50 protein-coding genes and 2 pseudogenes (1 of these 52 cut by a window edge) are annotated in these 51,805 nt (G+C 59.9%); 23 read left to right on the top strand and 29 right to left on the bottom strand.

Going from position 1 to position 51,805, the window contains the following annotated elements; all coding sequences use genetic code 11:
* The first annotated feature begins 334 nt into the window (after positions 1–334).
* Positions 335–799 carry a hypothetical protein gene (locus KW840_RS21745; protein WP_218497775.1) on the top strand — a complete coding sequence of 155 codons (465 nt, stop codon included), beginning with the start codon at positions 335–337 and terminating at the stop codon, positions 797–799.
* 186 nt (positions 800–985) lie between these two features.
* Here KW840_RS21745 and phnE read toward each other — a convergent pair whose 3' ends face one another.
* The 6 genes from phnE to KW840_RS21715 form a co-directional block, all read right to left on the bottom strand.
* Positions 986–1,753: a phosphonate ABC transporter, permease protein PhnE gene (gene phnE, locus KW840_RS21740; RefSeq protein WP_218497774.1), complete on the bottom strand. Its 768-nt coding sequence runs from the start codon at positions 1,751–1,753 to the stop codon at positions 986–988.
* The gene (locus tag KW840_RS21735) at positions 1,750–2,577 is read right to left on the bottom strand and encodes an ABC transporter permease (RefSeq protein WP_090456254.1); all 828 of its coding nucleotides are present in this window, start codon (positions 2,575–2,577) and stop codon (positions 1,750–1,752) included. The genes phnE and KW840_RS21735 overlap by 4 nt, the downstream gene beginning before the upstream one ends.
* Positions 2,571–3,368, bottom strand: coding sequence for a phosphonate ABC transporter ATP-binding protein (locus KW840_RS21730; RefSeq protein ID WP_150815050.1), 798 nt, complete (start codon positions 3,366–3,368; stop codon positions 2,571–2,573). The genes KW840_RS21735 and KW840_RS21730 overlap by 7 nt, the downstream gene beginning before the upstream one ends.
* Positions 3,365–4,216 carry a putative selenate ABC transporter substrate-binding protein gene (locus tag KW840_RS21725; protein ID WP_090456250.1) on the bottom strand — a complete coding sequence of 284 codons (852 nt, stop codon included), beginning with the start codon at positions 4,214–4,216 and terminating at the stop codon, positions 3,365–3,367. Before KW840_RS21725 ends, KW840_RS21730 begins: the two co-directional genes overlap by 4 nt.
* Positions 4,217–4,502: 286 nt before the next feature.
* The gene (locus KW840_RS21720; RefSeq protein ID WP_218497773.1) at positions 4,503–5,681 is read right to left on the bottom strand and encodes a PLP-dependent aspartate aminotransferase family protein; all 1,179 of its coding nucleotides are present in this window, start codon (positions 5,679–5,681) and stop codon (positions 4,503–4,505) included.
* A complete protein-coding gene (locus KW840_RS21715; protein ID WP_218497770.1) occupies positions 5,678–7,054 on the bottom strand; it encodes a pyridoxal-phosphate dependent enzyme in 1,377 nt (458 codons plus the stop codon). Before KW840_RS21715 ends, KW840_RS21720 begins: the two co-directional genes overlap by 4 nt.
* A gap of 276 nt (positions 7,055–7,330) precedes the next feature.
* Here KW840_RS21715 and KW840_RS21710 point away from each other — a divergent pair, with 276 nt between their 5' ends.
* From KW840_RS21710 to KW840_RS21680, 7 genes are all read left to right on the top strand, one after another.
* On the top strand, positions 7,331–8,692 hold the full coding sequence (locus KW840_RS21710; RefSeq protein ID WP_218497768.1) for an NAD(P)/FAD-dependent oxidoreductase: 1,362 nt from the start codon (positions 7,331–7,333) through the stop codon (positions 8,690–8,692).
* Positions 8,692–9,102: a RidA family protein gene (locus KW840_RS21705; RefSeq protein WP_003201555.1), complete on the top strand. Its 411-nt coding sequence runs from the start codon at positions 8,692–8,694 to the stop codon at positions 9,100–9,102. The genes KW840_RS21710 and KW840_RS21705 overlap by 1 nt, the downstream gene beginning before the upstream one ends.
* A gap of 10 nt (positions 9,103–9,112) precedes the next feature.
* Positions 9,113–9,787: a DUF1028 domain-containing protein gene (locus KW840_RS21700; protein ID WP_090456242.1), complete on the top strand. Its 675-nt coding sequence runs from the start codon at positions 9,113–9,115 to the stop codon at positions 9,785–9,787.
* The gene (gene argE / locus KW840_RS21695) at positions 9,780–10,949 is read left to right on the top strand and encodes an acetylornithine deacetylase (protein WP_218497766.1); all 1,170 of its coding nucleotides are present in this window, start codon (positions 9,780–9,782) and stop codon (positions 10,947–10,949) included. Before KW840_RS21700 ends, argE begins: the two co-directional genes overlap by 8 nt.
* A gap of 35 nt (positions 10,950–10,984) precedes the next feature.
* On the top strand, positions 10,985–12,025 hold the full coding sequence (locus tag KW840_RS21690) for an ABC transporter substrate-binding protein (protein ID WP_218497764.1): 1,041 nt from the start codon (positions 10,985–10,987) through the stop codon (positions 12,023–12,025).
* A 685-nt stretch (positions 12,026–12,710) separates the two neighbouring features.
* A complete protein-coding gene (locus KW840_RS21685; protein ID WP_218497763.1) occupies positions 12,711–14,126 on the top strand; it encodes a cytosine permease in 1,416 nt (471 codons plus the stop codon).
* Positions 14,127–14,250: 124 nt separating this feature from the next.
* Positions 14,251–15,315, top strand: coding sequence for a GGDEF domain-containing protein (locus KW840_RS21680; protein WP_218497761.1), 1,065 nt, complete (start codon positions 14,251–14,253; stop codon positions 15,313–15,315).
* 118 nt (positions 15,316–15,433) lie between these two features.
* Here KW840_RS21680 and cls read toward each other — a convergent pair whose 3' ends face one another.
* On the bottom strand, positions 15,434–16,729 hold the full coding sequence (gene cls, locus KW840_RS21675; protein WP_223503007.1) for a cardiolipin synthase: 1,296 nt from the start codon (positions 16,727–16,729) through the stop codon (positions 15,434–15,436).
* A 286-nt stretch (positions 16,730–17,015) separates the two neighbouring features.
* Positions 17,016–18,857 (bottom strand): potassium transporter Kup, encoded by a 1,842-nt coding sequence (locus KW840_RS21670; protein ID WP_223507721.1) that lies wholly within the window; start codon positions 18,855–18,857, stop codon positions 17,016–17,018.
* Positions 18,858–19,332: 475 nt separating this feature from the next.
* Between KW840_RS21670 and KW840_RS21665 the strand changes: the two genes are divergently transcribed.
* Positions 19,333–20,148, top strand: a complete 816-nt coding sequence (locus KW840_RS21665; RefSeq protein WP_218497757.1) for a lytic transglycosylase domain-containing protein — start codon at positions 19,333–19,335, stop codon at positions 20,146–20,148.
* 70 nt (positions 20,149–20,218) lie between these two features.
* Here KW840_RS21665 and KW840_RS21660 read toward each other — a convergent pair whose 3' ends face one another.
* From KW840_RS21660 to KW840_RS21650, 3 genes are all read right to left on the bottom strand, one after another.
* Complete coding sequence (locus tag KW840_RS21660; RefSeq protein ID WP_159390200.1) at positions 20,219–20,788, bottom strand: DJ-1/PfpI family protein; 570 nt, start codon at positions 20,786–20,788, stop codon at positions 20,219–20,221.
* A gap of 790 nt (positions 20,789–21,578) precedes the next feature.
* A complete protein-coding gene (locus KW840_RS21655) occupies positions 21,579–22,538 on the bottom strand; it encodes an HlyD family secretion protein (protein WP_150814616.1) in 960 nt (319 codons plus the stop codon).
* A gap of 3 nt (positions 22,539–22,541) precedes the next feature.
* Complete coding sequence (locus tag KW840_RS21650; RefSeq protein WP_090456221.1) at positions 22,542–22,913, bottom strand: DUF3302 domain-containing protein; 372 nt, start codon at positions 22,911–22,913, stop codon at positions 22,542–22,544.
* 118 nt (positions 22,914–23,031) lie between these two features.
* On the opposite strand from KW840_RS21650, the gene KW840_RS21645 reads away from it, so the two are divergent.
* Complete coding sequence (locus KW840_RS21645) at positions 23,032–23,694, top strand: VIT1/CCC1 transporter family protein (protein ID WP_218497756.1); 663 nt, start codon at positions 23,032–23,034, stop codon at positions 23,692–23,694.
* Between the two features lie 77 nt (positions 23,695–23,771).
* A complete protein-coding gene (locus tag KW840_RS21640; RefSeq protein ID WP_218497747.1) occupies positions 23,772–24,854 on the top strand; it encodes a sterol desaturase family protein in 1,083 nt (360 codons plus the stop codon).
* Between the two features lie 168 nt (positions 24,855–25,022).
* On the opposite strand, the gene KW840_RS21635 is transcribed toward KW840_RS21640, so the two are convergent.
* Entirely contained in the window at positions 25,023–25,463 is a 441-nt protein-coding gene (locus KW840_RS21635; protein WP_102671896.1) for an Lrp/AsnC family transcriptional regulator, read from the bottom strand.
* A 139-nt stretch (positions 25,464–25,602) separates the two neighbouring features.
* Here KW840_RS21635 and KW840_RS21630 point away from each other — a divergent pair, with 139 nt between their 5' ends.
* The 5 genes and pseudogenes from KW840_RS21630 to KW840_RS21610 all read left to right on the top strand — a co-directional run bounded on the left by KW840_RS21630 (position 25,603) and on the right by KW840_RS21610 (position 31,784).
* The gene (locus KW840_RS21630) at positions 25,603–28,650 is read left to right on the top strand and encodes an aminotransferase class III-fold pyridoxal phosphate-dependent enzyme (RefSeq protein ID WP_218497744.1); all 3,048 of its coding nucleotides are present in this window, start codon (positions 25,603–25,605) and stop codon (positions 28,648–28,650) included.
* Positions 28,651–28,850: 200 nt separating this feature from the next.
* Complete coding sequence (locus KW840_RS21625; RefSeq protein ID WP_218497742.1) at positions 28,851–29,639, top strand: ABC transporter substrate-binding protein; 789 nt, start codon at positions 28,851–28,853, stop codon at positions 29,637–29,639.
* A gap of 63 nt (positions 29,640–29,702) precedes the next feature.
* Complete coding sequence (locus tag KW840_RS21620) at positions 29,703–30,350, top strand: amino acid ABC transporter permease (RefSeq protein ID WP_102671893.1); 648 nt, start codon at positions 29,703–29,705, stop codon at positions 30,348–30,350.
* A 10-nt stretch (positions 30,351–30,360) separates the two neighbouring features.
* Positions 30,361–31,020, top strand: a complete 660-nt coding sequence (locus tag KW840_RS21615) for an amino acid ABC transporter permease (protein ID WP_218497740.1) — start codon at positions 30,361–30,363, stop codon at positions 31,018–31,020.
* A pseudogene (locus KW840_RS21610) lies at positions 31,017–31,784 on the top strand (amino acid ABC transporter ATP-binding protein). Before KW840_RS21615 ends, KW840_RS21610 begins: the two are co-directional and overlap by 4 nt.
* A 95-nt stretch (positions 31,785–31,879) precedes the next feature.
* Here KW840_RS21610 and KW840_RS21605 read toward each other — a convergent pair.
* From KW840_RS21605 to KW840_RS21590, 4 genes are all read right to left on the bottom strand, one after another.
* Positions 31,880–32,305, bottom strand: a complete 426-nt coding sequence (locus KW840_RS21605) for an N-acetyltransferase (RefSeq protein ID WP_218497738.1) — start codon at positions 32,303–32,305, stop codon at positions 31,880–31,882.
* Positions 32,306–32,574: 269 nt separating this feature from the next.
* On the bottom strand, positions 32,575–33,630 hold the full coding sequence (locus KW840_RS21600) for a hypothetical protein (RefSeq protein ID WP_218497736.1): 1,056 nt from the start codon (positions 33,628–33,630) through the stop codon (positions 32,575–32,577).
* Between the two features lie 94 nt (positions 33,631–33,724).
* Positions 33,725–34,105, bottom strand: coding sequence for a RidA family protein (locus tag KW840_RS21595; protein WP_154908640.1), 381 nt, complete (start codon positions 34,103–34,105; stop codon positions 33,725–33,727).
* Positions 34,106–34,131: 26 nt separating this feature from the next.
* On the bottom strand, positions 34,132–35,268 hold the full coding sequence (locus KW840_RS21590) for an FAD-binding oxidoreductase (RefSeq protein ID WP_218497734.1): 1,137 nt from the start codon (positions 35,266–35,268) through the stop codon (positions 34,132–34,134).
* A gap of 183 nt (positions 35,269–35,451) precedes the next feature.
* Here KW840_RS21590 and KW840_RS21585 point away from each other — a divergent pair, with 183 nt between their 5' ends.
* Positions 35,452–36,066 carry a helix-turn-helix domain-containing protein gene (locus KW840_RS21585; protein WP_218497732.1) on the top strand — a complete coding sequence of 205 codons (615 nt, stop codon included), beginning with the start codon at positions 35,452–35,454 and terminating at the stop codon, positions 36,064–36,066.
* A 105-nt stretch (positions 36,067–36,171) separates the two neighbouring features.
* Here the strand turns inward: KW840_RS21585 and KW840_RS21580 are convergent, their stop codons facing one another.
* Positions 36,172–36,606 (bottom strand): helix-turn-helix domain-containing protein, encoded by a 435-nt coding sequence (locus KW840_RS21580; RefSeq protein ID WP_218497731.1) that lies wholly within the window; start codon positions 36,604–36,606, stop codon positions 36,172–36,174.
* A gap of 81 nt (positions 36,607–36,687) precedes the next feature.
* On the opposite strand from KW840_RS21580, the gene KW840_RS21575 reads away from it, so the two are divergent.
* Both KW840_RS21575 and KW840_RS21570 read left to right on the top strand, forming a co-directional pair.
* Entirely contained in the window at positions 36,688–37,182 is a 495-nt protein-coding gene (locus KW840_RS21575) for a DUF2938 domain-containing protein (protein WP_218497729.1), read from the top strand.
* A gap of 71 nt (positions 37,183–37,253) precedes the next feature.
* Positions 37,254–38,024, top strand: coding sequence for an APH(3')-II family aminoglycoside O-phosphotransferase (locus KW840_RS21570; RefSeq protein WP_218497727.1), 771 nt, complete (start codon positions 37,254–37,256; stop codon positions 38,022–38,024).
* Here KW840_RS21570 and KW840_RS21565 read toward each other — a convergent pair.
* Positions 38,007–38,252 (bottom strand): annotated as a pseudogene (locus KW840_RS21565) (thiamine biosynthesis protein ThiJ); the annotation flags it as partial. The gene KW840_RS21570 and the pseudogene KW840_RS21565 overlap by 18 nt on opposite strands.
* A gap of 280 nt (positions 38,253–38,532) precedes the next feature.
* Positions 38,533–39,291 (bottom strand): DUF899 domain-containing protein, encoded by a 759-nt coding sequence (locus KW840_RS21560; protein WP_090456211.1) that lies wholly within the window; start codon positions 39,289–39,291, stop codon positions 38,533–38,535.
* A gap of 84 nt (positions 39,292–39,375) precedes the next feature.
* Here KW840_RS21560 and KW840_RS21555 point away from each other — a divergent pair, with 84 nt between their 5' ends.
* Both KW840_RS21555 and KW840_RS21550 read left to right on the top strand, forming a co-directional pair.
* On the top strand, positions 39,376–40,596 hold the full coding sequence (locus tag KW840_RS21555; RefSeq protein WP_218497725.1) for a helix-turn-helix domain-containing protein: 1,221 nt from the start codon (positions 39,376–39,378) through the stop codon (positions 40,594–40,596).
* A gap of 35 nt (positions 40,597–40,631) precedes the next feature.
* Positions 40,632–41,264 (top strand): PQQ-binding-like beta-propeller repeat protein, encoded by a 633-nt coding sequence (locus KW840_RS21550; protein ID WP_218497723.1) that lies wholly within the window; start codon positions 40,632–40,634, stop codon positions 41,262–41,264.
* A 253-nt stretch (positions 41,265–41,517) separates the two neighbouring features.
* Here the strand turns inward: KW840_RS21550 and KW840_RS21545 are convergent, their stop codons facing one another.
* The 5 genes from KW840_RS21545 to KW840_RS21525 all read right to left on the bottom strand — a co-directional run bounded on the left by KW840_RS21545 (position 41,518) and on the right by KW840_RS21525 (position 45,580).
* Positions 41,518–41,919 (bottom strand): GFA family protein, encoded by a 402-nt coding sequence (locus tag KW840_RS21545; RefSeq protein ID WP_090456207.1) that lies wholly within the window; start codon positions 41,917–41,919, stop codon positions 41,518–41,520.
* Between the two features lie 388 nt (positions 41,920–42,307).
* Positions 42,308–43,168 carry a CAP domain-containing protein gene (locus tag KW840_RS21540; RefSeq protein WP_150814604.1) on the bottom strand — a complete coding sequence of 287 codons (861 nt, stop codon included), beginning with the start codon at positions 43,166–43,168 and terminating at the stop codon, positions 42,308–42,310.
* A 175-nt stretch (positions 43,169–43,343) separates the two neighbouring features.
* Positions 43,344–44,009 carry a metalloregulator ArsR/SmtB family transcription factor gene (locus tag KW840_RS21535; RefSeq protein WP_218497712.1) on the bottom strand — a complete coding sequence of 222 codons (666 nt, stop codon included), beginning with the start codon at positions 44,007–44,009 and terminating at the stop codon, positions 43,344–43,346.
* Positions 44,010–44,028: 19 nt separating this feature from the next.
* Positions 44,029–44,658, bottom strand: coding sequence for a hypothetical protein (locus KW840_RS21530; RefSeq protein ID WP_218497709.1), 630 nt, complete (start codon positions 44,656–44,658; stop codon positions 44,029–44,031).
* A 133-nt stretch (positions 44,659–44,791) separates the two neighbouring features.
* Positions 44,792–45,580, bottom strand: a complete 789-nt coding sequence (locus tag KW840_RS21525; protein ID WP_218497708.1) for an alpha/beta hydrolase — start codon at positions 45,578–45,580, stop codon at positions 44,792–44,794.
* A 129-nt stretch (positions 45,581–45,709) separates the two neighbouring features.
* Between KW840_RS21525 and KW840_RS21520 the strand changes: the two genes are divergently transcribed.
* Together KW840_RS21520 and KW840_RS21515 are read left to right on the top strand one after the other, a co-directional pair.
* Positions 45,710–46,654, top strand: coding sequence for an aldo/keto reductase (locus KW840_RS21520; protein ID WP_218497705.1), 945 nt, complete (start codon positions 45,710–45,712; stop codon positions 46,652–46,654).
* A gap of 123 nt (positions 46,655–46,777) precedes the next feature.
* On the top strand, positions 46,778–47,431 hold the full coding sequence (locus KW840_RS21515) for a peroxiredoxin (protein WP_056727305.1): 654 nt from the start codon (positions 46,778–46,780) through the stop codon (positions 47,429–47,431).
* A gap of 142 nt (positions 47,432–47,573) precedes the next feature.
* Here the strand turns inward: KW840_RS21515 and yghX are convergent, their stop codons facing one another.
* The 5 genes from yghX to glcD form a co-directional block, all read right to left on the bottom strand.
* Positions 47,574–48,461 (bottom strand): YghX family hydrolase, encoded by an 888-nt coding sequence (yghX, locus tag KW840_RS21510; protein WP_218497703.1) that lies wholly within the window; start codon positions 48,459–48,461, stop codon positions 47,574–47,576.
* A gap of 150 nt (positions 48,462–48,611) precedes the next feature.
* Complete coding sequence (locus KW840_RS21505) at positions 48,612–49,013, bottom strand: heme-binding protein (protein WP_218497701.1); 402 nt, start codon at positions 49,011–49,013, stop codon at positions 48,612–48,614.
* A gap of 19 nt (positions 49,014–49,032) precedes the next feature.
* Entirely contained in the window at positions 49,033–50,250 is a 1,218-nt protein-coding gene (gene glcF, locus KW840_RS21500) for a glycolate oxidase subunit GlcF (protein ID WP_218497698.1), read from the bottom strand.
* Positions 50,251–50,253: 3 nt separating this feature from the next.
* Complete coding sequence (gene glcE, locus KW840_RS21495) at positions 50,254–51,318, bottom strand: glycolate oxidase subunit GlcE (RefSeq protein ID WP_218497695.1); 1,065 nt, start codon at positions 51,316–51,318, stop codon at positions 50,254–50,256.
* Positions 51,318–51,805, bottom strand: partial view of a glycolate oxidase subunit GlcD gene (gene glcD, locus KW840_RS21490; protein ID WP_218497694.1) — the end only. It continues 1,012 nt past the right edge of the window; only the last 488 of its 1,500 coding nucleotides appear in the window; its start codon lies off the right edge, out of view; its stop codon occupies positions 51,318–51,320. The genes glcE and glcD overlap by 1 nt, the downstream gene beginning before the upstream one ends.

Raw genomic sequence — 51,805 nt, 5'->3', positions numbered from 1 at the left:
AACCCAATAACAGAGCAGCAAAGGTCAACGAAGAGCCGAGAAACCACTCGATGTGGTGAGTAGGTTCTCCGATGGTGGTCGTGCCTTAGTTCAGGCCAGCTGAAAATCCGACTTTTTCAACAGAATCGGGCGAAAACAGTCGAAGGGTTGCCTTTTAGAAGTCGAGTTGTGGATAGGGATTCCAACTCCTTCAAGCCTCCCTCTGGTCCGCTCCAGGCCGTAAAAAACGGCGCAATATGAATCTGTCTGAGGCATGCTGCGGCCTGTGACGGCCCTAATTCTCGGGAGCGGAGCGGTTCCTGGGGTCTATTTCGAGTTGGCCAAGGGATACTTCATGAAAAAATTGATGATTTTAATGCTCGCGACTCTGATCGCTGGATGCTCTACGTCAGGAACATCCATTTTGATCGGTGAAGATGGTGCGCTTCCACCCACAGACCCAAGCTCGATCTCACTGCTCCTGGAGCCACCGCAGAAAAAGCATAAGGTCGTTGCCCTGGTTGAGGGTGTCGCGGCAACAGACGATTACTTCACGAAAGCAAAGACTGAAGCCGCTGCGATCACGGCCATGAAGGAAGAAGCCGCAAGGATTGGCGCAAACGCCATTGTGCTAACCGGTAAGGGCACCCAGCCTTATGGTCAAGTAACGGTTGGGAACAGCACTGGCTCGGCGTACGGTTCCGCAACGGCTACTGGCTTCAACGCCAACGCTTATGCAACAACTGTCAGCTCTGCTATGGGCTGGGAAAAGATTACCTTTAGCGGCACAGCAATCCGATACACGGATGAGGCTAAGTAGACTGCTTTTCGCACTTCGAGCGCGAAACGCACCGGCTCCGGTTATCAACGGCGTTAGGGGATTTCGTGAGAAAGCTGCTGGCTGTTTTCACAATTGTGCTTTGTGGATGTTCAGGCTCGAGCTCGGACTGGACCGCCTTCGTATACCCCCGATATAAAAAGCATTCCTGGCCCCGACCAAGTCCCATCACGCCTTGACCCACCGCTGGCGACTCCAGCTGCTCAGCCCGTCGACGGCAAACACCAGCACCAACATCGCCAGGATCACCGTGCTGGCCTGGGCTTCCTGGAACAGGCTGAGGCTGACATAGAGCATCTGCCCCAAACCGCCGGCACCAACAAAACCCAGCACGCTGGCCATGCGGATGTTGTTTTCCCAGCGATACAGGATGTACGCCAACAGCTGCGGAAACAGGTTGGGCAGGGTGCCGTAACAGAAGGCCCAGACGACGTTGCCGCCCTGCAGACGGATGGCTTCGGCGGGCTGCGGCGGGGTGTTTTCCAGTGCTTCGGCGAACAATCGACCCAGCACCCCGGTGGTGTGCATCGCCAATGCCAGGGTCCCGGCGTTGGGGCCGAGTCCGGCTGCCAGCACCATCAGCGCGGCCCACACCAGTTCGGGAATGGCGCGCAGGGCGTTAAGCACGAGGCGCGACGCACTCTGCAATGGCCAACCGAAACGACCGGCCGCCGGCAAAGCCAGCACCAGGCCGAATACCGCCGCGAGCAGGGTGCCGAGGGCCGACATGGCCATGGTTTCCACGGCGCCGCGGCCGATGGCTTGCAGATGGCCGGCGCTCAGGTCCGGGCTGAGAAAACGCAGCACGTAGGCGCCCATCTGCTTCAGGTTACCGCTGCCCGTCAGTTCGCCGAGGTCGATGCCCAGGTAGCTGAACGAGGCCACGACCGCCGCGCAGATACAGAGGATCAGCAGCAGGTTGAAAAGGCGATTCATGCGAACCTCCAGCGCAACAGGCGGCTGATCTGATCGGCGAACAGCACCAGGACGAAAAAGGTCAGCAACATGCTCGCCACTTCACCACCGGCGAACATGCGTAACGACAAATCGATCTGCTGGCCCAGCCCGCCGGCGCCGACGAAGCCCATCACCACCGACGCGCGGATCGCGCATTCCCAGCGATATACCGTGTACGACAGCAGCTCCGCCGCGACATTGGGCAGGATGCCGTAGCAGAACGCCGCCAACCGGCTGCTGCCGGCTTGCATCAGTGAGTGGGCTGGGCGCTGGTCGACCGACTCGAAAATCTCCGCGTAGACCTTGCCCAGCATGCCGCTGTAGGTGATGGCAATGGCCAGCACCCCGGCCGTCGGGCCAAGGCCGACGGCGCGCACGAACAGCAAGGCCCAGACGATTTCCGGGACGCTACGCAGGAAAATCAGCAACCCGCGCACCGGCCAGCGCAACAACCGGCCCAAGGCACTCGGGCGACCGCTGCGCGAAGCCGCCGACAACGAGAGCGCCCGGCTGGCCAGCAGGCTGGCGGGGATGGCCAATAGCAAGGCCAGGGCCATGCCGGCGGTGGCGATGGCCAGGGTTTGCAACGTGGCTTGCCACAGCAACTGGAGGAACTCTTCGCCATGGGCCGGTGGCCAGAAGGCCGAGACAAACCGGCCCATTTCACTCTGGCTGTCAGCCTGGAGCAGCACACCCAGGTCCAGTTCGCTGAAATGAATACCGGGCCACAACAGGGCAAGCGCCAACAAACTGAGCAACAGGCGGGGCAGGGTGGCCGGGTCTCGTGTATCGCGGGTCAGCATCGTGGAATCTGCAGGCTCAAGGGCGCCACCGGCGCGGGCGGCGACAGCAGTTGCTCGTTGGCGTAAAGCTTGTCGAGCAAATCGTGGTCGACGTCGCTGGCGGGAAGATCGAACAGGATCTGCCCTTCACGCAATCCGATGATGCGCGAGAAGTGCGCCAGGGCCAGTTCCACCGCATGCAGGCTGGCGACCAGTGTCACCTGGTGTTCCCGGGCGTGGCGGCAGAGAACTGACAGGGTGTGCCCGGCCAGCACAGGGTCCATCGCCGACACCGGCTCATCGGCCAGCAGCACTTCGGGCGCCTGGTACAGCACCCGGGCAATGCCCACGCGCTGCAGTTGGCCGCCGGACAATTGCTGGCACTGGGCGAACAGCTTGTCACCCAGGTCCAGCTTGAGCAGTGCCGCCCGTGCGCCTGGAACATCCACCGGATGCAGCAGGCTCAACAGGCTTTTGGCAAAACCCCATTGCCCCAGCTTTCCGGCCAGCACCGCCGTGACCACCCGTTGCCGGGGGGGCAGGGGTGGTGCCTGATGCACCAGGCCGATGCGCGCCCGCAACTGCTGACGCCGACGCGCGCCGAGCTGCCAGGCGTGTTCGCCGAGTACCTCGACCGCGCCGTTGTCCGGGCGCAGGGCGGTGGCCAGCACGTTGAGCAGGCTCGACTTGCCGGCACCGGACGGGCCGATGATTGCGACTTGCTCACCGGCGCCGATGTGCAGGTCGACCTCATGCAGCGCACGCACGCCGTTACCGTGGGTGATGCTGACCCGGTTCAGGTGCAAGGTCATTTCAGCAGGTCGGCAGCGCGCGCGGCTTCCTCGATGCCCTTGTAGTTCTCAGGCTTGGTCTCGATGAAGCGGCTGGCGGCTTGCAGGTCCAGAATGGCTTTTTGCTCCGGGTTGGCCGGGTCGAGCGCGAGGAATGCCGCCTTGATTTTGCCAGCCAGGGCCGGGTCGAGGGTGCCGCGCACGGTCCAGTTGTAATCGAAGTAGGCCGGCGTGGTGGCGAAGACCTTGACCTTGTCGGTGTCGACCTTGCCGGCCTTGACCAGTTTTTCCCAGACGCTGGCATTGAGTACGCCGGCGTCCACTTTGCCAGCCTGAACCCAGGCGACCGTGGCGTCGTGGGCGCCCGAGTAACCGACGCGACTGAAGTAGGTTTCCGGCTTGATGCCGTCCTGCAGCATGAAGTAGCGCGGCATCAGACTGCCCGACGTCGACGAGACCGAGCCGAAGGCGAACGACTTGCCCTTGAGGTCGGCCAGCGACTTGACGGCCGGGTCGGCGGTGATGAATTTGCTGGTGAACTGGGCGTCCTGTTCACGCTGTACCAGTGGAATGGCATTGCCGGTTTTCAGTCGCGCCTGCACGAAGGTGAAGCCGCCCAGCCAGGCCATGTCGATACGGTCGGTGGCCAGCGCCTCGACCACCGCCGGGTAGTCGGACACCGGCACGAACTCGACCTTCATGCCCAGTTGCTTCTCCAGATACTCGCCCAGGGGCTTGAACTTGCGCAGCAATTCGGTGGGGGCTTCATCAGGAATGGCGCTGACCTTGAGGGTGTCGGCGGCCTGTGCCAGCAGGGTGGAAAAGGATAGGGTCAGGCCGACGGCCAATGCCAGGGTACGTTTGAGCATGGAAGTTCTCCGGTTCAATAGCGGAAAAATGTCGATGCGCCCCGCACAAGCTGATTGCTGCACGACGCTTCGTGAGGGTAGACGAAAATGGCGCGATTATAGGGGCTCTTGCGTGCTTGACCAGCGTTGCAGCAGGGCTTCAGGCAAAAATGAAACTGTAGGAGCGAGCTCGCTCGCGATGGTCGTTAACGATACCGCGTGTTTACTGACTGAACGCGGCGCTCTTGAGTCCATCGCGAGCGAGCTCGCTCCCACAGGTTTTGCGGTGTCCCACCATTCAGGTGATTTACATCCTTGCCAACGCCTGCGCCAGATCAGCTCGCAAGTCCTCGACATCCTCAACCCCCACCGACAACCGCACCAACCCATCGCCAATCCCCAGTTCCGCGCGGGTATCGGGCGGGATGGTGGCGTGGGTCATGATTGCCGGGTGTTCGATAAGGCTTTCCACGCCGCCCAGGCTTTCGGCCAGGGCGAAGATCTGCACGCTTTCAAGGAAGCGTTTGGTACCGGCCAGATCACTGTTGAGGTCGAGGGAGATCATCCCGCCGAAACCGCGCATTTGCCGTTGGGCCAATTCGTGTTGCGGGTGCGACGGCAGGCCAGGGTAGTAGACCCGTGAGACTTGTGGCTGGCGCTCCAGCCACCGCGCCAGCTCTAGTGCGTTGCTGCAATGTCGCTCCATGCGCAGCGCCAGGGTCTTCACGCCGCGCAGGGTGAGGAAGGCATCGAACGGGCCGGCGATGGCGCCGACGGCGTTTTGCAGGAAGCCCAGGCGCTCGGCCAGTTCGGCGTTCTGCCCGACCACGGCGATACCGCCGATCACGTCGGAGTGACCGTTGAGGTATTTGGTGGTCGAGTGCAGCACGATGTCGAAGCCCAGCTCCAGCGGGCGCTGGATCCACGGGCTGGCGAAGGTGTTGTCGGCCACGCAGATGATGCCGCGGGCGCGGCAGGTGCGGGCGATGGCGGAGAGGTCGGTGAGGCGCAGCAGCGGATTGCTCGGGGTCTCGACCATGACCATGCGTGTGTCGTCTTGCAGGGACGCTTCGAATGCCGCCAGGTCGGTCAGGTCGACGAAGCTGAAGCGGTGCCCGGCGCTGCGCTGGCGCACCTTGTCGAACAGGCGGAAGGTGCCGCCGTACAGGTCGTTGCCCGAAACGATGTGCGAGCCGGCGTCGAGCAGTTCGAGCACCGTGGAAATGGTCGCCAGCCCCGAGGCGAAGGCAAAGCCCCGGGTGCCGCCTTCGAGGTCGGCCACGCAGCGTTCCAGCGCCCATCGCGTCGGGTTGTGCGAACGCCCGTAGTCCAGGCCTTTGTGCACCCCGGGGCTCTGTTGCAGGTAGGTGGAGTTGGCGTAGATCGGCGGCATCAACGCCCCGGTCGAAGGGTCCGGCGCTTGCCCGGCGTGGATCACCCGGGTGGCGAAGCCCTGTGGCGGGGCGTTTTTATCCTGTTGACTCATGGCAGGGATCTCCGCAAATGGTTGAGCATGTCGGTTCGGGTAATCAGGCCGTGAAAGCCCGAGGCATCCTGGATGATCGCCACCAGTCCACGGCCCAGCTCGGCTTCCAGTTCAGCCAGCGTGGCATTGGGGGACAGGGTTTGCAGTTTGTCGGTCATGGCGCTGGAGACGGCCCTGCGAAAGTGCGCAACGTCTTCATGCACGCCCAGCAGGATGTCGGACTCGTCGATCACGCCGACCAGTTGCTGCCCCTTCACCAGCACCGGCAGCTGCGAGACATCCGCCAGGCGCATGCGCTGGAAAGCCGTCAGTAGCGTGTCATCCGGGCCGACGCTGATCACTCGGCCATCCTCGAAGCGCCGCGCGATCAGGTCGCGCAGGTCGCCGTAGTGCTTGCGTTGCAGCAGGCCCTGATCGTTCATCCACTGGTCGTTGTAGACCTTCGACAGGTAACGCGTACCGGTGTCGCAGACGAAGCTGACCACCCGTTTCGGCTGGGTCTGTTCGCGGCAGTAACGCAACGCCGCCGCCAGCAAGGTGCCGGTCGACGAACCGCCGAGAATCCCTTCGGCGCGCAGCAGTTGGCGGGCGTGATCAAAGCTTTCTTCGTCGCTGATCGAATAGGCGCGGCGCACGCTGGACAGGTCGGCAATCGACGGGATGAAGTCTTCGCCAATGCCTTCCACCGCCCAGGAACCGGGGGTGGGGAGGGTGCCACCGCGGCTGTATTCGGCCATCACCGAACCGACCGGGTCGGCCAGGACCATTTCCAGGTCCGGCTGTACCCGTTTGAAGAAACGGGTCAGCCCGGTGAGAGTGCCGGCCGAACCGACGCCGACTACGATGGCGTCCACATCATGCTGGGTTTGCGCCCAGATCTCCGGCGCGGTGCTGCATTCGTGGGCCAGCGGGTTGGCCGGGTTGTTGAACTGGTCGGCGAAGAACGCATCGGGAATTTCCGCTGCCAGCCGTGCGGCGACGTCCTGGTAATACTCGGGATGGCCCTTGCCGACGTCGGAGCGGGTGATGTGCACCTCGGCGCCCATGGCCTTGAGGTGCAAGACCTTCTCGGTGGACATCTTGTCCGGCACCACCAGCACCACTCGGTAACCCTTGGCGCGGCCGACCAGGGCCAGGCCGAGGCCGGTGTTGCCGGCGGTGGCTTCGACGATAGTGCCGCCGGGGCGCAGGCGGCCATCGCGTTCGGCGGTGTCGATCATCGCCAGACCGATGCGGTCCTTGATCGAGCCGCCGGGATTCTGGGATTCGAGTTTGAGAAACAGCGTACACGGGCCGGTATCGAATCGGCTGACGCGTACCAGAGGTGTATTGCCGATCAGTTCGAGCACGGCAGGGCGGGAGTTGTCAGTCATGTCGTCACTTCCTTGCGCTATTCGCACTGGGTGGACATCGACCGGCGCTGTGCCATCAGGCGTCAATCGCCGGCATTGCATCGCTAGGACCATAGGCCGGGATCAGGCCTCCCGCAACCTTGCACAGCCGACCGGTCGGCTCGACGCTTTTTCCTCGCCAGCAACCACAAAAAACATAATTTCGCTATTTCCCGGCTCCGAACAGAATGCGGCCAACACCCTGACACCGATAGCCGCAGCAGAAGAACAACAGTGATCAGAATCGAGGCGGCAGCCATGACCGACCTGAATCAAACCACCTTTCAGAAGTGCACAGCCATGACAGTTGATAAAACCGAAATTGATACGCTTGTTGTTGGCGCCGGCCAGGCCGGCGTGGCCATGAGTGAACACCTGAGCAAGCTCGGTGTGCCTCACCTCGTTGTGGAGCGCAATCGTATCGCCGAAGCCTGGCGCACCGGTCGCTGGGATTCGCTGGTAGCCAACGGCCCGGCCTGGCACGACCGCTTCCCGGGGCTGGAGTTCGACGGTCTGGACCCGGATGCCTTCGCCGGCAAAGAGCAGGTGGCTGAGTACTTCGAAGCCTATGCCCGCAAGTTCAACGCGCCGATTCGTACCGGCGTGGACGTGAAGAAAGTCGAACGTAACATCGACCGTCCCGGTTTCACCGTTGAAACCTCTGATGGCGTGATCGAGGCCCAGCATGTGGTGGTCGCCACCGGTCCGTTCCAGCGTCCGGCCATTCCGCCGATTGCCCCACAAATCGCCGGCATCGCGCAGATTCACTCCGCCCAATACTACAACCCGAAGCAACTGGCCGAAGGCGCGGTGCTGGTGGTGGGGGCAGGTTCCTCGGGCGTGCAGATCGCCGATGAACTGCAACGTTCCGGCAAGCAGGTCTACCTGTCGGTGGGCGCCCACGATCGTCCGCCGCGAGCCTATCGCAACCGTGATTTCTGCTGGTGGCTGGGGGTGCTTGGCGAATGGGATGCCGAAGCCATGCAACCGGGCAAGGAACACGTGACCATCGCCGTGAGCGGTGCCCGTGGCGGCCACACCGTGGACTTCCGCCGGCTGGCTCACCAGGGCATGACCCTGGTTGGCCTGACCCAAACGTTCAACGGCGCCGTGGTGAGTTTCGAAAACAACCTCGCTGACAACATCCAGCGCGGCGATGAAAACTACTTGGCGTTACTCGACAAGGCCGACGCCTACATCGAACGCAATGGCCTGGACCTGCCGCTGGAACCCGAAGCCCGGGCCATGCTGGCGGACCCGGATTGCGTGACCAATCCAATCCTGGAGCTGGATCTGCTCAAGGCCGGCGTCACCACGATTATCTGGGCCACTGGTTACTCCACCGATTACAGCTGGCTGAAGGTCGATGCCTTCAAGGAAAACGGCAAGCCGCAGCACCAGCGCGGTGTGTCGGCTGAGCCGGGGGTGTATTTCGTGGGGTTGCCTTGGCAGTCCCGTCGTGGCTCCGCGTTTATCTGGGGCGTTTGGCACGACGCCAAGCACATCGCCGATCACATCGTTAAACAGCACACCTATCTCAACTACCGGGATGCGACCCAGCGTCAAGCCGAAGCCGCCCGTGCACCTATTCACAAAGCCAGCCTCATGGGAGTTCGTTAATGCCTACTCATACCCGCATCCGCATGTTCAACACCAAAGACACCTACCCGAACCAGACGCTGGACAACGATTTGTGCCAGGCCGTGCGCGCCGGCAACACCGTGTATGTGCGTGGTCAGGTCGGCACCGATTTCAACGGCCAACTGGTGGGCCTCGGTGATCCGCGCGCCCAGGCCGAGCAGGCCATGCGCAACGTCAAGCAACTGCTGGAGGAGGCGGGCAGCGACCTGAGCCACATCGTCAAGACCACCACCTACCTGATCGACCCGCGCTATCGCGAGCCGGTGTACCAGGAGGTCGGCAAGTGGCTCAAGGGCGTGTTCCCGATTTCCACCGGCCTTGTGGTCAGCGCCCTGGGCCAGCCGCAGTGGCTGATGGAAATTGATGTGATCGCTGTCATCCCTGAATAAGGAATTCGCCATGACTTTTTCCATCGTGGGTCGCTGCGCCGAGACCGGCCAGCTGGGCATTGCCATCAGCTCTTCGAGCATTGCCGTCGGCGCGCGCTGCCCGTGGCTGCGGGCCGGTGTCGGCGCGGTGTCGAGCCAGAACATCACGCTGCCGGCCCTCGGCCCGCAGATCCTCGATGAACTGGCCAATGGCTCGGCGCCGCCCCAGGCGCTGGACCACTCATTGACCCGCAACGGCTACAGCCAATATCGCCAGGTGGCGGTGGTCGATGCCCACGGGCGCACGGCGGTGTTCAGTGGCAACCATGCCTTGGGCATCAATAACGCTGTGGCCGGTGACCAATGCGTGGCGGCCGGCAACCTGCTGGCCAACAGTGGGGTGATCGAGGCGATGGTCGCGGCGTTCGAAAACAGCGAGGGCTGCCTCGCCACCCGGCTGATGAGCGCCTTGCAGGCCGGGCAGGACGCTGGCGGCGAAGCCGGCGCGGTGCACTCGGCAGCGCTGTCGGTGGTCGGTGACCTGACCTGGCCGATTGTCGACCTGCGGGTGGACTGGGCCGAGGAAAACCCGATTGGCGAGCTGGGCAAACTGTGGACGGCCTACGAGCCGCAATTGCAGGACTACCTGACCCGCGCCCTCAATCCGACCCTGGCCCCCGCGTATGGAGTGCCAGGCGATGAGTGAGTTGCGCAGCCGCGCCATGCTCGCGCGATTGATCGGGTTCGCCACGGTCAGCCGCGATTCGAACCTGGAGCTGATCGAGTTCGTGCGCGACTACCTGCACGAACTGGGCGTGGATTGCGAACTGATCTACAACGCCGAGCGGACCAAGGCCAATCTGTTGGCCACGGTCGGCCCGTGTGTGGCCGGCGGCATCGTGTTGTCCGGGCACACCGACGTGGTGCCGGTGGACGGCCAGGCCTGGACGGTCGAACCGTTCTGCCTGAGCGAGGCGGACGGCAAGCTTTACGGTCGCGGCAGCGCGGACATGAAGGGCTATCTGGCCTCGGTGCTGGCCGCTGTGCCGATGTTTCTCTCCAGCCCTTTAAAGCGCCCGGTGCACCTGGCGTTTTCCTATGACGAAGAGGTCGGTTGCCTCGGCGTGCGCGGCTTGCTGGAAGTGCTGCCCCAACGCATCCCGACACCAGCGCTGTGTTTGATCGGCGAGCCGACCGAACTCAAGCCGGTGCTTGGCCACAAGGGCAAATTGGCGATGCGGTGTCACGTGCGCGGCGCCGCCTGTCATTCGGCCTACGCACCTTACGGGGTCAATGCCATCGAGCAGGCCGCGCGCCTGATCGGTCGGCTGGGAGACATCGGCGCCACCCTGGCCCGGCCGCCATTGCACGACAAGCGCTTCGATCCTGCGTTCTCGACCGTGCAGGTCGGAGTCATCCAGGGCGGTACGGCGCTGAACATCGTTCCAGCGGACTGCCGTTTCGATTTCGAGATCCGCGCCTTGCCGGACTTCGCCCCGCAAGTGGTCGTCGATGAGTTGCAGGACTACGCCGAGCAGACGTTGCTGCCGGCCATGCAGGCCGTGGACACCAATACCGGTATCCGCTTTGAAAAAATCTCGGCCTATCCCGGCCTGGCGACACCCGCCGACAGCGCAGCGGCCCGCCTCATTGCCCAGCTGTGCGGCAGCGACGAGTTCAGCACCGTGGCCTTTGGCACCGAAGGCGGGCTGTTCGATCAGGCCGGCATTGCGTCGGTGGTCTGTGGTCCCGGCAGCATGGACCAGGGGCACAAGCCCGATGAATTTGTCAGCGTTGATCAAATGGCGGCCTGTGACCGCCTGATGGATCGCCTGGCGGCTTACTTGAGTGAATCCGAACACCCATAACAACAACGGGCCGACAAGCCCCGAGGAAGCGATCCATGTCCAGATCCTTGCGTTGCAGTGTTCCGTTTGCCCTGGCGTTGTTGAGTGCCAGTGTGTGGGCGGCCCCCCAGGACCTCACCGTGATTTCCTTCGGTGGTGCTACCAAACAGGCCCAGGATAAGGCCTACTTCCAGCCCTTCAACGCCAGCGGCGCGGGCAATATCATCGCCGGGGAGTACAACGGCGAGCTGTCGAAGATCAAGGCCATGGTTTCCGCCGGTCACACCAGCTGGGACGTGGTGGAAGTCGAAAGCCCCGAGCTGTTGCGCGGCTGCGAAGAGGGCCTGTTCGAGAAGCTCGATGCGGGACGCTTCGGTGATTCGGCGAACTTCGTGCCGGGTGCGCTGACCGAGTGCGGTGTCGCAACCTATGTCTGGTCGATGGTCATGGCCTACGACCAGAGCAAGCAGGCCAAGGCGCCGCAGTCCTGGGCCGACTTCTGGAACGTCGCCGACTTCCCGGGCAAGCGCGGCCTGCGCAAGAGCGCCAAGTACACCCTGGAAATCGCGTTGCTCGCCGACGGTGTCAAGGCGGACGACGTGTACAAGGTCTTGAAAACCCCGCAAGGCGTGACGCGGGCTTTTGCCAAGCTCGACCAGATCAAGCCGAACATCCAGTGGTGGGAGGCGGGCGCGCAGCCGGCGCAATGGCTGGTGGCCGGTGACGTGGTGATGAGCGCGGCCTACAACGGCCGGATCGCTTCGGCGCAGAAGGAAGGCATGAAATTGAGCATCGTCTGGCCGCAGAGCCTGTACGACCCGGAATACTGGGCGGTGGTCAAAGGCACGCCGAACAAGGCATTGGCGGAAAACTTCATCGCCTTTGCCAGCCAGCCGCAGACGCAAAAAGTCTTCTCGGAAACCATCCCCTACGGGCCGGTCCATCGCCAGACCCTGCCATTGCTACCCAAGGATGTGCAGGACCAACTGCCGACCACCGAGGCCAACCTGGCCGGCGCGCGGGCTGTGGACGCGGAGTTCTGGGTTGACCATGGCGAGGAGCTTGAACAGCGCTTCAATGCCTGGGCTGCGCGCTGATACAGGCACCGCATAACCCCTGTGGGAGCGGGCTTGCTCGCGAAAGCGGTATGTCAGTCACATCGATGTTGGATGTGCCGCCGTCTTCGCGAGCAAGCTCGCTCCCACAAAAGCACAGTGCAATACCTCGGGTTCATGCTTTGCCGTCTTCACGGAATGACGATGGTAGTCAATTCGGACGAAGGACCCTGTGGGAGCGAGCTTGCTCGCGATGAGGCCGTCAGATCCAACATCTTCGTTGGCTGACTCTCCGCCATCGCGAGCAAGCTCGCTCCCCCAAAAAAAAGCACAGTGCAATACCTCGGGTTCATGCTTTGCCGTCTTCATGGAATGACGATGGTAGTCAATTCGGACGAAGGACCCTGTGGGAGCGAGCTTGCTCGCGATGAGGCCGTCAGATTCAACATCTTCGTTGGCTGACTCTCCGCCATCGCGAGCAAGCTCGCTCCCACAGGGATTTCGTCGTTCAGTTGTCATGGTGTTCTGATCAATATTTTATTTTTATTGGTTTTTTCTGCCGGTTATTCCGGGAAACCACGCAATCTTTTTTAAGGTTTAAAGGCACAAATTAACTAATTTTCCTCCTCTCGCTCTTTGTCCATGATCGCCTCCAACAAGAAATGCGCAGGTATGCCCGCGCACACCGAAGTACGAACACGTACTCATCCTTGCCTTGGAGTTCGTCATGTCCACCACCGCTTCATCCTCCCCGCTCATCGAGAAACACACGATCGGGTACGTCCCCCCTGAGGATCGCCACGGAAAGGTCAAAGATCTGTTCACCCTGTGGTTCGGCGGCAATATCGCGCCGTTGCCCATCGTTACCGGCGCGCTTGGCGTGCAGTTGTTTCACCTGAACCTGGTCTGGGGCATCGTCGCGATCATCGTCGGCCACCTGGTCGGTGGTGTGCTGATGGCGCTGCACTCGGCGCAAGGCCCGCAGATGGGCATTCCGCAGATGATCCAGAGTCGCGCTCAGTTCGGTTCGCTGGGTGCGTTGCTGGTGGTGGTGATTGCCGGCGTGATGTACATCGGTTTCTTCGCTTCCAACATCGTCCTGGCCGGCAAGTCGCTGCATGGCGTGGTCGAGAGCGTGCCGGTGTCGGTCGGCATCGTCCTCGGCGGTCTTGGCTCGGGGATCATCGGCATCATTGGCTACCGCTTCATCCACGTGCTCAATCGCATCGGCACCTGGGTGCTGGGCCTCGGCATCGTGCTCGGTTTCGGCTACATCCTGACCCACGTGCAGACCGATGACTTCTTGACCCGTGGCAGTTTCAACATTTCCGGCTGGCTGGCCACGGTGTCGCTGGCGGCGCTGTGGCAGATCGCATTCGCGCCCTACGTGTCCGACTACTCGCGCTACCTGCCCAAAGACGTGAAGGTCAGTTCGACGTTCTGGGCGACCTACCTCGGCTCCTCGCTGGGTTCAATCCTGTCCTTCGTGTTCGGTGCCGTCGCCGTGCTGGCCACGCCGGTGGGCATGGACACCATGGACGCGGTGAAACTCGCCACCGGCGCCATCGGCCCGCTGATGCTGGTGCTGTTCCTGCTCAGCGTGATCAGCCACAACGCCCTGAATCTGTATGGTGCCGTGCTGTCGGTGATCACCTTGCTGCAAACCTTCGCCCACCGCTGGATTCCGACTGCTTCGAGCCGGGCGGTACTGTCGCTGATCATCCTCGCCGGTTGCTGCGTGGCGGCCATCGGCGCCTCGGCGGATTTCATCGGGCATTTCGTCGACCTGGTACTGGCGTTGCTGGTGGTGCTGGTGCCGTGGACCGCGATCAACCTCATCGACTTCTACGTGATCCACAAGGGCGAGTACGACATCGCCTCGATCTTCCGCGTCGACGGCGGCATCTATGGCCGCTTCAACCCGCAGGCGCTGTTGGCCTACGCCATCGGCATCGTGGTGCAGATCCCGTTCATGAACACACCGATCTACACCGGTCCCGTGGCAGTGCACATTGATGGTGCGGATTTGTCCTGGCTGGTCGGGCTGGTGGTCACCACGCCGCTGTACTACTGGCTGGCGAACCGTGATACGGCTTACCGTCGGCGCCAGAACATGGCCGGGTTGATGCCGACCAACAGTTGATCGGGCCTGTGGCACAGGCGTACCGGGTTGAAATGATTGTGTAATTCGGGATGGTCGTTTGCCGGGCGTATGGCTATGCTCAGCAAGTTTGCCAAACGCCAATGATAACAATCACAGTGAAACCATGAGCCAATCAGACACGCGTGCGACTGTTCTAGCGCTGTATCCAGAAGACTCCCGCGAGGCGGCGGCATTGCTCAAGCAGGCAGTGCCGCTGATGGTTCGTCACAACATTCCGCCCAACCCGGTGCACTACGCGCTCTGGTACACCTACAGCAAGGGCCAGGAGCCGGAGCTCAATCGGCACCTGGACCGGGTGGTCAACGACTTCGACTACTTCCCGCCGGAGTCGGCCGCCAAGCTGTTTCGCGAGTACATCATCCGCGATGAACTGGCGGACGCCCGCTCCGGGCAGCAGGACGCGATCAATCTGGTCGACGACATGGAGCGCGATGTGTCGCGCAGCGTGAAGGGTAACCAGGATTTCCAGGCCAGCCTCGGCCAATACCTGCAGATGCTTGAAGAGCCCGCCAGCGAGCGCTTGCCGAGCATCCTGACCCAACTGCAACAGAGCACCCGGCTGATGCAGGGGCAGCAGGAACACTTCCTCGCCCAGTTGCAATCGGCACAGCATGAAATCAAAAGCCTGCGTGACAAGCTGGAGCGCGCCCAACTGGCCGCGACCCTCGATGGCCTGACCGAATTGCTCAACCGCACCACCTTCAACCGCCAGCTTGAACAGGCCTTGAGCAACGTGGCGACGGGCGTGGCGCTGGTCATGCTGGATATCGACCACTTCAAGCAATTCAACGACCAGTACGGCCACCCCTTGGGCGACCGCGTGCTTCAGCATGTCGCCCGGGTGCTGCGTGATTCGCTGCCTGGCGAAGCGTTCGCGGCACGTTATGGCGGCGAGGAGTTTTGCGTGGTGCTCAAGGATTGTCCGGACCTGGCCGCCGCGGGCGCTTTTGCCGAGCGCCTGCGTTTGAAAATCCAGTCGCTGCGGGTCAAGGCCCGGGGCACCGACACGGTGCTGGACACCATCACCGCCTCGTTCGGCGTGGCCCATGCACAACCCGGCGATACACCGGAAAGCCTGGTGACCCGCGCAGACGACGCGCTGTACCAGGCCAAGCGCAACGGGCGCAATCAGGTGCGTCAGCAGTCTGACGTAGCGGTCGGGTCGTAGATTTCAGTTTTACGGGGGTCAAGGTCGCTGGCGAAAGTCTACGCTGCTTCCTGGGCATGGGTTAGCGACATACCCATCAGGGTGCAGAACAGCACATCCCGGTGACACGCCACTCAACTCAGAGCCAGTACTCCCAAAGGCGCGCCATCTGCTCCTTGGCTTTCACACCGAGCGAGCGGCTCTGCCACTTTTCCATCTTGATTTCGTTCGACTTGGCCAGATCGGCCAGGAATGCCGCCTGCATTTTTTTTCCAAACCCGGCGCCCAGCACAACAACGTTGACTTCATCGTTATGCAGGAAGCTACGCCAGTCGAGGTTGGTGGAGCCGACAGTCGACCACACGCCATCGATTACTGCTGTCTTGACGTGGAGTAGCGCGTCTTTGCGTTCGTAAAGCTTGACGTTGGCTTTCAGCAGCTCGCTGTAGTAGGCGCGTCCAGCATGGAACACCAGCCACGAATCGGTGCTGCTGGGCAGCACCAGCTTGACGTCGACGCCACGTGCTGCAGCCTCCTTGAGTGCCGCCAGCAACTGCGGGTCGGGAATAAAGTAGGCGTTAGTCAGCCATATCTCGGATTGCGCGCTACGCAGCGCCGAAATCAGCGTGGCATAGATCAGGCTGAACGGCTCATTTGGCGAGCTTCCGATGGCCCGCACCACCTCGGTGCCTTTGCGCTCAGGTGGCGGAAAGTAGTGGCGAGCCGCGAGTGGTTCGCCTTTCTGGGTAGCCCAGGTTCCGATGAACAGCTTCTGGAGTTCCGCAACCACAGGCCCCTCGATGCGCAAGTCGGTATCGCGCCAGGGCAAATCACCATTTGGGCGAGTCTTCGAGTAAGAATTGAACGAGCTCCCCGAATAGACGCTGCTGATGTTGATCCCGCCGAGAAAGGCAATACGGCCGTCCACGATCAGCAGCTTTCGGTGGTCGCGCTGGTTCACGTCCCAGCCCGCTTTGGCCGTCACCGGATTGACTGGGTTGTACTCCAGCACCTTGACGCCCGCGTCGGTCAATTGAGAGAAAAACGCTGATGATGTTTTAAGGGTTCCGACGCTGTCACGGATCAGATTGACCTGTACGCCTTGCCGTTGCCGAGCGATCAGCGCGGTGGCGAAGCGCTGGCCGACTTCATCATCGTCGAGGATGTAGGTCTCCATGTTGATGTGGTCGCGCGCTGCTTCCACGGCTTTGATCATCGACTGGTAGGTGGTGGGGCCGTCCTGCAGCAAGTCGACCTTGTTTCCTTCCGTCAGCGGGCTGCCGACGATGGACTCTTCGATTGCGAGGTGCACGTCGAAGATGTCGGTCTCTGCGCCGGTGGACTCGAGTCGATCGAGAATGGCCTTGCTGCGCTCGGCTGACAGAGGCCCGTGTACCCCGTCGAGCTGCACTGGCGCAGAGGGCGCGCGAGCCATATCGGGCACTATCCTGGGCAATGTACTGCAGGAAACCACAAATGCCAGGAGCACAGCCATGCACAGAGCCAGAGGAACACACACACCCTTACATGTGGCAAAAAGATTCATCAGGCCCCCTCTTTGTGAGGACGGTGATAGCGAGTGGCGATGCCGTCACTTGCTTTGACTACTGCGCAAGGGCAGGGTTCGTCGTCAGAGAGTGCTTTTGGCCGATTGTTGCTTTTCGGGGATGGGTCGATTGCTGCCGAGCAAACAAGACCGCCAGTGCGATCTTGCCAGTTCCTTACATCTCCACCTGTGTGCCCAGTTCTATCACCCGATTCAACGGCAACTTGAAGTACTTGAGGTTGCTGTTGGCGTTCTTGAGTAAAAAGGCGAAAAGGCTTTCTCGCCAACGGGCCATACCGATGCGCTTGGTCGGGATCACCGTTTCCCGGCTCAGGAAATAGGTGGTGCGCATCGGGCTGAAGTCCAGCTCGGCCAAGTGACAGAGACTCAGCGCCAAGGGGACATCGGGCTCCTCGATAAAGCCAAAGTGCAGACTGACCCGGAAGAACCCTTCGCCATACGCTTCAACCTCAAACCGTCGATCAGCACTCACACGAGGGCTGTCTTCAGACACCACCGTAAGCAGTACCACTTGCTCATGCAAAACCTGGTTATGCAGCAGGTTGTGCAGCAACGCATGCGGAACGGCATCGGACCTGGCTGTCAGAAATACCGCCGTACCCTGTACCCGATGAGGGGGCTGCGTGCGGATGCTACCGATAAACAGTGGTAGCGGCAGCGCGGTTTCGTCCAGCCGTTCAACTATGATCTTGCGGCCACGTTTCCAGGTGGTCATCAAAATGAACAGGCCAATGCCAGCAATCACCGGGAACGCACCGCCCTGGAAGATCTTCGGAGCATTGGCCGCGAAGTACAGGCTGTCTACCAGCAGAAAACCGAGCAGCATCGGAACGGCCAGCCAGCGGGGGGTTTTCCATAGCAGCAGGACGACGGCCGAGGACAGGATGGTGGTGATCAGCATGGTGCCCGTTACAGCGACCCCATAAGCGGCGGCCAAAGCACTGGACGACTCGAAACCAAGTACCAGCAGCACAACACCGACCATCAACGCCCAGTTAACGGTACCGATGTAAATCTGTCCCTGCTCCTGGCTGGAGGTATGCTGGATAAACATGCGAGGGACATACCCAAGCTGGATGGCCTGGTGTGTCAGGGAAAATGCGCCGGAGATCACGGCTTGAGAAGCGATGATGGTCGCCAGTGTAGAGAGTGCGACCATCGGCAGCAGTGCCCAGCCCGGCGCGAGCAAATAAAATGGATTGCGCACCGCCTCGGGGTTTTCCAGGATCAAGGCACCTTGGCCAAAATAATTGAGTACCAGTCCTGGCAATACCAAAATGAACCAGGCGCGGGCAATGGGTTTGCGACCGAAGTGCCCCATGTCTGCATACAGTGCTTCGGCGCCCGTCAGCGCGAGTACCACTGCACCAAGAATGGCCACACCGATTCCCGGATGAGCGATGAAAAAATGCGCTCCCCAGTATGGATTGAGCGCTTGCAGCACTTCCGGCCGCTGTAAAATGCCATAGACCCCCAGCGCACCCAGCACGACAAACCACAGCACCATCACTGGGCCGAACAGAATGCCGATGCGAGCCGTGCCGTGTTTCTGTATCAAGAACAGCGCCACCAGCACGATCACTGACAAAGGCACGACCCAGTGTTCAATTCCGTCAAACGCCAGCTGTAGCCCTTCAACCGCAGAGAGCACCGAAATAGCCGGGGTGATCATGCTGTCCCCGTAAAAAAGTGCCGCACCAAACAGGCCAAGCAAAACGAGTATTTTACTCATGCGCGGATAAGGGGCGGCTGCGCGGCGGGCTAAAGCCGTCAACGCCATGATGCCGCCTTCACCCTGGTTGTCGGCACGCAGGATGAACAGCACATATTTGATCGAGACGACCCAAATCAGTGACCAGAAGACCAACGACAGAATACCCAGCACGCCGTCGTGGTTGGCCTGAACTCCGTAGTGGCCAGAAAATACTTCTTTCAGCGTGTAGAGGGGGCTGGTGCCAATGTCCCCGTAAACCACTCCGACCGCGGCGACGAGCAAGCCCACTCCTGACGCTTTGGATTGCGAGTTTTCATGTGCTCCGATTGCTGTTTCACTCAAGGGTCGCTTCTCTCGAATTACGGGGAGGAAATACATGCCATCCTTGGGCAAAACGATGTGCCTGGGCCACTGAAGCCTCAAGGCGCATGGACGATCTAAAAAGTCGCGGCCAGTATCTTTGAGGGCGCAAACAGCAGTCGTAAAGAAAGCGTAAAAAATTTACGGCAGATACTCGAAACATCAGATCCAGTGGCTTGGGCCTGTCACGCCCCGGCCCGACGCGTCGTGCGAGCAATCAGACCTGCGTCTCGCCTGGGAACGTCGGCAGCCCGTACGTCAACGCAAGTTCCAAGACCGGTTACAAGGGGTATAACTATCAGAACAAAAGGCGGGTCACCCAGAATAGGCCCTCCAAAGGCAGCGCCCGGTCCGGGCGCCCCAGGCCTGATCGGCGCCTGCGGTGCGGAGCGATGTGATGAGTTCCAGAGCATGGCGATGGGCTCGCAAGAGCTTTCTTGGCTGCATCGAGCTGGCCGTGCTGGTCACTCCACTGTGCGCCAGCGCCATGTTCAAGTGCCAAGCCAGGGACGGAGCCATCAGCTACACCAGCCAGGCCATCGCCAGCGCCCGCTGCACTCGCCTCAATGGCATGGCGGACGCCGGTGTCGGCGCCAAGGCAATAGCCCTGCCACGGGTTGTGCGGGACGACACCCCAGGCGCGGTGCGGATCCGGGTGTGGACTTTCATCCACAAGGGTAATCGTCAATATGTGAGCCGGCGCCCCGTCGGGATCTCCGCACGGGTCGATGTCCTTGAGCTCTATTACATCAAGGGCTGCTATCTGTGCATGGCGCCGAAGGATTTCAAGGTCGCCTCACTGCGCCTGGACACCCATTCCTATCGGCGGGAGATCGAAGCCGCTTCGGGTCATTATGGTGTCGACAGGGCGCTGGTCCGCGCAGTGATACATGCCGAATCGGCGTTTCGCCCCAACGTCATTTCCGAAGCCGGCGCCCAGGGGCTGATGCAGTTGATGCCCGCCACCGCCGAGCGCTTCGCCGTGGACGATCCGTTCGACGCACGACAGAACATTCGTGGCGGCGTGCGCTACCTGGCCTGGCTGCTCAAGCGCTTCAACGGCAACCAGATGCTGGCGTTGGCAGGTTACAACGCCGGCGAAGCGTCCGTGGTCCAGTACAACGGGGTGCCTCCCTACGCCGAAACGCAATCCTACGTCACCCTCGTGCAGTCCTTGACCGAACGCTATCGCAACCATAGCGGCCGTCCGTGAGAGGCAGAAACCGGCCAGGAGCGGACCTCGAACACATCACCTGATCGGCTGTTTTTGTAGGACGAAGCGGTCACCCGTGTTCCGCTGCCAACATTGACCTGAACTGCGAAATGATCTCTGAAGATAACCCGGCAGCTTCGAACACTGCGCAGGTAAAGCTAACGGGTGCAGGACCTGGAGCAGTTATGATGCGGTCGGCAACCACCGCTACTTGACTGCTTCGATAAAGCGTGGCCCCGTCATAACCTGCGGCATTCTGTTGTAAAAAGTCAGCGCTGTTCGAAGTATGAGGAACCGTGTCGAGAAGCCCGGCCCTCGCAAGTGCCAGCGTCCCCCCACAGATACCGGCAATTGTCGCTCCACTTGAACGACTAGCATGAAGAAAGTCCCGAATATCCGGTGCATCTGCACGCTCCCAGATCATTCCACCGATGACGACAACAACGTCCGGCTTCCAGTCCAGGCATTGTTGCAAGCTGCTATCCACAGTTACAGCCAATCCGCCCTGCGAGCGGAACTGCCCCGTAGTAGAGGTGAAAAACCTGACGTCGATCCCGTAAAACGGGGATGCGGTTCCTGCAATGAAAGCGTATTCCCAGTCCGCAAAACCGGGTGTCAGTATCAAGCCCAAGCGTGCCATCAGTCCGAATCCTCCATGAAAACGAACAACATAAAGCGACAACAAACAGATCTCAACGTCGGCTTCGAGTCTATTGTGTTGAAAAAAATCCCAACGCCATCCTGACTGTTACTGGACTTGAGAAAAAATCAATGAAGTTGCCGTTGCCTCTGTAGTTCCCTCTTCAACCAGGTGCTTGCCGGTTCTTCGCCTGCCCTCCATCCACATCCGCATGATTCATCCTCGTCTGAAGGTGAAATGAGTGGAGCTACCTCCAACAGATACCATAGAGGACAACCACTGACACGCCTCTGGCCGCTTGATACAGGGAAATGGGATGACTGGAAAAACGGTGGGCAAGTCTGTGCAATCACCCAGCCGGTGGAACTGCAAACCATTCGGGTAATCGAAACCTTATAAAGGGCGAGGTGGGCGTAGTATGGGTTACGCATTCGCATTGAACGCCCTGTAGGGCTGTAAAGCCGGGAGGGTTGCGTGGAAAGGGACGCGATGTTCAAGTTCCTTGCGGGCTACCTGTTGATGTGTGCCCTGCTGGCATGGGGGGTGATCCAGGCGTCTCACTGGATTGCTTCTCGCCTGCTGCTGTATTGGATTATTTAGCGCCGACCCTCGCTGCTTCGCTCCTCCTTGTCGATTCTTCCAGTACCACAATGGTGCGATCCACTGTCTGGCCTTTTCCCTCTGACCCTCAGCCTGCTCGATCAGTCGCTGCAATCACGCGATCAGGCCGGTTCGCTGAACCGGCAACTGGCCCCATTCAAGGATTGAGCCAGTTGCCGATGCTGCCAGGTTAGTGGAACGGAAAGATGTAATTCATCCATGCCGCCATGCGCAGAAGGATTTTGCGCATCATCGCGATGTGATGGAAATGCTGGCTGTACAACGCCGCCTGGCCGTAGGCGCCGCCGGGCATCTGGTCGGCGTACTGGGCATAGTCGGGATCGGTGATCTCAATGATCACCGGAACCCGGCCGGCCGGTGGTGAACCGGTGAAGCTGATCAGTGTGCCTGACGGTTGGATCTGGCCTTCAGCGATGACCGAAACGACGGTCTTGACCTTGCCTTCGAAAACCTTGCCTGGAATGCCGTCGAAAGCGACCTCGGCCTCGTCGCCCTCGGTCAGGCGCAACAGGCTGTTCTGGCGCATCCACGCGGAGAAGTAATGCCCTTCGGCGGGAATGAAGACCATCGAAGGGCGCAGCGGCAACTTGGTCGCCATCATGCCCGGACGCAGTGAAACATGGGTGACGAAGCCTTTGCTCGGCGCACGGACGGTGGTGTTGTCGAGTTCGTACTGCGCGTTGTCCAGTTGTGCCTTCAGGTCGTCACTGCGAGCGACCACCATATCCAGTTCCCGTTGGGTACTGAAGTTACGCTTGATCAACTCGGTGATCCGGGCGCGATCGGCCTGGGCGGCAATCAGCTGTGCCTTGAGGGATTTCACCCGGTATTCGAAAGGCGCAGGGTCGATGCGAAACAGCACATCGCCTTTTTCCAGGGGCTGGTTGGTCTTCACCGATACATCGATCACCTGGCCGCTGACCACGGGTATCACCGGAACCGATACGAAATAGGAACGCGCCACCTCGGAGTAGGGGTGGTTGTAGTTCATCGTGAAAATCAGCGTGCCGATAATCACGATCCCGCCCAGCACCGCCGTGGGCACCGTCCATTTGTTCAGGGGGATGCGGAAGATCTTGAAGATGGCTACGCAGAGAGCGGCATACGTCAGAATGAGTAAGAGATCCATGGCTCAAATGCCCTCGCCGAGATTGTCCGTTGGCACACGATTCTGTGCCGTACCCATCGCTGACTCCAGGCGCTCGATCCGGCCTTGCAGCTCGGCGACCTGTTGTTCGAGGTGAACCACATGACTTTTGGGTGAATGTCCGTCACTGAAACCCCAGCCCCGGTCCTCCCGATAGGCCATCGCCCAGATCCAAAGGAACGGCCAGAGTGCGTGCAAGGTGAAGAGGCTGACCCAGCCGGTGGCGTGGATCGCATCCTGGTGAGGGTGGTTGCGGTGGACGGCAATTTCATAGGGGATGTCGTGGAGCAGGATGATCCCGTAGAACAAGAAGAGTCCTACAAATATCAGTACGCCCAGGGCGAAGTATTCAAGCATGAACCAGTCCTCTTGAAGCAGATAGCGTGTGCGCCTGAGTGTAGCCGTTCAATCTACACTTGACGGGGATGCGGATATCCAGCCGGAACAACCGGTGCCTGACCGACGAGGTGAGTTCATGCCAACCAAAGCTCAATTCGAGAGGGCGCCTGTACTTGACCCTGTCGAGCGCATTACCGAGGTGATCTTCGGCCTGCTGATGGCCATGACGTTCACCGGCACCATCAGCGTGGCCACGGCAGACCAGGCCGCCGAACGCACGATGATGATTGCCGCGCTCGGCTGCAATCTCGCCTGGGGACTGGCCGATGCGGTCATGTACCTGTTGCGCGCACTGGTCGAGCGCACGCGCAGGATCAAGCTGTACATGGCCTTGCGTAATGGCACGGACGCCGCGGTCGGTCAGGCGCTCGTTGCGCAAGTGTTGCCGTTGCAGTTCGCGACGGCGGCCGGCAGTGAGGGCCTGGAGTTGTTGCGCCGTCGGCTGCTCGAGCAGCCCCCCTTGCCGATCAGGGCCGGCCTCGGCTGGAGCGACTTCAGGGGCGCCCTCGGTGTTTTCCTGTTGGTCGTGTGCTCGACATTTCCGTTGGTGGTGCCATTCATACTGCTCGATCAGACGGCGCTCGCCATCCGCCTGTCCAACCTGATTGGGCTTGTGGTGCTGTTCATCGCAGGCTGGCTGCTCGCCAGATACGCTGGCGCCACGCAATGGCAGGGTGGGGTGATCATGGCCGCCACGGGGGGCGTGCTGATCCTTGCAATCATTGCGCTGGGTGGATAAAAACCGGGCATCATTCAACACACTAAAGACTCGTTCTCATTTACAATTGCTCTTCCATTTACGTCGGGCAGCCCGGTATGGATGTTCTCGCCGCAATTCATCTTCATTTATCCCAGTGGGTATTCGAGCCGGTCACCCGGCAGTTCCTGGGCATTTTCGACTTCAACGGCAGACTCGGTCTAGCCTTTCTCTGCATGTCTTACAGCGTCGCCTATTGCCTGTTCCGCTACCGCAAATCCCGGGGCTTGACCGACGCGCGCTCATTCGGGCAGTTCATCGGCGGCTGCCGGGTGTACCTGCATCGCTCGGCGCTGCTCGACTACCGCTACTACTTCGTACTCGCCATCCTCAAGGTTGCCCTGGTGCTGCCCATCGTCGGCCTGGTCGATCCGTACGTCTTGCGTTCAGCGGACTACATCGCGTTCTTCACCCAGCTGTGGGGCGCGCGTACGCAAGTGGAAGAGAATCTGGCGCTGACCCTGCTCTATGGGCTGGGCGTATTTCTGGTCAAGGATTTCAGCCATTACTGGGGCCATCGCGCTTTCCATTCGCGGTATCTGTGGGCCTTCCACAAAGTCCATCATTCGGCGCCCGTGCTGGTGCCGGCGACGGCCAGCCGCGTGCACTTTCTGGAAGAGGTGGTCGAAAAGCTCACGGATATCATCTGCGTCGGCGCATTTGCCGGGGTCTTCTGGTACGCCTGCGGCGGGGAGATCAGCCGCTATACCTTGTTTGGCGTGACCTACATGGTGTTCATCTTCAATGGCCTGGCGGCCAACCTGCGTCACAGCCATGTCTGGTTTTCCTTCGGGCCGGTGCTGGAACGGGTGCTGAGCAGCCCGGCGCAACACCAGATTCATCACAGCGATGCGCCACGACACTTCAACAAGAACTTCGGCATCAATCTGTCACTGTGGGACTGGATGTTCGGAACGCTCTACGTCACCCGGTCCACACCCGAGGCCATTCACTTCGGCACCGGTGAGCAGGATCACGAGCGTTACCTGACGCTGCAGGGGTTGATCGTCACGCCTTTCGTGGACATCGCCCGCAAACTCCTTCCGGGAAAACCCCCGAAAGCACAGCCTGAAAACGGATCTGATCCGTATTTTTCAGCGCAATCTGCCTCTGTAACGGATACAGCCGCCAGCCCACAATAAGTCTTCGGTACGCCGCTCGGGCAGCACACGCCGCCCCTGTACCGCCAATTCATAGTGTGGGAGGCCCCATGGCCAAGATGACGATTTTTCTCGGTGGTTTTCTGCTGTTGACCATCCTGATCGGTATGCTGGCGACGATTCCGCCGGCGTGATTACACCCGTTGCCAATCAGGAACTCTGCCGATCAATATCGCGCCGCAGAACGACAGCGGTGGTGATGTCTTCAACGATTTCGTGACTGGCTACTGCATCTCTGACTCGATTCAGATCATCAATAGTTCGCGATTCGACCTCAATGACCAGATCGAGTTGGCCACTGACCGAGGAGACTCGTCGTACCTGCGAGTTTTGGGCAAGCAGGTCCAGCAAGCTGATTGCGGGTGTGCGTTTCAGGCATACAAGAAGGATTGCGCGAATCACGTTGGCATCGATTTCGCCGATATCAGCCCGGTAGCCTCTGATCACACCATTGCGTTCAAGGTTGATGACTCGCTCGCTGGTAGCACTTCTTGAAAGCCCGATTCTCGCTGCCAGGGCCTTCAGGGCAATTCGAGCCTCTTTGGAAAGAATTTCGAGTATTTCGCGATCTTTCGTGTCCAGGTCGCGCATCAGAACTCCCTAATTTTGCTACCGAAATTGTGCCGGTCGATTCCGACAATATGCAGGCTGAAGCCGACCGTATACCTAATGCCGTCCAAGGCTTTGCGTGCCAAGCTATCTGAAAAAAATGGCTTGGAAAACAATTACCATGACAAATCTTTCCCATCCTGCCCCCCAGTTCTCGACAGGGGATGCCGAAAAACTGAGTGAGCAGCTTTTCAACGTTATCGGTACGGCCACGCCTCTGGATGGCGAGCGCGACCGCAACTACCGGTTGAATACAGGAACCGATGCCGGATGGATTCTGAAAGTCGTCAACTCGACTGAACCTCGAGTTGAAAGCGAGTTTCAGACAGCCATTCTCAGTCACCTCGCCACGCACAGTCCCGAGCTTACCGTGCCTTTTCTCAAGAAAAGTCTTGCCGGTGAATACCTGGCCTCTGCGGTAGCGCCCTCCGGCGAAACCCATGCGGTCCGCCTGGTCAGCTGGTTGCACGGAACGCCGCTTGCCGAGGTCGAGCGCACGTTCGAATTGATGCGCAGCCTTGGCCAATCGTTCGGTGAGATAGATCGTGCACTTCAGGGCTTCATGCATCCAGGCGCGGTACGCGATCTCGACTGGGATTTGCGTCACGCCGCACGTTCGAGTTCACGCCTGCATTTCGTGAAAGATCCTGGCAGAAGGGCCATTCTGGAACGCTTCATTGAACGTTTCGAAAAAACCGTTCAACCGAAGCTTTCGCGACTGCGTGCACAAGTCATTCACAATGACGGCAATGACTGGAATATCCTCGTCGATTCCCGCAATCATCAGAAAGTCTCGGGCATCATCGATTTTGGCGATGCGGTCCATACGATTCTGATTGCCGAAGTCGCCATCACCTGCGCCTATTCCATTCTCGACACGGAAGATCCAATCGGCGCGGCTGCCGCCCTCACGGCCGGTTTCCATGAGAAGTACCCTCTGCAGCCGGAGGAGCTTGACGTCCTCTTCAATCTCATCGCGATGCGCCTGGTCACGAGCGTCACCTTGTCGGCATCGCGATCCGACCGAACGCAAGACAATCCCTACCTTGGCATCAGCGAAGCGCCGGCCTGGCGCCTTCTGGAAAGGATGGATCGCATGAACCCTCGTCTGGCGACTGCGATCCTGCGTAAAGCCTGTGGTTTTGACGCGATCGAAGGCGCTGGTGCGGTTCGCCGCTGGGTGGCCGAAAACAGCAAGTCCTTTGCGGATATCGTGCGTCCATCCGCTGCGACGATGAACAAGGTCATTGCTCCGTTCGGAGACGCTTCGCATGTGATGACTATCGCTTCAGCCGAGCAACGTCCAGCGCAGGCAACGAAGTGGTGGAACGATTTTTCTGCCGAACACAAGGTGCCGCTCGGTATCGGACCATGGGGCGAGGAAAGGACCATTTACACCGACACGGCGTTTGAATCACGATTCATTGAAGGGCAGCGTCGGATCCTTCACGTCGGTGTCGACTTGATCATGCCCGCTGGAACGCCTCTCTATACGCCTGTTGCCGGTGTGGTGCAGAGCGTCGAGGTCGAGCATGAGCCGCTTGGTTATGGTGGTTTGATCATGCTCGAGCACTCGCCTGAAGGTTGCCCGCCATTCCTGACGCTGTGGGGGCATATGGCTCATGAAGCCTTGGCGCGGCTCAAGCCCGGTGACCGCCTGGAGGCTGGCGCGCTTGTGGGATACATGGGGGCGGATACGGAAAATGGCGGATGGATTCCCCATGTGCATTTTCAAATGTCCACGGACACAGCGTTGAAAGCGAGCGAATTCATCGGCGTAGGTGAACGGGCTTATCTTGAGGTATGGGCCGACATTTTTCCCGATGCATCGAGTCTCGCGGGGATTCCACCGGAAACCTACAGCCAGGACGGACGCACCAAGGCAGAGATTGTTGCGAAGCGAAAGGAGTTGTTGCTTCCAAACCTGTCGATTTCCTATTCAGATCCGATCAAGTTCGTTCGCGGTGATGGGGTCTGGTTGATCGATAACTTTGGTCGGGCGTATCTGGACTGCTTCAATAACGTGTGCCATCTCGGCCACTCCCACCCAGATGTGGTGCAAGCGCTTTCGCGGCAGGCATCACGCCTGAACACGAACACGCGTTATCTGCACGATAATATCGTTGAGTATGCAGAGCGGCTCACGGCTACCTTGCCTGAAGGTCTGGCAGTCGCTTCCTTCGGCTGTTCGGGAAGTGAAGCAAACAGCCTCATGCTGCGTATGGCGCGCAATCACACGGGGCGTAACGATGCAATTGTGCTGGATTGGGCTTACCATGGCACTACGCAGGAACTGATCGACCTCAGCCCTTACAAGTACAAGCGTAAAGCCGGTAAAGGGCGTGCAGATCATGTGTTTGAGGCGGCCGTCCCGGATGCCTACCGTGGTGTGGATCACTGGTCGTTCGAGGAACTTGGCAAGCGTTTCGCTGAAAGCGTGGCGGATCAGATTGAACTCATGCGCAAGCAGGGCAGATCCCCGGCGTTCTTTTTGGCGGAGTCCATTCCAAGTGTGGCCGGGCAACTTTTCTTCCCGGAAAACTACTTGAAAGAAGTCTATGCAATGGTTCGTGCAGAGGGCGGTCTTTGCCTGGCTGACGAAGTCCAGGTCGGCTTTGGTCGCGTAGGTAGCCATTGGTGGGCTTTTGAAACCCAGGGTGTCGTTCCCGATGCAGTGTCCATGGGCAAACCCATTGGCAATGGGCATCCCATGTCGGCGGTTGTGACCACGCGAGAAATTGCAGACAGCTTCAACAATGGCATGGAGTACTTCAATACCTTCGCCGGCAGTCCGGTTTCATGTGCTGTAGGGCTCTCGGTGCTCGATGTAATTGAGCGCGATAACCTGAAACTCAACGCACTTACCGTTGGCAACTATCTGCTCGACGGCTTCCGTAAGTTGCAGCAGCGATACGATGCAATAGGCGATGTGCGCGGGTTGGGTCTTTTTCTCGGGATAGAACTTGTCACGGACCGCAAAACGAAAGTTCCAGCCACGGAGCTGGCCAGGAAAGTAGCCGATGGTGCCAGGGAGCGAGGTATTTTGATCGGTACTGAAGGCCCCCATGACAATGTTCTGAAAATGCGCCCATCGATGATTTTCAGTCAGACAAACGCTGATTTTCTGCTTGAGGTCCTGGACGAAAGCTTTAAGGCCGCACTCCGGTAGATCGCAGAGGGCGGGGCGTGCGACAAGACACCAGGTTGGACGATGTGGCTCCCCGACATAGTGTCGGCCAACTCCGGCAATGTGTCAGGTTGGCTGACACCTTGCCGGGTGCTTTCCAGAAGTGCCTATGCAAGACTTTTCATGAAGGCCGGGTGAATAACCCCAAGAAAATAATAAACAATTCTTCCAAGGTGCCATCCATGCTAACTAAAAAGCTCAAGGGTTTGATTGTCGCTTCTACCGTGGCGGCAGCGGCGCTACTTTCCACCTCAGCTGTTCATGCTGATGATTTGAAGTCGATCCAGGATTCCAAAGAGATCCGTATCGCGATGAGCGGTCAATACTCTCCCTTCAGCTTTGCAAACGAACAGAACCAGATCGTCGGATTCGACGCCTCCATCAGCGAGGCGCTGGCTGAGCGGATGGGGGTAAAGGTGACGATCATCACGACGCCATTCGACGGGATAATTGCAGGACTTCTCGCGAAGAAATATGACGCCATCATCGCTTCGATGACCATTACCCCGGAACGCCAGAAAGCAGTGGATTTTGTTGGGCCTTATTACCACGCTGGCCGAACGATCGTAGTGAAGGACAACTCTTCGATCAAAGGTCTTGATGATCTTAAAGATGTTGTTGTCGGCGTTACCCTTGGGGATGCACACGATAAATGGGCCAGGGCCCGCGGCAACCTGAAGGTGAGAACGTACAAAGGTCTTCCCGAAATGCTTGTCGACCTGGAGGCCGGGCGCATCGATGCGATAGTGATGGACAGTGTTCCGGTGTTGGTCGCCGTCAAAGAAACAGGGCAGAAGGTTCGCATCATTACTCCACCGGATAGCGATGGTGGCATTGAAGGCATGGGCATTGCCCTGCGCAAGAATAACCCTGAGCTCAAGGCGACCATGCAGAAGGCGCTTGAAGACATGCTCGCCGATGGCACCTACGAAAAGATCTCGATGAAGTGGATTGGCAACGATATCCGCTGATTCATGTTCAGCATGGCCCGACCTGTCGTCGGGCCAGCCAATCCGACTTTTCCGAGCGTTCCCATGGATCTGACTCTCATACAACGCACATTCCCGTTTTTCCTGGAGGCGGCCTGGATTACGGTGCAAATCTCTGTACTTGCTCTTCTGCTGGGTTTTCTGGTCGCAATCGTGCTGGTTGCTGCCCGGTTGTCCACTGTTCTCGCATTTCGATACCTTGCAAGACTCTACATAAGCGTTTTTCGCGGCACTCCCTGCCTGGTTCAGCTGTTCATCATTTACTTTGGTGGGCCGCAGATCGGAATTGAACTGGAGCCGTTTGCCGCAGGGGTAATCGGCTTGGGCCTGAACATCGCTGCCTACATGGCGGAATCCATTCGTGGCGCTATCACCAACGTTGACCCAGGCCAGGAAGAAGCTGCACGTTCGATTGGTTTCGGGCGTGGCCAGACCTTATGGTTTATCACGCTGCCACAAGCTGCAAAGTTGATGATCAGGCCGCTGGGAGTGAACGCTGTCGCTCTTATCAAAGGTTCTGCACTGGTGTCGACGATCTCTGTTGTTGAGCTTTCATATACAGCGCAACGCTTTATCAGTTCAACGTACAAACCTTTTGAGATTTTCATGGTGTCGGCACTGCTTTACATCGTGATGGTCTACTCGGTCAGATTTGTTGTTGACTATCTCGATAATCGCTTCGCGGCAAGGTGAGAGCATTCAGATGCAAAGCCTGGATCTTAGTATAGTTACACCCTATTCCGAGCTACTTGCGACCGGTCTTTGGTGGACGGTTGTGATGTTTGTAAGTTCCAGCATATTGAGTTTGATGGCAGGGGTAGCCTTTGCACTCATCGTTCTTTATGCGCCCAGGATCCTGGCGCTGCCCGTGCGTTTTATTACGTGGTTGCTCATGGGCACTCCACTGCTTCTTCAGTTGTACTTGATTTATTATGGTCTTGTACAAGTGGGGATTGATCTTCCTGCCCTGGTGGCAGGCATCATAGGCCTCAGTTTGCACTTTGCCGTCTACAATGCCGACGTTATTCGTGCCGGTGTGGTATCGGTGGACCCAGGTCAGATTGAAGGTGCCCGCTCCATTGGTCTCAGTCGCGGACAGACTCAGCGTTACATCATCGTACCGCAGGCGCTTCGCAGGACTATTGCGCCGCTGGGAAACAATCTGATTGTCCTGTTGAAGGACACCTCTCTGGTTTCCATAATCGGTATTGCCGAGTTGGTGTACAGCGCGCAACTTGCCGTGAGCGAGACCTATAGCCCGTTTGAGTTTTATCTGACTGTCGCGGTTATTTATTATGCAGCCAATCTAGTTCTCGAAGCCGGTCTGCATCTTCTCGAAAACAAGGTAGAGATGTCACGATGATCAGCAAGGAATTCATGGTTGAGGTGAAGGGCGCTCGCAAGGCTTACGGAGCACTTGAAGTACTCAAGGGAATCGATCTTTCCATATCTCGCGGACAAATTGTCGCCATCATCGGCCCAAGTGGATCTGGCAAAAGCACGCTTCTGCGGTAAATCAACCACCTGGAGGTGCTTGACGATGGCGAGATATGGTTAGAGGGTGAGCAAGTCAATCGGCCATTGAAAGGTCGTGCGTTTGAACAGCATATAAATGCTGTGCGTCAGCAGATGGGTATGGTATTTCAACACTTCAATCTATTTCCGCATTTGACCGTGTATGAAAACATCGCTCTTGGTCCGATAAAACTCAAGGGCCTTACAAAAAAGGCATCTCGTGAGTTGGCAATGGAATACTTGTCAAAAGTTGGCTTGGCCAACAAGTTCGATGAGTATCCTTCTCGCCTGTCAGGCGGACAGAAACAGCGCGTTGCCATAGCAAGGGCACTGGCGATGCAACCAAAAGTCATGTTGTTCGATGAGGCTACATCGGCACTGGACCCTGAGCTTGTCGAAGAGGTCAACCTGGTCATGAAGCAACTCGCTGTGGAGCACATGACGATGTTGATCGTCACTCATGAAATGCGCTTTGCCGGCGAAGTGGCAGACCGGATTGTCTTTATTGACGGCGGGGTTGTAGTAGAGGAGGGGGTGCCGCAAGAGATCCTGCAAAACCCCGTCCACGAACGAACCCGGTCATTCTTGAAAAAACATCTGCACGATAGATAAGTTGCGCTTTCGCTTCTGAACGCCCGGGGCAGACGCTTACGCTGAAGCTAACGCGACCTGTCGTTTTCCTTTCGCCTGTAGCTACATTAGTCAGATTAGGCGACCCAGCGCATCACCTTCTCAAGGTGGCCAGTGTGCGCGTCCAGTTGTTCATTGAGAACTACAAAGCCCTGGTTCTCATAGAAATGGATACTAGGCGCATTCGCTGAATACACAGTCAGCTGTAGAGTTGACTTAGATGTCATGGCGTCCGCGAGAAGCTGTGTACCTATACCGTCCCCCTGACGCTCAGGCGATACGAATAGCGCCGCAAGTGTGTCTCCATATACAGAGCAGAATCCTACTACCGTCCCGTCTGCCTCAAACACTCGGGACATGGCGCCGGGTAGGTAGACCTCACGCATAGCAGCAAGCTGGCTATGCCAGAATTTGGCGGCTATGAAGTGATGCGCTTGGATTGACGCTCGTAGCCAAATGTCCAATACGGGCTCTAGGTCAACGTTTCGAAAGTCGCGGATCATGAGGCCTCAACGATTGAGTCAGGAAGAAAACATTGTGCCAAATGCGTGCTCCGCGCAACGGTCCTCCGTTTGCAGATCTACCTGGCACTGATTCTGATCGATCAGCAAAATATGGAACTGTGACCGCCAACGCCAGCACCGGTTTGCTCTGGACGCTGACAGTCTATTTGGGCCGCTGGCATGAGTATCGCCCCGTACGGCCTGCCGATTCCGTTGATGGTCATGGTCGCACTGATCGTTTTTTTGCCCAGCACGCCACTATCGACTGATTAAGCCTGGGCCAGGCGCCCTACACGTAACCAGCCAACGACCACTGCGCCAATCAGCAAAAAGCCCAGGTAGCCAAAGAGTGGATAGACCTGGCCCACCAGGTTGACAAACCCGACCAAACTGCCGACGAAAGCCAGTGCGCCAGCGGCCGCTGAGCCGACGCGGAATTTGCGAGTGCCTGCCGGCAGTAGCCGGGCCGAAAAGGAATACAAGGTACCGACGGCCGTGTTGACGATCATCAGGAAAATGATCACCGCCATCAGCAGACCGAGGACTGGCGAAACCTCCGTGGCGATGGACAGCATGGGCATTGGCAAATCCGCCACGCTGTCCAGACGTGACAGCAATCCCAGGCTCATCACCAGCATCAGCAGCCCCAGCAATGCACCACCGAAGATGCCACCCCAGATGGCTTGCTTCTCGGATTTTGCGGCGCCGCCCATGATCGCCAAAAACGGCACCCCGGCCACGATGTTGTAAGACACGTACAACAACGCTCCCAGCAGCCAATGGCTTGCGCCAGCGTCTTGCTGGCTGGCCAGTTGATTGAGTTCACCGAAACTCAAACCTCGGGTGGCGACGCCATACAGGGCTACCGCTACCGCCGTCAGGATCAGCAGCGGAGTGACGGCGCCGATCATGCCAATGACCTTCTGCACATCCAGGCACACGATGGCGACCACGATCAGGGTCACCGCCACGCTGCCGAACATGGCGGGAATGCCGAACTGTTGTTCCAGCAAGGCGCCGCCGCCGGCCAACATGACCACGGTCACCGCAAACATGAAGAAGGTGATCATCAGGTCGACAAAGGTACCCAGGTAGCGTCCGCACAGTGCATACACCACGTCCTTATGGGACCTTGCCTGCAGTCGGCTACCCATGCCCGCCAATGCCATCCCGAGAAAGGTGAAGAGCGCGGCGCTGACCACCGCCCCGAGCAGTCCCCACACGCCGAAGTCCACGAACATCATCTGCAGCTCCCGGCCGGAGGCGAATCCTGCACCGACAATCACACCGACAAATGCACCGGCTATTTTCAGACTTTCTTTCATGACGATTTGCCTCGAATTGTTTTTGTTATGGCTGATGGGGGACCACTGTTCATGGCCCTCCCGGGGCATCGCACTGGCAAACAGCAGGGGTGGATCAGCGGGCGCCGACCCAGGCCTGCACTTCGATCTCCACATCGACCCCCAGCGCCAACTGGGCGCCGCCAACGGTGGAGCGCACCGGGAAACCATTCTCGAAGTGGCGCTTGTACACCTCGTTGAAACCGGCGAAATGTTGCATGTCCGATAGCCACACCGTGGCCTTCACCACTTGATCAAAACCCACGCCGCATTCGGCCAGGGTCTCGCCGATGCGGGCCATGGCGGCCTCGGTTTGCTCGCGGATATCACCGAGCACCACTTCGCCCAGAGGGTTCATTGGTACTTGCCCTGAAAGGAATAGAAAGTCTCCGACCCGAATGGCCTTGGAGAACGGATAGGGCAGGTGGCTGGGGTAACGCTGGAAATTGTCAGACATGGTATGCAACCTCATTGGGGGGATGATCAGCGCAAGCGGCCAGGTGCCAGGCGTTGTGGCTCGACGCCCTGGCGGCGCAATGTTTCGGGCAGGGGTTGATCGAGCAATTGGGCGCAGGCCAGTTGCGACACGCCGGCCGCGGACTGGATGCCATAACCGCCCTGGGCCGCCAGCCAGAAGAAGCCTTCGCAGTGATCGTCCCAGCCGACCACCAGATCGCCGTCGGCGACGAACGAGCGCAGGCCGGCCCAGCTGTGCCGTGGGCGGCGGATGGTCAAGGAGGTGGCGGCTTCGATGTGGTAGATCCCGGTGGCGATGTCCAGCTCTTCGGGCATCACGTCCTGTGGCGGGACGGGATCGGCGTTGGCCGGCGAGCCAAGCAGTTGGCCGGCGTCCGGTTTGAAGTAAAAGCTTTCGTCGATGCCGATCACCGCAGGCCAGCGTGAGAAGTCCATGCCCTCAGGGCCGTCGAAGGTAAAGGCACTGCGTCGGCAGGGTTGCAACCCAATGGGCTGCACGCCGCACTGCTGCGCAACCTGATCGGCCCAGGCGCCTGCGGCATTCACCAGGTTGCGTGCGCGCAACTGGCGGCCGTCGGCCAGTGTCAGGTGCCAGTGAAGACCTTCGCGGGTGGCGACGCTCAGTTGTGCATCGCACTGCAGCACGCCACCGGCATGGCGCATGGCCCGTAAAAAACCCTGGTGCAACGCGTGGACGTCCAGGTCGCGGGCGTCGGTTTCGAGCATCGCCCCGACAATCGCCTCCGGGCGCAGGCACGGCACCAGCGCGAGGGCTTGCTCGGTATCAATCAATGAAACATTGCCAGCCTGTGCCTGCCCGGTTTCGAAGGTTTGTTGCAGCAGGGATTGTTGCCCCTCACCGGCGACGTACAGACAGCCGCGAGGCTCCAGCAACGCATGTTCGGTGAAGCCGGTTGGCGGTTGCTCATAGAAGTCCCGGCTGGCGCGGGTCAATGCCTGGATCTGCGGTGTGCCATAGCTTTCCATGAACATCGCGGCGGAGCGTCCGGTGGCGTGATAACCCGGCTGGCTCTCACGCTCAAGCACCACAACGCTGGCTTGCCCGGCCAAGCGATAGGCCAGGGAGGCCCCCGCAATACCGCCGCCGATGATGGCGAAATCGAAACACTCGCTGTCCTGCATACCGAAGTCACTCCTGTCTCTGGGGATGGGGAAAAATAGTTTTCCCTTTATTTTTATAATTCTCATATACGAGAAATGTAAGATATGAGAATTCCCCAGTCAACCCATTACCTTGAGGTATTATTTCCAGCCCTTGCCTTGGCTCAGCCCCAGGCACCGTTTTCGTACGACAGAGAAGTCTGCATGAGTTCCGATCGAGTCTCGTGTTCCACGGACCATCCCTTGATAGATCGCGCCCAGGTCGGCGCGCGCCTGCGTGTCATCCGCAAAAACCAGAAGTTGACGCTTAAACAACTGTCCGAGCGTTCAGGGGTGGCACTGTCGACCTTGTCGAAGATGGAGCTGGCGCAAGTGTCGGTGAGTTACGAAAAACTCGCGGCCGCCGCTCGGGCCCTGAGTGTGGACATTTCCCAGTTGTTCAGCCCGGTCAAGGCGGGCGTCAGCGCGGTACAGCCCACGGTGGTCAGCACCGCCATCGACAGTGCGGCGGGCTACAGCACCGGCAACTACGAATATCACCCGATGGCAGGGGATTTCCCCGGGCGCAGCATGACGCCCATGTACGCGCGGATCTGTGCGCGCGAACTGAACCAGTTCGAAGACTACATCCGTCACCCCGGACAAGAGTTCGCCGTCGTCCTTTCAGGTCGTGTGCGCATTCAATTCGAAACGGGTGAATCCATCAGCATCGGCTGTCGCGAAACAGCCTATTTCAACAGTTCAATAGGTCATATTTATCTGGCGGAAGGCGAGGATGGCGCCGACGCTGAAGTGATGGTGGTGATGTCGGAGTATTGACGCTGAGGGGGCTGTCAGATCCAGGTTGAACTCACATTCCAGCTCGAGATAGGGACCGCCATATTCCAAGGATGCCAGGAGCTCGATTGCGCTCGTGCGGTGTGCTCAAGGCCGAAGGGGCGCAGGATGTGGCGCCGAATGCCTGCCCCGTTTAAAGACGCCAGCCGCTGCGACCTTGAGTAACCGATGAAATCTCGGGCATTCTGCGTGGCTAGGGGCTGGACATGCGGCCGCATGCCGCAATCCCCGGCTCATCGCCTGTAGTTGCTTGACGGTCGCATCAATCTCATCCGCCTTGGCCAGAAGCACGTCTCTATCAACAACTGCCTTGCCATTCGGGGAAAGCATGGCATGTATCTCGTCCAGCGAGAGACCGCCTGCCTGTCCGAGTGCGATAACAGCCAACTGCTCAACCACGGCAGACGCAAACTGGCGGCGAGCCCCGCGCGGGCTGACTGACGCAATCAAGCCTTTCTTCTCGTAGAAACGCAATGTGTGGGCAGGAATTCCCGTGCGTTTGACGACCTCAGTGATATCCATTTTCAGCCCATTGACTTGAAGTTGACTTCAACTTCTATCATGCATCGGCAAGATTAATTGGTCCATGAACAAGAGGTAGGTATGGCATCGTTGGAAGTGGTTGCACACGTTTTTCTGTTGGGGGGTGGCGCTACCGTCGTCATGGATTTGTGGATGTTCCTCATGAAGGCCTTTGGCGTTCCAACGCTGAATTTCGCTTTCGTCGGGCGCTGGGTAGGTCATGTATGCCAAGGAAAATTCGCTCATGCCAGCATTGGACAAGCGATGCCGGTGCGAGGTGAAGTGGTCCTGGGCTGGGTGGCGCACTACGCCACGGGTGTTGCTTTCGCGGTGTTACTGGTGTGCATTCAAGGAGTCGCCTGGCTGCAGGAACCAACTTTCCTGCCAGCAATCGCTTTGGGCGTGGCAACAGTGGCAGTCCCGCTTTTTGTTATACAGCCCGCCATGGGGGCAGGATTTACATCCTCCAAGACGCCGACGCCGGCCAAGAACTGCATGCGCAGTTTAATAAATCATGCCGTCTTTGGCGTTGGCCTCTACCTGTCCGCGGTGGTGATTGCCTTGACTTCGAGGTGAGCAGGGTTTGAGTCTCGCTTGTCATGCAACCGACTGGCAGTAAATCCGCCAACACTTGAGTAAGTGACAGTATGTACATTCCTACCCAATGGTCCGAAACATTCAGTGGGGCGCCTATTGAGCGACAAACTATCGGAGAGTCAGGAGCCGAGGTTTCTCGCATCCTCTGCATCAATGGGGAACACCTGTTCGTGAAGTCCGAGCCCATTGGCGTACACAGTGAGCTGCCGGAAGAAATTGAGCGTCTTCGTTGGATGAACCGGCTTGACCTGCCTGGGCCAACAGTTCTTGATGCTACGACAGAAAACAATCGCCATTGGTTACTCATGAGTGCCGTCCCTGGACATGATCTGGCCAGTGCCAACGATTTGTCTCCACCCCAAGTCATCAGCATCCTGGCGGTGGCACTACGTACTCTGCACCAGATGCCAATTGAGGCATGTCCCTTTGATCACCCCTTGGAGCAGCGCATAGCCGCCGCCAGGAGTCGAGTGAGTGCCGGGCTCGTTGACGAGGCAGACTTTGACGATGAGCGGCTGGGTCGGACCGCTGAGGATGTTTTCGCAGAGATGCTTTCGACGCTCCCTGAAACCTATGATCTTGCGGTCACCCACGGCGATGCCTGCCTACCGAATTTCATGGTCGAAGGAAGCAGCTTTACCGGCTACATCGACTGTGGCCGGCTAGGCATCAGTGACATCTATCAAGATCTTGCACTGGCTGTCCGAAGCATAGAGCGCAACCTTGGACAGGCATGGGTAGCGCCATTTTTTCGCGCCTATGGTGTGGAGCCAGATCAGCAACGTATAGCGTTTTACTGTTTGCTAGACGAATTCTACTGATGAGCCGACTTCTCCTTGTCGGATGCTGAGCCCGATCAAGGCATCATAGAGCTCTTGCTGCCCAGCCGGCAGAACGGGGAGCAGCGTCGCGCGGCGCTTGTCGACATCGAACCGGGACTCAACCAGCCATCCCGCCAGATAGAGCGCCGCAAGGCATCCGTCAGCGGTTGCAACGTTCCCCTGCCATACCAGAGGCTGGGGAACGGGCTCCAGTCCCAGAGCCAGCAAGCCCAATCCTTCGGTCGAGCAGGTGTTGGGCGGCGAACAGTGGCCGCCCGAATTCGAAGTGGCCATGAGGGATTTGCTCGAGCAAATGGCCAACACCGACCATGAAGTGACGCTGCACAACCTCGGCCGCTTCCTCGGCGACTTCGTGCCGCGATACACGCTTAACCGTGCCGAGGAATGGCAGCAATGGGCGACCCGGCGCTGGATCTCACAGACCAAGCTCGTGCTAATGGACAAACTGGCGGACGTTTTCATCGGCGGTCAGCGACACCGCTGGCGCTCACCGGTACTCATCATGCCGACGCCACCAAGGCCCCGTTTCATTGCGGCCCTTGGGCGCGCGGTCGAGCCATTGGTACATGCTCCACAATCCGTCCAGGCCCCGTGCGTAGGTGGAGTAGGTGTGATAAATCTCGCCATCCTCCAGCACAAACGTACTCAACCCCGGCCTGTCGCGGGTATAGGTCGGCGCATCGGTGCCACAGGTCGCGGCGAATTGTTTCACCGGTTCCGGGATCTGGCTGGCGTCCATGGCATGGCCGCCGCGCTGGTAGTTGTATTCGATCAAGCCTTCGCGCTGCTGCGCTTCGGTGAAGTAGACATTGAAGTCGGCGGTGAAGTCGCTATCGGCGGCCGAGGCCCAGGGGAAGGTCCAGCCCATTCGGCGCTTGTAGGCCTGCAGTTTCGCCAAGGGTGCGCGGGATATCGCCATCAGGGTCACGTCGTGGTTCGCCAGGTGGACGACGACGGGGTCGAAGCCATCGGCGATGGCTGAGCAGGAAGGGCAGCCGGCCGTGTAGTCGGGGCCGAACATGAAGTGGTAGACCAGCAGTTGCGAGCGCCCTTGAAAGAGTTCGGCCAGGGTGGCGCTGCCGTTGTCGGTATTGAAGCGGTACGTCTTGTCGAGGCGAAACCATGGCAATGCCTGGCGTTGCCTGGCCACATCATCGCTGCGTCGGGTCAGCGCCTTTTCCGCTTCAAGCAGTTGCAAACGTGCCGCCAGCCATTGTTCCCGGGTCGCGGTTTTGTGGGTGTTCATCGTTGTACGCTCCTGGTGAAAGGTCGTGATTTAGACTAAACCCGGGTATCGAATGATGGGAGTGACAAGCGTGGCGGGATTTCGATGGATTCGCTGATCGCGGCGGCCGCCCAGGCGTTGGCGGCGGGAAACCCGCTGGGCGCTCTGGACCGCGTGGCCTTGCGCGACGATGCGCCGGCCCTGGCCCTGCGCGGTATCGCCATGGCGCAACTGGGCGATCTGGTGCGGGCCAGGGCGCTGGTCAAGCGGGCGCAACGGGCCTTTGCACCCAAGGAAGTACTGGCCCGGGCGCGATGTGTGGTGGCCGAGGCCGAAATCGCCCTGGCTTCGCGGGAGCTCGGGTGGCCGGTCAAGGCGCTCGAAACGGCGCGGGTCACCCTTGAACACCACGGTGACCGGGTCAATGCCGCCCATGCGCGTTATCTGCAAATCCGCCGTCTGCTGTTGATCGGCCAGCTCGACGAGGCGCAGCAGTTATTGGCCGGACTCGACCCCGGCCCATTGCCACCGGCCTTGCGGGCAACCCATGAACTGGTGCTGGCGGGGATCGCTATTCGGCGCCTGCAATCGCACGCGGCGCGGGAGGCGTTGAACAGGGCAGGGCAGGCTGCCGGTCAAGCCGGAATTGCGGCGCTGATGGCTGAGGTCCAACACGCTGTGTATCTGCTCGATGCCCCCGCGGCACGTCTGATTGCCCAGGGTGAAGTACGGCCGCTGTTGCTCGATGATGTTGAAGCGTTGTTCTGTTCAACGTCACTGGTGGTGGACGCCTGCCGGTACGTTGTGCGCGGTTGTGGCATGTCGGTGTCGCTCGCGACGCGGCCGATCCTGTTCGTGCTCGCCCGTGCGTTGGCCGAGGCGTGGCCTGCCGACGTTGAGCGGGAAGTGCTGATCGCCCGGGCGTTCCGTCTGAAGCTTTCGGATGAATCCCATCGCGCCCGGCTTCGCGTGGAAATCGGCAGGCTGCGTAAAGCACTCAAGCCGTTGGCCGGCGTTATCGCGACAGCGCGCGGTTATGCCCTGCATTCGCCGGTGTGTACGCAGGTGGTGACGCTGGCGCAACCGGTCGAGGAAAAATTTGCCGCGGTGTTTGCCTGCCTCGCCGATGGCGAGTCGTGGTCGAGTTCCGCCCTGGCACTGGCGCTGGGCACCAGCCAGCGCACGGTGCAACGGGCGCTCGATGCGCTGGCGGAGCAGGGCAAGGTGCAGTGGTTTGGCCGTGGTCGAGCGCGGCGCTGGATGACGCCGCCCGTGCCGGGATTCGCGACGACCTTGTTACTCCCGGCGCCGCTGCCCGGTGGTTAGGATGAACGGCACCAAACCCCATCGAGGAATGCCAGATGAAACACGCAACTGCTGAAATCATTCGTGAATATGGCCCGTTTGCCGATGTCGACCACGTGTGCGGCGTCACCTGGGATGGCGAAAAGGTCTGGTTCGCATGCAACAGCAAAATCAACGCCCTGGACCCGGAAAGCGGCAAGTTGCTGAGCTCGATCGATGTCGCTGCCCATGCCGGCACCGCGTTTGACGGGGAGCACCTGTTCCAGATCGCCGAAGACCGCATCCACAAGATCGACCCCCGCACCGGTCGCATCCTCTCGACGATTCCTGCTCCCGGTACAGGCGCCGATTCGGGGCTGACCTGGGCCGAAGGGACGTTGTGGGTGGGCCAGTACCGCGAACGCAAGATTCACCAGATCGACCCCGAGAACGGCAAGATCCTGCGCACCATCGAATCCAACCGTTTCGTCACCGGCGTGACCTGGGTGGACGGCGCGCTGTGGCACGGTACGTGGGAAGGCGATGAAAGCGAGCTGCGCCGGATCGATCCGCAATCGGGCGAAGTGCTGCAGAGCCTGAAAATGCCCGAAGGCGTGGGCGTGTCGGGGCTGGAGTCCGATGGTGGCGAGCGGTTGTTCTGCGGTGGCGGCGATAGCGGCAAAGTGAGGGTGGTGCGCCGGCCTGCATGAGTGAGGCCGGGTTACCAAGTGCAACCTGTGTGGGAGCGAGCCTGCTCGCGATTGCAGAGTGTCAGGCAACATCGATGTTGACTGATTTGACGCCATCGCGAGCAAGCTCGCTCCCACAGGGTTAGTGGATGTACGCAAAATCTGCGAGCAACCGAAATCACTGTGGGAGCGAGCTTGCTCGCGATAGCGGTGGGTCAGTCGATATCAATGTTGAATGTGCTGACCTCATCGCGAGCAAGCTCGCTCCAGTCACTCAGTCCGTTCGTGGATGCTGATCGTTGATGTCGTACCAATCCGCTTTCGAGCTGACAAAAACATGTTTTTGCTTGTTTGGTCGGAACGGCGTATCCAGCGTACCGAGGGCAATCGAAATCCACTCGGAAAACGCTCCTGTCGAGTCAGACCAGAACAGTGAAGATCCGCAGTGAGAACAGAACTGCCGTGTGACACCCCTGGACGATTCATACGCCTTCAGCGAATCTGCGCCGGTCATGATGCCAAGCGCCGAGGCGGGTGCGCTGGCATAGGTTGCAAATGCAGCCCCATGGCCCTTTCGGCATTGGCTGCAATGGCAATGGGTGACGGCTTTCAGCTTGGTCGACAAGCGATATTTGACGGCGCCGCAGAGGCAACTGCCGTGGTGAAACTCATCCATGTAAAGTCATCCGTGGATCGATAGTATTTTTCCGTCCTGCCATGTTTTCTGCTGGTCGAAATCGGTCTAAAAGCCCGGTTGGCAAATGTGTCTGTTTTGCTATCCTCAAAACTGTAGGTGAAGACGCAGACTGATGCGCAAAAGGATAGCAAGGAGACGTGGGGCGCGTTCCGAAGGGTACACGGTTAGAAAGATCCCCGCGCTGGGATCCAGCCCTTATGCCGTGTGAAGCAGAAGAGTTCCATTACAGTTTCACGACTCTTTTGTGGGAGGCCTGATAAACCTTGTAAGCCGGAGACCAGCACCGGCCACCTACTTGTTACATTCACCCACAAAGCCCGCTCAGTGCGGGCTTTTTAATGCCCGCAAGGTGGGTCCGGTCAGCGGCTCAAGGCGCGCCAAACAGCATCGTCCAGTAAACACCGTTGTCGCTGCGCGCGTTGGCGGCGTAAGCGGCACCAACCTGGGTGAACATCGGGTTCATCAGGTTGGCGCAGTGCCCTGGGCTGGCGAGCCAGCCGGCCATGGCCTTGCTGGGTGAACCTTGCCCGGCGGCGATGTTTTCACCGATCTGCCGGCCACGGTAGCCAGCGGCCCTGGCGCGGTCGGAGGGCATGTCACCGTCGGCGTCCTGGTGGGCGAAATAGTTGCCGTAGGCCATATCCTTGCTGTGGCTTTGTGCCGCGGAGCCCAAGGCTGCACTCCAGGACAGCGGCCGTGCGGCGGCGAAACGCTGGCGACCACACAGTCGCGGTTTAGCCCGGGCTGCGTTTACCTGCGCCAGCAACGCCTGAGCGGCGCTGCGTGGATCGCCGGTTTTCCCGTCGAGCACCGGCCGTGCCAGCACCACTTGCCACTCACTCCCAGCGCGGCTGACGCCGATGTCGGCGTATTGATTGTCGAGCAGTGCCGCGCAGTGCTCGTCCTGGAACATATCGAAGGCTTCTTCGGCATCCCGTGCACCCACCACGCGGATGGACCGCACCATGGTGGCCTGATAGCCGGAAGCCTTTAACCGGTCCCGCAACCCACCGCCATAGCCAACGGGCAGGGCCAGGTTCGACTTGAGCGTCAGGGGTGATAAGCGTTGCGTCGGCCGCCGGTCGCAGCGTTGCGGATGGGCGCGATAGTCATTGATGGCGTCTACCAGTTGCCGTTGCCCATCGGCGTGGGCGGGGCTTGCAAAAACAGGGAGCAGGGAAAACAGGCACAGCGAAGAAAAGCGCAAGGCAACGACAGTTTGGCGCATGGACGGACAACTCTGATGAGATGACAACGAAGAAAGTGGGGAAAAGCGCTGGGCTATGACTGGTGCCTTGAAACAAGGTTCACGGCGGGCAGCTGTCTATTTGCGGGCGAAGCCATGAGTCCGACGAAGGGTGTCAGGTCGTCGGAAACCGGCCGCAACGGTTGTCACGCCAGCGCTAGGCTGGCTGATCGGTATTGCCTGAAGCAGGCTTTGTCGCGACGTCCGGGGTTTCGCTCGGACGCAGCCTGAAGCGACAGACATGCCCGCCGCGCACCATACATTCACTGTGCTCGACTTCACCGCCGCCCAACGCGCCAATCAAGGCCAGGTCCAGTTCGCAGACCACCGGGTGGGCAGCGGCCAGGCGATGGAACACGCAGTTATGCGCGACGATTTCCGGGGTGCCGCCTGAGCGAAAAAACACCTCGGCTTCGTAGCCCGCCTGGTTCATGTGCTGCACGATCCTGGCTTCATCCACGACCTGCTGTTCACGGTCCGAAGCCAGTTTGCGGCCCATGCTGCGCATCAGCGAGGCCAGGGCTTCAGGGCCGATGATGGCAGCGACTTCATCAATCAATACGCTGGCCAGTAGCTGATAATGGCGAGGGAACTGCTCGCGCGCGTGGTCGGTGAGCTGATACAACTGCTCGGGGCGACGGCCCGTCGGCCGGGTGTCGCCGCGCAGCACCAGAGCGTCACGCTCCAGCGCCGCCAGGTGTTGGCGGATCGCCGTGCGCGTGACTGCCAGGTGCTCAGCCAACTCGTCAATGCTCATGCCGCCCCCATGGTGCAGCAGTGCGTTGAGCAGGTCCTGCTGTGTTCGGCCCAGTCCTTCCAGCATGGTGTGCCCTCGCGCGATATCAGAACTTGTCCGGGAATTGCTTGACCAGCGCGCCGGTCAAGGCGTCGGCCAGGGCCAGGATGTGCGTGCGCATCATCGCCCAGGTGCGGGCTTCGCCGGTGTAATCGTGTGCCGAGAATTCATCGATCTGGGCGACGTGGTGACCGCCATGGGCCGACAACATGTTGACCAGCGTGGCTTCAGGCAGATTGGGGTTGGCGGTGGCCAGGAAAGTCGCAATCGCCTTGGCATTGCCGGTCAACTCGGTGACGGCAGCCTGCTTGCCTTTCGCGTCTTTCGCGACGGTGGCATCGCTGTAGTGTTTCACCGCGCCCCAATGACCGGCAAGCAGCTTGAGCAACTGATCGGCTGCCGCTTGGCCGTAGAGCGGGGCGATGCTGTTGGCGATTTTGGTGGCGTTGTCGACCACCTGGTCCGCCGCCACTTTGGCTTGCTTCTGGTCGGCGGATTGATTGGCCAGCGCGTAGTTTCTGATCCAGAAAATGTGTTCGACCCAAAGGTCGCGAAGGGCCAGGCGTGTGCTCAGCGCGGGGCTGTCGGCAGCGGCAGGTGAGGCGGCAGGCGTCTGGCTCCAGACCGGTTGCGCACAGAAAGCCAGCAGGAGCAAAGCCAGGATCTTGATATTCATGACGGCACCCTCTGAGAGTGGGAATGTTCGACAATATCAATATAGGCATAAAAATATGTTTTTATTGGGCGTGGGTGAACTCTCGGATTAACGGTCGTATTTCGTCATGGGAAAGGCACGTTGCACTCAGGTTTTACAACCCTTCACGCAGACGTTTGAGGTAGTCGGGGCTGTCACTGATCGAGTTATGGCCCGTCCCTGCAATGACCTGCAATGACGCCACACCACGGGTGAAGTGACTCAACAGGCGCTCGGTGCTTGAGCGCGCAATCACCTCGTCATGCTCGGCCGCGATCAACAATGTCGGCACGGTGATGCGGGCGGCGTACCGCCAGGACTGAAACTTGTCCTTCAACAACCAGCGCACCGGAAACCAGCGGAACTGACGGGCGGCGAGCCCTTCGAGGCTGTTGTAGGGCGTGATCAGCACCAGTCGCGACGCCGGACGCTCGCTGGCCAGGCGCACGGCCACCCCGGAACCCAGGCTGCGTCCGACCACTGCCACATGCGGATGGCTGGCATGTACCTGGTCGAACAACGTGATGGCATCGCGGGCAATGGCCTCTTCGGAAGGCGAGCCGGAACTCCCGCCATAACCACGGTAATGCAGCAGATACAGGGCGTAGTCAGGGAACGCTTGGGAGAACCCGGGCAGGTTGCGCGAGACGTCTTCGGCATTGCCGCCAAAATAAATCAGCGCGTTGGGTCCCTTGTGCGGTCGGATGGACACCAGCACCTGTGCGTCGGCAGTCGGTAGGGTGAGCAGCGTCGCGTCTGTACCGACGGCGCGCGGTTGCGGGTAGTAAATCAGCGCTCGCTGGAAAACGAACAGCGCCACGCACAGCGCCAGGTACAACGCAGCGACGATGACGACGAGTAACAACAGGGTGCGCGACATTCGACTAACGTTAGTGGGCGGCATTGACTGCTCGGGGTTTGAAAATGGCTGGCGCCACAAGGCTTTCTGAGTGTAGTCAATCGACCCTTGGCGAGGGTTATCCGTATTGTCGGCGCAACAGGCCGGACCCTGGCGACTGGTGAGAAGCGTTTTATGAGCCATCCTGTGGGGTACACCCGTCGAGCAATACTCACGCTGGCTGCCGGTGCTTCGGCGGTCTTCACGTTCGGTCAGGCGGGGGCACAACCCGTGCTGTCGACGGGAACAGGAGGCAAGACCATGCAGACCCGCGCCATTCCTTCCAGCAACGAGTCCTTGCCGATCGTAGGGTTGGGCACTTACCGAGGCTTCGATGTCGAGCCTTCGCAACCGGCCTACAAGGACTTGCCCGCAGTTCTGGATGCCTTGTTTGACAAGGGGGGCAAGCTGATCGACAGCTCGCCTATGTACGGTCGCGCCGAACAGACCGTCGGCGAACTGCTGTCGATCCATGAGCCGCGCTCGCCGGCCTTTCTGGCCACCAAGGTGTGGACCCGGGGCCGCGAAGAAGGCATCGCGCAGATGGAACAATCCTTCGCCCTGCTGCAGACCGACCGGATCGACCTGATGCAGATCCACAACCTGCTGGACTGGCAGACGCACCTGCCGACCCTGCGCCACTGGAAGGAAGCAGGGCGCATCCGCTACATCGGCATCACCCATTACACGGCGTCGGCTTATGAAGAAGTGGAAGCGGTACTCAAGGCCGAACCAGTGGATTTCTTGCAGATCAACTACGCCCTGGATGATCGCGGCGTCGAGAAACGCCTGTTGCCGTTGTGCCGCGAGCGGGGAGTGGCGGTGATCTGCAACCGACCGTTTGGCGGTGGCGACTTGCTGGCCAAACTGAAAGATAAGCCGCTGCCAGGCTGGGCGGCGCAAGTCGGGGTCAAGAGCTGGCCGCAACTGGCACTGAAGTACCTGCTGTCACATTCGGCGGTGACCTGCGTGATTCCCGGCACCGGCAACCCGCGCTACATGGCGGAAAATGTCCGGGCCGGTTTTGGCCCGATGCTCACCGATGCCCAGCGTCAGCAACTGATTGCGCTGGTGGGCTAGCGACGTGTTCAACCCGTTGCGGCGAGTCGCCGAACCTCTCCTATACTGAGTCGCGTCCATGCCGTTGAAAGCGCATTCGCTGCCCTGACGGCGTCCCTGTCCATCACTGCAAGGAGATCGAACATGGCTATCCGCATTGGCGACGAAGCACCGGATTTCACCGCCGACACCACCGAAGGCACCCTCAACTTTCACCAATGGATCGGCGATGGCTGGGCCATCCTGTTTTCCCATCCCAAGGATTTCACCCCGGTGTGCACCACCGAACTGGGTTACCTGGCCAAACTCAAACCGGAATTCGACAAGCGCAACACCAAGGTCCTGGGCCTCAGCGTCGACCCGGTCAGTGACCACAACCGTTGGGTCGGTGACATCGCCGAGACCCAGGGCACGGCGGTGAACTACCCGCTGATCGGCGACGAAAACCTGGTGGTGGCCAAGCTCTACGACATGATCCACCCCAATGCCAGCGGCGGCGCGCGCACGGCAGTGGACAACGCCACGGTGCGTTCGGTGTTCATCGTCGGCCCGGACAAGAAGGTCAAGGCCATGCTGATCTACCCGATGAGCGCCGGGCGCAATTTCGATGAAGTGCTGCGTCTGCTTGATTCCCTGCAACTCAATGCCAAACACACCGTCGCCACGCCAGTGAACTGGCGGCCGGGTGAAGACGTAATCATCCCGACCTCGGTGTCTGATGAAGACGCGAAGAAGAAATACCCGGATGGCTTCAAGACCCTGAAGCCGTATCTGCGGACCGTGGCTCAGCCGAAGTAGTCCCAACAGTCATACCGCCATCGCGAGCAAGCTCGCTCCCACAGGTTCCTGAGTCGTTCACAGATATGTGCTTCGACTCGAACCCTGTGGGAGCGAGCTTGCTCGCGATGAGGCCAGTCCTGCTGGCCGAGTATTTCCCTGGTCAAACCAGATACTTGCGAAACCACCCCAACGTCCGTTCCCACGCCAGTTTCGCCGCCGCCTCGTCGAAGCGCGGCGTCGAATCATTGTGAAAGCCATGATTGCAGCCCGGATAAATGTAGGCCTCATAGGTCTTGCCCCCGGCCTTCAACGCTTGCTCATAGGCGGGCCAGCCTTCGTTGATCCGCGTGTCCAGTTCGCCGTAGTGCAGCATCACCGGGGCCTTGATCCGGGGCACTTCCTCGGCCGTTGGCTGACGGCCATAAAACGACACGGCGGCCCCCAGTTCCGGGTAGGCCACCGCGGCGGCGTTGGTCACGCCACCGCCGTAGCAGAATCCGGTGATGCCGACTTTTCCCGTAGCGGCAGGGTGTTTCATCATCCATTCGACGGCGGCGAAAAAGTCGTTCATCAGCTTTTCCGGGTCGACCTTGGCCTGAAGCTCGCGGCCCTTGTCGTCATTGCCCGGATAGCCGCCGACCGAACTCAGGCCGTCCGGGGCGAGGGCGATGAAACCGGACTTGGCCAGCCGCCGGGCCACATCTTCGATGTAGGGGTTGAGCCCGCGGTTTTCGTGCACGACCACCACTGCTGGTACTTTGCCGGTGGCTTTGGCCGGACGCACCAGATAACCGCGAACCTGGCCGTGGCCCTTGGGCGACGGGTAGGTGATGTACTCGGCAATAATCTCCGGATCGGTGAAGGAGACCTGCTCGGCCAGCGCATAGTTGGGGCTTAGCGCGGCGAGCAGGGCTCCAGCGGTCAAACCGCCGAAGGTAAACAGCGCCGCACGGTCGAGAAACTCCCGGCGGTTGATCTTGCCGTGGGCGTAGTAGTCGTACAGTTCCAGCAGTTGCGGGGAAAAGTCTTTGGCAGTTAGACGGGTCATTGCTGCAACTCCTCATGACTGGTTTAACACGGACCCTGTGGGAGCGAGCTTGCTCGCGATGGCGGAATGTCATTCAACATAGATGTCGACTGGTCTGCCACTATCGCGAGCAAGCTCGCTCCCACAGGGGGAAGTGATGATGCCAAAACCTCATTTCACGCTCTGCGCCCCGGCCTTCGCTACCTGCGCATCCTGTTCAGGCTTGACCCCCGACACCCCGACAGCGCCTATCACCTGCCCATCAAAAACAATCGGCACGCCACCCTCAAGCGAAGTCAGCAAGGGTGCCGAGAGGAAAGCGTAGCGCCCGGCGTTGACCATGTCCTCATAGCTTTTCGATTCGCGTCGCCCGAGGGCTGAGGTGCGTGCCTTTTCGGTAGCGATATACACGCTGGCAGGTGCGCAGCCGTCGAGGCGTTCGAGGGCCAGCGGGTGGCCGCCGTCATCGACCACCACTATGGTCACGGCCCATTGATTGGCCTGTGCTTCGGCGCGGGCGGCTTTGATGATCTGGCCGACTTCGGCCTGGCTCAGGACAGCTTTGCGGTTCATGGGCATCTCCAGGGTTCGGTTAAGGCAAGTTGGCTTCGACCAGTTCGATCCAGTGCCGCACCGGGGTTCGCCCTGCGCCGTCGAGGTGTGACTGGCAGCCGATGTTGGCCGTGACAATGACCTCCGGATGGCCGCTTTCCAGGGCGTCGAGCTTGTTGTCGCGCAGTTGTCGCGACAGTTCGGGCTGGGTCAGCGAATAGGTGCCCGCCGAGCCGCAGCACAGGTGCCCGTCGGGGACGGACGTCAGGTTGAAACCGAGTCCGGTCAGCAGCGCTTCCACGGCACCGCCGAGTTTCTGCCCGTGCTGCAGGGTGCAGGGGCAATGGAAGGCCAAGCGTTGCGAGGCGTGGATGCCGAGTTGCTCCAGCGGTTCGTCGCGCAACACTTCCACCAGGTCCCTGGCCAGCGCACTGACCTTTTTTGCCTTGTCGGCATAGGCCGGGTCGCTGGCGAGCAGGTGGCCGTAATCCTTGATGAAGGCGCCGCAACCGCTGGCGGTCTGCACAATCGCCTCGGCGCCTTTTTCCAGGCTCGGCCACCACGCGTCGATGTTGCGCCGGGCACGATCGAGGCCGGCGGCCTGGGCGTCCAGGTGGTAGTCCACGGCGCCGCAGCAACCGGCTTCGCGGCTCGCGATGACGCTGATCCCCAAGCGGTCCAGCACCCGCGCCGCCGCGGCATTGGTGTTGGGTGACAGACTGGGCTGCACGCAACCTTCGAGCATCAACACCTGACGCTCGCGCAGGGTCATGGGTCGCGGTTTGGCCGGGTATGCACTGCGCGGCAATTTGCTTTGCAGGGAGTCGGGCAGCAGTGCGCGGAACACTTGGCCGCCATTGATCAGGCTTTTAAACAAATCCGGATGCGGCACGGTCTGCCGCAACCCTTCGCGCAACAGGCGCTGACCGAGCGGGCGTGGCACCGCCGCATCGACCACCGCCCGCCCGATGTCCAGCAGGTTGTGGTAGTCGACGCCCGACGGACAGGTGGTTTCGCAGTTGCGGCACGACAGGCAGCGGTCCAGGTGCTGCTGGGTCTTTTGCGTGACGTCGTTGCCTTCCAGCACCTGCTTGATCAGGTAAATGCGACCCCGTGGTCCGTCCAGTTCATCGCCGAGCAATTGATAGGTCGGGCACGTGGCATTGCAGAACCCGCAGTGCACGCAGGTGCGCAGGATGCTTTCGGCTTCTGCGGCGCGGGGCAATTGGCTGGCGCGTTCACTCAAGGTCGTCTGCATGGTTCAAAGCTCCGCGTACAGGCGTCCGGGGTTGAAGATACCCCGTGGATCGAGCTGTTGTTTCAGGTTGCGGTGATAGCGCATCAGGGCCGGGGGCAGAGGCTGGAATGGAGTGTCGGTCAGGCCGTGGCTGAAGCAGGTGGCATGGCCACCGACCTCGTCGACGACCTGGCGGATGTACGCTGCTTCGGCATCGGATTTCAGCCAGCGCTGGGCGCCCCCCCAGTCGATCAACTGGCGCCCCGGCAACGACAGAAGCGGCGTGTTGTGCGGCAGAGACAGGCGCCAAAGCGGTTGGTCTTCATCGAAGAAACTCAAGCGCTGTTCGTTGAGATCGTCCCACCAGCAAGACTCCAGCCGTTCGCCCCCGAGGCGCTCATGGGCCGCCGATACCGAACCTTCACCGCCCTCAAGCCGCAGGTGCAGGCGTGAACCGTCGTGACAAGCCGCGCTGATCGGCAACGGCTGCTGGCCCCATTCCGCCAGACGCAACAAGGCCCGTTCGGCGTCCATTTCCAGGCTGATACTGAGGCACTGCCGGGGTTTGGGCAGTACTTTGAGCGAGACTTCGGTGATCAGCCCGAGGCTGCCGTAACTGCCGGCCATCAGGCGCGACAGGTCGTAGCCGGCGACGTTTTTCATCACCTCGCCACCGAAGCGCAACAGCTTGCCTTGCCCTGTGATGACCCGCGTGCCGAGCACGAAATCGCGCACCGAACCGGACCAAGGGCGCCGTGGCCCGGACAGCCCGCAGGCGATCATGCCGCCGACGGTGGCGCCGTCGCCGAAGGACGGTGGCTCGCAGGGCAGCATCTGTTGCGCGGCGTCCAGCACCTGCGTCAGTTGCGACAACGGTGTGCCGCAACGGGCGGTGACCACCAGTTCAGTCGGGTCGTAACTGACGATACCCCGGTGCGAGCGGGTGTCGAGAATCTCCCCGGCCGTGGTGCGGCCGAGAAAGGCTTTGCTGTTGGAACCCTGGATGCGCAAGGGCGTGGCGTTTTCCAGCGCCTGATTGACCTGTTCCAGCAGTGACTGGCTGTCATCGAAATCTTCAGGGCCGTGCATCAGAAGCGCTCCAGCTCGGGGAAGGGCAATTGACCGCCATGTATGTGCATGGCACCGAATTCGGCGCAGCGGTGCAGGGTCGGAATGTTCTTGCCGGGGTTGAGCAGGCCGCTGGGGTCGAAGGCGGCCTTGATGGCATGGAACAGGGTCAGCTCATCGCTGTTGAACTGCGCGCACATCTGGTTGATCTTCTCGCGGCCCACGCCGTGTTCACCGGTGATGCTGCCGCCGACTTTCACGCACAACTCCAGAATCTTGCCCCCCAGGGCTTCGGCTCGATCAAGTTCACCGGGTTGATTGGCATCGAACAGGATCAGCGGGTGCATGTTGCCGTCGCCGGCATGGAACACGTTGGCCACCCGCAGGCCGTATTCGTTCGAAAGCTCGGCGATGGCGTGCAGTACGCCGGGCAGTTCGCGACGGGGAATGGTGCCGTCCATGCAGTAGTAGTCCGGCGAGAGACGACCCACCGCCGGGAAGGCATTCT

It is taken from the genome of Pseudomonas sp. PDM30 (assembly GCF_019218985.1).
Classification (GTDB): Bacteria; Pseudomonadota; Gammaproteobacteria; order Pseudomonadales; family Pseudomonadaceae; genus Aquipseudomonas; species Aquipseudomonas jessenii.
The sequence above is the reverse complement of the archived record's forward strand: the minus strand, read 5'-3'. Positions and strand labels throughout refer to the sequence as shown.

Bases quoted from the DNA above. Each gene is read 5' to 3' on its own strand.
- KW840_RS21745 (WP_218497775.1), top strand. From the start codon at position 335: ATGAAAAAATTGATGATTTTAATGCTCGCGACTCTGATCGCTGGATGC.
- phnE (WP_218497774.1), bottom strand. From the start codon at position 1,753: ATGAATCGCCTTTTCAACCTGCTGCTGATCCTCTGTATCTGCGCGGCG.
- KW840_RS21735 (WP_090456254.1), bottom strand. From the start codon at position 2,577: ATGCTGACCCGCGATACACGAGACCCGGCCACCCTGCCCCGCCTGTTG.
- KW840_RS21730 (WP_150815050.1), bottom strand. From the start codon at position 3,368: ATGACCTTGCACCTGAACCGGGTCAGCATCACCCACGGTAACGGCGTG.
- KW840_RS21725 (WP_090456250.1), bottom strand. From the start codon at position 4,216: ATGCTCAAACGTACCCTGGCATTGGCCGTCGGCCTGACCCTATCCTTT.
- KW840_RS21720 (WP_218497773.1), bottom strand. From the start codon at position 5,681: ATGAGTCAACAGGATAAAAACGCCCCGCCACAGGGCTTCGCCACCCGG.
- KW840_RS21715 (WP_218497770.1), bottom strand. From the start codon at position 7,054: ATGACTGACAACTCCCGCCCTGCCGTGCTCGAACTGATCGGCAATACA.
- KW840_RS21710 (WP_218497768.1), top strand. From the start codon at position 7,331: ATGACCGACCTGAATCAAACCACCTTTCAGAAGTGCACAGCCATGACA.
- KW840_RS21705 (WP_003201555.1), top strand. From the start codon at position 8,692: ATGCCTACTCATACCCGCATCCGCATGTTCAACACCAAAGACACCTAC.
- KW840_RS21700 (WP_090456242.1), top strand. From the start codon at position 9,113: ATGACTTTTTCCATCGTGGGTCGCTGCGCCGAGACCGGCCAGCTGGGC.
- argE (WP_218497766.1), top strand. From the start codon at position 9,780: ATGAGTGAGTTGCGCAGCCGCGCCATGCTCGCGCGATTGATCGGGTTC.
- KW840_RS21690 (WP_218497764.1), top strand. From the start codon at position 10,985: ATGTCCAGATCCTTGCGTTGCAGTGTTCCGTTTGCCCTGGCGTTGTTG.
- KW840_RS21685 (WP_218497763.1), top strand. From the start codon at position 12,711: ATGTCCACCACCGCTTCATCCTCCCCGCTCATCGAGAAACACACGATC.
- KW840_RS21680 (WP_218497761.1), top strand. From the start codon at position 14,251: ATGAGCCAATCAGACACGCGTGCGACTGTTCTAGCGCTGTATCCAGAA.
- cls (WP_223503007.1), bottom strand. From the start codon at position 16,729: ATGGCTCGCGCGCCCTCTGCGCCAGTGCAGCTCGACGGGGTACACGGG.
- KW840_RS21665 (WP_218497757.1), top strand. From the start codon at position 19,333: ATGAGTTCCAGAGCATGGCGATGGGCTCGCAAGAGCTTTCTTGGCTGC.
- KW840_RS21660 (WP_159390200.1), bottom strand. From the start codon at position 20,788: ATGGCACGCTTGGGCTTGATACTGACACCCGGTTTTGCGGACTGGGAA.
- KW840_RS21655 (WP_150814616.1), bottom strand. From the start codon at position 22,538: ATGGATCTCTTACTCATTCTGACGTATGCCGCTCTCTGCGTAGCCATC.
- KW840_RS21650 (WP_090456221.1), bottom strand. From the start codon at position 22,913: ATGCTTGAATACTTCGCCCTGGGCGTACTGATATTTGTAGGACTCTTC.
- KW840_RS21645 (WP_218497756.1), top strand. From the start codon at position 23,032: ATGCCAACCAAAGCTCAATTCGAGAGGGCGCCTGTACTTGACCCTGTC.
- KW840_RS21640 (WP_218497747.1), top strand. From the start codon at position 23,772: ATGGATGTTCTCGCCGCAATTCATCTTCATTTATCCCAGTGGGTATTC.
- KW840_RS21635 (WP_102671896.1), bottom strand. From the start codon at position 25,463: ATGCGCGACCTGGACACGAAAGATCGCGAAATACTCGAAATTCTTTCC.
- KW840_RS21630 (WP_218497744.1), top strand. From the start codon at position 25,603: ATGACAAATCTTTCCCATCCTGCCCCCCAGTTCTCGACAGGGGATGCC.
- KW840_RS21625 (WP_218497742.1), top strand. From the start codon at position 28,851: ATGCTAACTAAAAAGCTCAAGGGTTTGATTGTCGCTTCTACCGTGGCG.
- KW840_RS21620 (WP_102671893.1), top strand. From the start codon at position 29,703: ATGGATCTGACTCTCATACAACGCACATTCCCGTTTTTCCTGGAGGCG.
- KW840_RS21615 (WP_218497740.1), top strand. From the start codon at position 30,361: ATGCAAAGCCTGGATCTTAGTATAGTTACACCCTATTCCGAGCTACTT.
- KW840_RS21605 (WP_218497738.1), bottom strand. From the start codon at position 32,305: ATGATCCGCGACTTTCGAAACGTTGACCTAGAGCCCGTATTGGACATT.
- KW840_RS21600 (WP_218497736.1), bottom strand. From the start codon at position 33,630: ATGAAAGAAAGTCTGAAAATAGCCGGTGCATTTGTCGGTGTGATTGTC.
- KW840_RS21595 (WP_154908640.1), bottom strand. From the start codon at position 34,105: ATGTCTGACAATTTCCAGCGTTACCCCAGCCACCTGCCCTATCCGTTC.
- KW840_RS21590 (WP_218497734.1), bottom strand. From the start codon at position 35,268: ATGCAGGACAGCGAGTGTTTCGATTTCGCCATCATCGGCGGCGGTATT.
- KW840_RS21585 (WP_218497732.1), top strand. From the start codon at position 35,452: ATGAGTTCCGATCGAGTCTCGTGTTCCACGGACCATCCCTTGATAGAT.
- KW840_RS21580 (WP_218497731.1), bottom strand. From the start codon at position 36,606: ATGGATATCACTGAGGTCGTCAAACGCACGGGAATTCCTGCCCACACA.
- KW840_RS21575 (WP_218497729.1), top strand. From the start codon at position 36,688: ATGGCATCGTTGGAAGTGGTTGCACACGTTTTTCTGTTGGGGGGTGGC.
- KW840_RS21570 (WP_218497727.1), top strand. From the start codon at position 37,254: ATGTACATTCCTACCCAATGGTCCGAAACATTCAGTGGGGCGCCTATT.
- KW840_RS21560 (WP_090456211.1), bottom strand. From the start codon at position 39,291: ATGAACACCCACAAAACCGCGACCCGGGAACAATGGCTGGCGGCACGT.
- KW840_RS21555 (WP_218497725.1), top strand. From the start codon at position 39,376: ATGGATTCGCTGATCGCGGCGGCCGCCCAGGCGTTGGCGGCGGGAAAC.
- KW840_RS21550 (WP_218497723.1), top strand. From the start codon at position 40,632: ATGAAACACGCAACTGCTGAAATCATTCGTGAATATGGCCCGTTTGCC.
- KW840_RS21545 (WP_090456207.1), bottom strand. From the start codon at position 41,919: ATGGATGAGTTTCACCACGGCAGTTGCCTCTGCGGCGCCGTCAAATAT.
- KW840_RS21540 (WP_150814604.1), bottom strand. From the start codon at position 43,168: ATGCGCCAAACTGTCGTTGCCTTGCGCTTTTCTTCGCTGTGCCTGTTT.
- KW840_RS21535 (WP_218497712.1), bottom strand. From the start codon at position 44,009: ATGCTGGAAGGACTGGGCCGAACACAGCAGGACCTGCTCAACGCACTG.
- KW840_RS21530 (WP_218497709.1), bottom strand. From the start codon at position 44,658: ATGAATATCAAGATCCTGGCTTTGCTCCTGCTGGCTTTCTGTGCGCAA.
- KW840_RS21525 (WP_218497708.1), bottom strand. From the start codon at position 45,580: ATGCCGCCCACTAACGTTAGTCGAATGTCGCGCACCCTGTTGTTACTC.
- KW840_RS21520 (WP_218497705.1), top strand. From the start codon at position 45,710: ATGAGCCATCCTGTGGGGTACACCCGTCGAGCAATACTCACGCTGGCT.
- KW840_RS21515 (WP_056727305.1), top strand. From the start codon at position 46,778: ATGGCTATCCGCATTGGCGACGAAGCACCGGATTTCACCGCCGACACC.
- yghX (WP_218497703.1), bottom strand. From the start codon at position 48,461: ATGACCCGTCTAACTGCCAAAGACTTTTCCCCGCAACTGCTGGAACTG.
- KW840_RS21505 (WP_218497701.1), bottom strand. From the start codon at position 49,013: ATGAACCGCAAAGCTGTCCTGAGCCAGGCCGAAGTCGGCCAGATCATC.
- glcF (WP_218497698.1), bottom strand. From the start codon at position 50,250: ATGCAGACGACCTTGAGTGAACGCGCCAGCCAATTGCCCCGCGCCGCA.
- glcE (WP_218497695.1), bottom strand. From the start codon at position 51,318: ATGCACGGCCCTGAAGATTTCGATGACAGCCAGTCACTGCTGGAACAG.